At 73.3% G+C, this 56,623-nt stretch carries 51 protein-coding genes; 41 read left to right on the forward strand and 10 right to left on the reverse strand.

Annotated elements, in window-relative coordinates; all coding sequences use genetic code 11:
• Positions 1-22: 22 nt before the first annotated feature.
• Positions 23-1,021: a PAC2 family protein gene (locus tag ACWGB8_RS14020; RefSeq protein WP_452213402.1), complete on the reverse strand. Its 999-nt coding sequence runs from the start codon at positions 1,019-1,021 to the stop codon at positions 23-25.
• Positions 1,022-1,252: 231 nt separating this feature from the next.
• Entirely contained in the window at positions 1,253-2,119 is an 867-nt protein-coding gene (locus ACWGB8_RS14025; RefSeq protein WP_452213403.1) for an SGNH/GDSL hydrolase family protein, read from the reverse strand.
• 127 nt (positions 2,120-2,246) lie between these two features.
• Between ACWGB8_RS14025 and ACWGB8_RS14030 the strand changes: the two genes are divergently transcribed.
• Positions 2,247-2,750 carry an SRPBCC family protein gene (locus tag ACWGB8_RS14030; RefSeq protein ID WP_452213405.1) on the forward strand — a complete coding sequence of 168 codons (504 nt, stop codon included), beginning with the start codon at positions 2,247-2,249 and terminating at the stop codon, positions 2,748-2,750.
• Between the two features lie 78 nt (positions 2,751-2,828).
• Here ACWGB8_RS14030 and ACWGB8_RS14035 read toward each other — a convergent pair whose 3' ends face one another.
• On the reverse strand, positions 2,829-3,917 hold the full coding sequence (locus ACWGB8_RS14035) for a hypothetical protein (protein ID WP_452213407.1): 1,089 nt from the start codon (positions 3,915-3,917) through the stop codon (positions 2,829-2,831).
• 145 nt (positions 3,918-4,062) lie between these two features.
• On the opposite strand from ACWGB8_RS14035, the gene metH reads away from it, so the two are divergent.
• The 3 genes from metH (at position 4,063) to ACWGB8_RS14050 (ending at position 10,553) form a co-directional block, all read left to right on the forward strand.
• Positions 4,063-7,569: a methionine synthase gene (gene metH, locus ACWGB8_RS14040; protein ID WP_452213408.1), complete on the forward strand. Its 3,507-nt coding sequence runs from the start codon at positions 4,063-4,065 to the stop codon at positions 7,567-7,569.
• Positions 7,570-7,715: 146 nt separating this feature from the next.
• A complete protein-coding gene (locus tag ACWGB8_RS14045) occupies positions 7,716-8,420 on the forward strand; it encodes an HAD family hydrolase (RefSeq protein WP_452213409.1) in 705 nt (234 codons plus the stop codon).
• A 537-nt stretch (positions 8,421-8,957) separates the two neighbouring features.
• On the forward strand, positions 8,958-10,553 hold the full coding sequence (locus ACWGB8_RS14050; protein WP_452213411.1) for an ABC transporter substrate-binding protein: 1,596 nt from the start codon (positions 8,958-8,960) through the stop codon (positions 10,551-10,553).
• 95 nt (positions 10,554-10,648) lie between these two features.
• Here ACWGB8_RS14050 and ACWGB8_RS14055 read toward each other — a convergent pair whose 3' ends face one another.
• Together ACWGB8_RS14055 and ACWGB8_RS14060 are read right to left on the reverse strand one after the other, a co-directional pair.
• Positions 10,649-11,320 (reverse strand): response regulator, encoded by a 672-nt coding sequence (locus tag ACWGB8_RS14055; protein ID WP_452213413.1) that lies wholly within the window; start codon positions 11,318-11,320, stop codon positions 10,649-10,651.
• Positions 11,321-12,229: a RecB family exonuclease gene (locus tag ACWGB8_RS14060; protein ID WP_452213415.1), complete on the reverse strand. Its 909-nt coding sequence runs from the start codon at positions 12,227-12,229 to the stop codon at positions 11,321-11,323.
• A 224-nt stretch (positions 12,230-12,453) separates the two neighbouring features.
• Here ACWGB8_RS14060 and ACWGB8_RS14065 point away from each other — a divergent pair, with 224 nt between their 5' ends.
• The 3 genes from ACWGB8_RS14065 (at position 12,454) to ACWGB8_RS14075 (ending at position 15,555) form a co-directional block, all read left to right on the forward strand.
• Entirely contained in the window at positions 12,454-13,677 is a 1,224-nt protein-coding gene (locus ACWGB8_RS14065; RefSeq protein ID WP_452213416.1) for a site-2 protease family protein, read from the forward strand.
• A gap of 68 nt (positions 13,678-13,745) precedes the next feature.
• Entirely contained in the window at positions 13,746-14,705 is a 960-nt protein-coding gene (locus ACWGB8_RS14070; protein ID WP_452213418.1) for a tRNA (adenine-N1)-methyltransferase, read from the forward strand.
• 235 nt (positions 14,706-14,940) lie between these two features.
• Positions 14,941-15,555, forward strand: a complete 615-nt coding sequence (locus ACWGB8_RS14075) for a hypothetical protein (protein WP_452213420.1) — start codon at positions 14,941-14,943, stop codon at positions 15,553-15,555.
• Positions 15,556-15,577: 22 nt separating this feature from the next.
• Here ACWGB8_RS14075 and ACWGB8_RS14080 read toward each other — a convergent pair whose 3' ends face one another.
• On the reverse strand, positions 15,578-15,880 hold the full coding sequence (locus tag ACWGB8_RS14080) for a ferredoxin (protein ID WP_452213422.1): 303 nt from the start codon (positions 15,878-15,880) through the stop codon (positions 15,578-15,580).
• Positions 15,881-16,164: 284 nt separating this feature from the next.
• On the opposite strand from ACWGB8_RS14080, the gene arc reads away from it, so the two are divergent.
• The 23 genes from arc (at position 16,165) to ACWGB8_RS14195 (ending at position 39,835) form a co-directional block, all read left to right on the forward strand.
• Positions 16,165-17,937 carry a proteasome ATPase gene (arc, locus tag ACWGB8_RS14085; protein WP_452213424.1) on the forward strand — a complete coding sequence of 591 codons (1,773 nt, stop codon included), beginning with the start codon at positions 16,165-16,167 and terminating at the stop codon, positions 17,935-17,937.
• Between the two features lie 226 nt (positions 17,938-18,163).
• Positions 18,164-19,675, forward strand: a complete 1,512-nt coding sequence (dop, locus tag ACWGB8_RS14090) for a depupylase/deamidase Dop (RefSeq protein ID WP_452213426.1) — start codon at positions 18,164-18,166, stop codon at positions 19,673-19,675.
• Between the two features lie 172 nt (positions 19,676-19,847).
• Positions 19,848-20,066: a ubiquitin-like protein Pup gene (locus ACWGB8_RS14095; RefSeq protein ID WP_452213428.1), complete on the forward strand. Its 219-nt coding sequence runs from the start codon at positions 19,848-19,850 to the stop codon at positions 20,064-20,066.
• Positions 20,067-20,196: 130 nt separating this feature from the next.
• A complete protein-coding gene (prcB, locus tag ACWGB8_RS14100) occupies positions 20,197-21,039 on the forward strand; it encodes a proteasome subunit beta (protein ID WP_452213429.1) in 843 nt (280 codons plus the stop codon).
• 32 nt (positions 21,040-21,071) lie between these two features.
• On the forward strand, positions 21,072-21,845 hold the full coding sequence (gene prcA / locus ACWGB8_RS14105; protein WP_452213431.1) for a proteasome subunit alpha: 774 nt from the start codon (positions 21,072-21,074) through the stop codon (positions 21,843-21,845).
• 132 nt (positions 21,846-21,977) lie between these two features.
• Positions 21,978-23,342 (forward strand): Pup--protein ligase, encoded by a 1,365-nt coding sequence (pafA, locus tag ACWGB8_RS14110; protein WP_452213433.1) that lies wholly within the window; start codon positions 21,978-21,980, stop codon positions 23,340-23,342.
• Between the two features lie 123 nt (positions 23,343-23,465).
• Positions 23,466-24,449, forward strand: coding sequence for an FKBP-type peptidyl-prolyl cis-trans isomerase (locus ACWGB8_RS14115; RefSeq protein WP_452213435.1), 984 nt, complete (start codon positions 23,466-23,468; stop codon positions 24,447-24,449).
• A gap of 250 nt (positions 24,450-24,699) precedes the next feature.
• Complete coding sequence (locus ACWGB8_RS14120) at positions 24,700-26,013, forward strand: FKBP-type peptidyl-prolyl cis-trans isomerase (protein ID WP_452213437.1); 1,314 nt, start codon at positions 24,700-24,702, stop codon at positions 26,011-26,013.
• 173 nt (positions 26,014-26,186) lie between these two features.
• On the forward strand, positions 26,187-26,561 hold the full coding sequence (locus tag ACWGB8_RS14125; RefSeq protein WP_452213439.1) for an FKBP-type peptidyl-prolyl cis-trans isomerase: 375 nt from the start codon (positions 26,187-26,189) through the stop codon (positions 26,559-26,561).
• A 168-nt stretch (positions 26,562-26,729) separates the two neighbouring features.
• The gene (locus ACWGB8_RS14130; protein ID WP_452213441.1) at positions 26,730-27,770 is read left to right on the forward strand and encodes a helix-turn-helix transcriptional regulator; all 1,041 of its coding nucleotides are present in this window, start codon (positions 26,730-26,732) and stop codon (positions 27,768-27,770) included.
• Positions 27,767-28,723: a helix-turn-helix transcriptional regulator gene (locus ACWGB8_RS14135; RefSeq protein ID WP_452213442.1), complete on the forward strand. Its 957-nt coding sequence runs from the start codon at positions 27,767-27,769 to the stop codon at positions 28,721-28,723. Before ACWGB8_RS14130 ends, ACWGB8_RS14135 begins: the two co-directional genes overlap by 4 nt.
• A 2-nt stretch (positions 28,724-28,725) precedes the next feature.
• Positions 28,726-28,956: a hypothetical protein gene (locus ACWGB8_RS14140; protein ID WP_452213444.1), complete on the forward strand. Its 231-nt coding sequence runs from the start codon at positions 28,726-28,728 to the stop codon at positions 28,954-28,956.
• Between the two features lie 168 nt (positions 28,957-29,124).
• The gene (locus ACWGB8_RS14145) at positions 29,125-29,301 is read left to right on the forward strand and encodes a hypothetical protein (protein ID WP_452213446.1); all 177 of its coding nucleotides are present in this window, start codon (positions 29,125-29,127) and stop codon (positions 29,299-29,301) included.
• A 272-nt stretch (positions 29,302-29,573) separates the two neighbouring features.
• A complete protein-coding gene (gene tatA, locus ACWGB8_RS14150; RefSeq protein WP_452213447.1) occupies positions 29,574-29,879 on the forward strand; it encodes a Sec-independent protein translocase subunit TatA in 306 nt (101 codons plus the stop codon).
• Positions 29,880-30,028: 149 nt separating this feature from the next.
• Entirely contained in the window at positions 30,029-30,919 is an 891-nt protein-coding gene (tatC, locus tag ACWGB8_RS14155) for a twin-arginine translocase subunit TatC (RefSeq protein ID WP_452213480.1), read from the forward strand.
• 163 nt (positions 30,920-31,082) lie between these two features.
• Positions 31,083-32,240 (forward strand): NAD(P)/FAD-dependent oxidoreductase, encoded by a 1,158-nt coding sequence (locus tag ACWGB8_RS14160; protein WP_452213448.1) that lies wholly within the window; start codon positions 31,083-31,085, stop codon positions 32,238-32,240.
• Positions 32,241-32,300: 60 nt separating this feature from the next.
• Positions 32,301-32,615, forward strand: a complete 315-nt coding sequence (locus ACWGB8_RS14165; RefSeq protein ID WP_452213449.1) for a (2Fe-2S)-binding protein — start codon at positions 32,301-32,303, stop codon at positions 32,613-32,615.
• Entirely contained in the window at positions 32,596-34,278 is a 1,683-nt protein-coding gene (locus ACWGB8_RS14170) for an FAD/NAD(P)-dependent oxidoreductase (protein WP_452213451.1), read from the forward strand. The genes ACWGB8_RS14165 and ACWGB8_RS14170 overlap by 20 nt, the downstream gene beginning before the upstream one ends.
• Before the next feature lie 118 nt (positions 34,279-34,396).
• Entirely contained in the window at positions 34,397-35,260 is an 864-nt protein-coding gene (locus ACWGB8_RS14175; protein ID WP_452213482.1) for a dihydrodipicolinate synthase family protein, read from the forward strand.
• Between the two features lie 84 nt (positions 35,261-35,344).
• Entirely contained in the window at positions 35,345-36,349 is a 1,005-nt protein-coding gene (locus ACWGB8_RS14180) for a proline racemase family protein (RefSeq protein WP_452213452.1), read from the forward strand.
• A 26-nt stretch (positions 36,350-36,375) separates the two neighbouring features.
• Positions 36,376-37,746, forward strand: coding sequence for an aldehyde dehydrogenase family protein (locus tag ACWGB8_RS14185; RefSeq protein ID WP_452213454.1), 1,371 nt, complete (start codon positions 36,376-36,378; stop codon positions 37,744-37,746).
• Positions 37,746-38,840 carry a proline racemase family protein gene (locus ACWGB8_RS14190; protein WP_452213455.1) on the forward strand — a complete coding sequence of 365 codons (1,095 nt, stop codon included), beginning with the start codon at positions 37,746-37,748 and terminating at the stop codon, positions 38,838-38,840. Before ACWGB8_RS14185 ends, ACWGB8_RS14190 begins: the two co-directional genes overlap by 1 nt.
• A 104-nt stretch (positions 38,841-38,944) precedes the next feature.
• Entirely contained in the window at positions 38,945-39,835 is an 891-nt protein-coding gene (locus ACWGB8_RS14195; RefSeq protein WP_452213484.1) for an ornithine cyclodeaminase family protein, read from the forward strand.
• A 312-nt stretch (positions 39,836-40,147) separates the two neighbouring features.
• Here ACWGB8_RS14195 and ACWGB8_RS14200 read toward each other — a convergent pair whose 3' ends face one another.
• Positions 40,148-40,726, reverse strand: coding sequence for a TetR/AcrR family transcriptional regulator (locus tag ACWGB8_RS14200; RefSeq protein ID WP_452213457.1), 579 nt, complete (start codon positions 40,724-40,726; stop codon positions 40,148-40,150).
• Between the two features lie 100 nt (positions 40,727-40,826).
• Between ACWGB8_RS14200 and ACWGB8_RS14205 the strand changes: the two genes are divergently transcribed.
• Positions 40,827-41,747, forward strand: coding sequence for an NAD(P)-dependent oxidoreductase (locus tag ACWGB8_RS14205; RefSeq protein ID WP_452213459.1), 921 nt, complete (start codon positions 40,827-40,829; stop codon positions 41,745-41,747).
• A 277-nt stretch (positions 41,748-42,024) separates the two neighbouring features.
• Positions 42,025-42,735 (forward strand): GntR family transcriptional regulator, encoded by a 711-nt coding sequence (locus tag ACWGB8_RS14210; RefSeq protein ID WP_452213460.1) that lies wholly within the window; start codon positions 42,025-42,027, stop codon positions 42,733-42,735.
• Positions 42,736-42,761: 26 nt separating this feature from the next.
• Here ACWGB8_RS14210 and ACWGB8_RS14215 read toward each other — a convergent pair whose 3' ends face one another.
• The gene (locus ACWGB8_RS14215; protein WP_452213462.1) at positions 42,762-43,445 is read right to left on the reverse strand and encodes an ABC transporter ATP-binding protein; all 684 of its coding nucleotides are present in this window, start codon (positions 43,443-43,445) and stop codon (positions 42,762-42,764) included.
• Complete coding sequence (locus tag ACWGB8_RS14220; RefSeq protein WP_452213463.1) at positions 43,442-44,518, reverse strand: ABC transporter permease; 1,077 nt, start codon at positions 44,516-44,518, stop codon at positions 43,442-43,444. Before ACWGB8_RS14220 ends, ACWGB8_RS14215 begins: the two co-directional genes overlap by 4 nt.
• Positions 44,519-44,683: 165 nt before the next feature.
• Here ACWGB8_RS14220 and ACWGB8_RS14225 point away from each other — a divergent pair, with 165 nt between their 5' ends.
• From ACWGB8_RS14225 to ACWGB8_RS14240, 4 genes are all read left to right on the forward strand, one after another.
• A complete protein-coding gene (locus tag ACWGB8_RS14225) occupies positions 44,684-46,075 on the forward strand; it encodes a sensor histidine kinase (protein ID WP_452213465.1) in 1,392 nt (463 codons plus the stop codon).
• A gap of 13 nt (positions 46,076-46,088) precedes the next feature.
• The gene (locus tag ACWGB8_RS14230) at positions 46,089-46,733 is read left to right on the forward strand and encodes a response regulator (RefSeq protein ID WP_452213467.1); all 645 of its coding nucleotides are present in this window, start codon (positions 46,089-46,091) and stop codon (positions 46,731-46,733) included.
• 144 nt (positions 46,734-46,877) lie between these two features.
• Positions 46,878-48,035: an NAD(P)H-dependent flavin oxidoreductase gene (locus tag ACWGB8_RS14235; protein ID WP_452213468.1), complete on the forward strand. Its 1,158-nt coding sequence runs from the start codon at positions 46,878-46,880 to the stop codon at positions 48,033-48,035.
• Positions 48,036-48,313: 278 nt separating this feature from the next.
• The gene (locus tag ACWGB8_RS14240; protein WP_452213470.1) at positions 48,314-48,988 is read left to right on the forward strand and encodes a dienelactone hydrolase family protein; all 675 of its coding nucleotides are present in this window, start codon (positions 48,314-48,316) and stop codon (positions 48,986-48,988) included.
• A 65-nt stretch (positions 48,989-49,053) separates the two neighbouring features.
• Here the strand turns inward: ACWGB8_RS14240 and ACWGB8_RS14245 are convergent, their stop codons facing one another.
• On the reverse strand, positions 49,054-50,568 hold the full coding sequence (locus ACWGB8_RS14245; RefSeq protein WP_452213471.1) for an aminopeptidase P family protein: 1,515 nt from the start codon (positions 50,566-50,568) through the stop codon (positions 49,054-49,056).
• Positions 50,569-50,808: 240 nt separating this feature from the next.
• On the opposite strand from ACWGB8_RS14245, the gene ACWGB8_RS14250 reads away from it, so the two are divergent.
• The 5 genes from ACWGB8_RS14250 (at position 50,809) to ACWGB8_RS14270 (ending at position 56,494) form a co-directional block, all read left to right on the forward strand.
• On the forward strand, positions 50,809-52,557 hold the full coding sequence (locus ACWGB8_RS14250) for an ABC transporter substrate-binding protein (RefSeq protein ID WP_452213473.1): 1,749 nt from the start codon (positions 50,809-50,811) through the stop codon (positions 52,555-52,557).
• Positions 52,558-52,702: 145 nt separating this feature from the next.
• Positions 52,703-53,530 (forward strand): ABC transporter permease, encoded by an 828-nt coding sequence (locus ACWGB8_RS14255; protein ID WP_452213486.1) that lies wholly within the window; start codon positions 52,703-52,705, stop codon positions 53,528-53,530.
• Positions 53,527-54,513: an ABC transporter permease gene (locus tag ACWGB8_RS14260; protein ID WP_452213475.1), complete on the forward strand. Its 987-nt coding sequence runs from the start codon at positions 53,527-53,529 to the stop codon at positions 54,511-54,513. Before ACWGB8_RS14255 ends, ACWGB8_RS14260 begins: the two co-directional genes overlap by 4 nt.
• Positions 54,513-55,514 carry an ABC transporter ATP-binding protein gene (locus ACWGB8_RS14265; protein ID WP_452213476.1) on the forward strand — a complete coding sequence of 334 codons (1,002 nt, stop codon included), beginning with the start codon at positions 54,513-54,515 and terminating at the stop codon, positions 55,512-55,514. Before ACWGB8_RS14260 ends, ACWGB8_RS14265 begins: the two co-directional genes overlap by 1 nt.
• A complete protein-coding gene (locus ACWGB8_RS14270) occupies positions 55,511-56,494 on the forward strand; it encodes an ABC transporter ATP-binding protein (protein ID WP_452213478.1) in 984 nt (327 codons plus the stop codon). Before ACWGB8_RS14265 ends, ACWGB8_RS14270 begins: the two co-directional genes overlap by 4 nt.
• Positions 56,495-56,623: the final 129 nt, after the last annotated feature.

Raw genomic sequence — 56,623 nt, forward strand, 5'->3', positions numbered from 1 at the left:
TCCTGCGTGCGTGACGGACGGTTCAGCCGCGTGGCTCGCCGTCCTCCTCGTCGGCCTGCTGCTCCTTCTCCTTCTCCCGGCCGGCCGGCGGCTCCGGCTCGCCGGGGCGCTCGGCCGCGGTGTGGCCGACCGGCTCCGCGGTGGCGTGGCCCGCGACCGGCTTCTCGCCGGTCGGGCCGACGTTCTCCCGGCGGCGCAGGTAGCGCTCGAACTCGCGGGCGATGGCGTCCCCGGAGGCCTCCGGGAGCTCGGCGGTGTCCTGGGCCTCCTCCAGCTGCTGGACGTACTCGGCGACCTCGCTGTCCTCGGCCGCCAGCTGGTCGACGCCGAGCTGCCAGGCGCGGGCGTCGTCGCTCAGCTCGCCCGGCGGGATGCGCAGGTCGAGCAGGTCCTCCAGCTTGTTGACCAGGGCGAGGGTGGCCTTCGGGTTGGGCGGCTGCGCGACGTAGTGCGGCACCGCGGCCCAGAGCGTCACGGCCGGCACCCCGGCGTGGGTGCACGCCTCCTGCAGCACCCCGACGATCCCGGTCGGGCCCTCGTAGCGGCTCTCCTCCAGCTCCAGCCGGCGGGCCAGCTCCGGGTCCGAGGTGACGCCGCTGACCGGCACCGGGCGGCTGTGCGGGGTGTCGCCGAGCAGCGCGCCCAGGATCACCACCAGCTCGACGCCCAGCTCGTGGGCGAAGGCCAGCAGCTCGTTGCAGAAGGAGCGCCAGCGCATGCTGGGCTCGATCCCGCGGACCAGCACGAGGTCGCGGGTCTTGGGCTCGGTGACCCGGACCACGGACAGGCGGGTGGTCGGCCAGGTGATCCGGCGGATGCCGCCGTCCAGCCAGACGGTCGGCCGGTTGACCTGGAAGTCGTAGTAGTCCTCGGCGTCCAGGGCGGCGAACACCTTGCCGCCCCAGGTGTCGTCCAGGTGCGCCACCGCCGCGGAGGCGGCGTCACCCGCGTCGTTCCAGCCCTCGAAGGCGCAGACCATCACCGGGTCGATCAACTCGGGAACATCTTCCAGCTCGATCACCCAGCGTCTCCCTCCGGTCGGCGGACCCCGCCCCGCCCCGGGTTGCCGGAGCGCCGGGCGGCCTGCCGCCGACTGTCGAACCTCTCGTCGCCCATGGAACGCCTCGCCCCATGGTCCCTACCTGCCCAGCCTACGGGCTTTGATGCACACCTCGGCCGGGCACCGGGACAGTCTGGGGGAGCGGCGCGCCATGATCCAGCGGTTATCGGCGCAGGCCGGGCGCGGCCCCGGTCAGCGCGGACCGGCCGCCGAGGTGACGGCCGGCAGGTAGCCGAGCGACTGCCCCTCGGCGGTCGGGTGGAAGGACTCCCAGAGCCTGCCGAGCACGATCCCGGTGATCCACTCCTGCCCGGCGGGCGAGCAGACGCCGTGCCCGTCGAAGGCGCCGCGGACATCGGCGAAGGCGAAGCCGTACGCCTCGGAGCGCCGGCGGATCAGCTCGTCCAGTTCGTCGGCGAGCGCGTTGAAGCGCTGCCGGCGGGGGTCGGTGCCGACCAGGCAGGTGGTGCCGGTGCGGAGCAGGCGCGGGTAGCCGGTGACCACCACCCGGGCGGCAGGGGCGGCGGCCCGCAGCGCGCCGTACAGCTCGTTGAGGCGGTTCGGCAGCACCTCGCGCAGCCGCCGCTCGGACTCGTCGAGCGCCCCGTCGCACCAGGTTTCGAGGGTGAAGGGGTGCAGGCACTGCCCGGCGGCCTCGGCGAAGCCCAGGTCGTTGCCGCCGACGGTGAGGGTCACCACGTCGGTGTCGGAGGCGACCCGGGGCAGCTGGTCGCGCAGCACGTCCGCGGTGGCGGCGCCCCGGCAGGCGGCGGCCAGGAAGTCGGTGGCGCCGTGGTCGGCGGCCCAGAGCGCGGGGTAGCCGTGCGGGCTGCGGTGGCAGTCGCCGGAGCCGTCGTCGTAGTCCCCGGCGGCGACCCCGGCGGCGTAGGAGTCGCCGAGCGCGGCGTAGCGCGGCGGGGCGTCGGCGGCCGCGGCGGTGGCGGGCGGCAGCAGGACGAGCAGGGGCAGGGCGGCGAGGGCGGCCAGGAAGCGGTGGCGCAGCACGGGCGGTTCTCCGGGGTCCGACGGCGGCCGGGCGCGGGTCGGCCCGTTCGGCACGGATGGTAGTGGAGCGTGTGCGGTGAGTAGGGGATGCGGAGGTGTGCGCCGTCCCCCGCGCCGGTCGGTGCGGGCGGGGCGATGATGGGAGACGGGGCCGGGCTGGCGGCGGTGAGGAGCCGGGCGGATGAGCAGGTGGCGGTGGATCGGCGCCGGGGCGCTGGTGGCAGGTGCGGTGCTCGCCGCGGCGGCGGCCGGGCGGCGGCTGCCGATGGAGCACGTGACCGAGGGCGGTCTGGACCTGGCGCAGCCGCCGGGCGCGGTGTGGGACGTGCTGACCGACATCGACCTGTACCCGGCCTGGCGCCCTGGGCTGACCCACGTGGAGCGGCTGCCCGCGGGCGCCGGCCGGGTGCGCTGGCGGGAGTACGACCGGCACGGGCACACCACGTACGAGGTGCTGGAGAGCGAGGCGCCGCACCGGCTGGTGACCGGCATCGCGGACCCGGACCTGCCGTGGGGCGGCACCTGGACCTGTGTGCTGACCCCGATGGGCGGGGGCAGCAGCCTGACCATCACCGAGCGCGGCGAGATCCGGGGCCCGCTGTACCGCTTCGCCCACCACTACCTGATGCGCGAGGACCGGGAGCTGCACCGCTACCTGGGCGCCCTCGCCCACCGGATGGCGTAGCGGCCGGCTCCCACCGGCCTAGGGCTTGTCTGACAATTCCCGCCGCGCGCTGATGCGACGCGAATTGTCAGACAAGCCCTAGCGCACCCAGCCGCGGCGGTAGTCCTCCCAGTTCTCGGGGGTGGCGGCGAAGTCGACGTACAGGGCGACGCCGAAGTTCTGGCGCTTCGGGTCGGTGCGGCCGAGGCCCAGCCGGATGCCCCGGATGCCGGCCGGCACGGTCTCGGCGTGGCCCCAGTGGCCCCACTTGTCCTCCCAGAAGAACGGCAGGCCCATCAGCAGGTCCACCTCCTTCGGGGTCGCCTCCAGGGCGAGTTCGGTCTGGAGGGCGTTGTAGCCGCCGTACAGCGACTCCAGCGGCATGCTGGAGTCGTAGGTCATCACGGCGATCTGGTCGACCCGGCGGGCGGTCTCGGCGAAGTACGCCTGGTCCCACCACTTGCCGTGGCCGGTGAGGGCGATCCCGGCGGTGTGCAGGCCGGGCACCGGGTCGATCTGCGGGGCGGCGACGGACAGCGTGCCGCCGTGCTCGCGGGTGATCGGGCGGACCTTGTCGAGCAGGGCGAGCCAGCCCGCCGAGCCGGGGCGGATCGGTTCCATGTCGAAGTGCACCCCGTCGAAGCCGAGGTCCAGCACCTGGCGGGCGGAGGCGGCGACCCGCTCGCGGGAGGGGGCGTCCTCCAGGTCGAGGCCGTCCTTCTCGGGGCGGACGACGTCGCCGAGCCAGCTCTGCACCCGGACGCCGGGCACCGACCGGTGCACGGCCTGGACGAACCACTGCGCCCGGGGGTGCACGGACGCCGGCAGGGTGCCGTCGTGCTCCAGCGGCCCGGTGTGGACGTAGAGGTCGCGGATGCCGGTGCCGGCGAGGCGCTCGGCGAGCGCGGCGACGTCGGCGTCCCCCTTTCGGCCGTCCACCCAGGCGTGCCCGAGCCAGACCGCGTCCTTGCCCCGGGTGCGGGCCTCCTCGGAGACCTCGCCGGCGTACTGGAGGCGCAGGGCGAGGGCGCCGCCGCCGAGCGCCAGGACCGGCAGGGCGAGCGCCAACAGGCCCGCCACCAGGGCCTTGCGCCACCGCGACCAGCTCCGCCAGCGCCTGCGCGCGGCCCCCGCCCGCGCCCGTGCGGCGGCCCCCGCGCGACGCACGACCTGCCCGAACCGCGCCATCGCGGCACCCCCCTGTGTTCAGCCGAGCGCTCAGGATACGGAATGCCTGCTCGCGGAGCCGGACCGGCCGGATACCCTGGCCAGGTGCGCCCCCGATCCAGCGGGGACGCAAAGCCGACAGCCGTCGCACCCAGGGAGAAGCCCCATGGCCATTGCAGCCGTCCCGTCCAGCAGTCAGCAGAGCCGCGCGAACGCGTTGCGCGAAGCCCTCGCCTCCCGGGTGGTGGTGGCCGACGGTGCGATGGGCACCATGCTGCAGGCCCAGGATCCGTCGCTGGACGACTTCCAGCAGCTGGAGGGCTGCAACGAGATCCTCAACCTCACCCGGCCCGACATCGTCCGCTCCGTCCACGAGGCGTACTTCGCGGTGGGCGTGGACTGCGTGGAGACCAACACCTTCGGCGCCAACCACGCGGCGCTCGGCGAGTACGACATCCCGGAGCGGGTGTACGAGCTGTCCGAGGCGGGCGCCCGGATCGCCCGCGAGGTCGCCGACGCCTTCGCCGCCGACGGCCGGACCCGCTGGGTGCTCGGCTCGATCGGCCCCGGCACCAAACTGCCGACCCTCGGCCACGCCCCGTACGAGCTGCTGCGCGACGGGTTCCAGCAGAACGCGGCCGGCCTGATCGCGGGCGGCGCGGACGCGCTGCTGGTGGAGACCAGCCAGGACCTGCTGCAGACCAAGGCCGCGATCCTGGGCTGCAAGCGCGCGCTGGCCGAGGCGGGCGTCGACCTGCCGGTGCTGGTGCAGGTGACGGTCGAGACCACCGGCACCATGCTGCTGGGTTCGGAGATCGGCGCGGCGCTGACCGCGCTGGAGCCGCTGGGCGTCGACTACATCGGCCTGAACTGCGCCACCGGCCCCGCCGAGATGAGCGAGCACCTGCGCTACCTGGCGAAGAACGCCCGGATCGGCCTGTCCTGCATGCCGAACGCCGGTCTGCCGGTGCTGGGCAAGGACGGCGCGCACTACCCGCTGTCCCCGGCCGAGCTGGCCGAGGCGCACGACACCTTCACCCGCGAGTACGGGCTGTCGCTGGTCGGCGGCTGCTGCGGCACCACCCCCGAGCACCTGCGGGCCGTGGTGGAGCGGGTGCAGGGCCGTCCGGTGGCCGCCCGCACCCCGCAGCCGGAGCCCTCGGCGGCCTCGCTGTACCAGGCGGTGCCGTTCCGCCAGGACACCTCGTACCTGGCGATCGGCGAGCGGACCAACGCCAACGGGTCGAAGAAGTTCCGCGATTCGATGCTGGCGGGCGACTGGCAGGCGTGCGTGGAGATCGCCCGCGACCAGATCCGCGACGGCTCGCACATGCTCGACCTCTGCGTGGACTACGTCGGCCGGGACGGCGTCGCGGACATGAAGGAGGTCGCCGGCCGGCTGGCGACCGCCTCGACGCTGCCGATCGTGCTGGACTCCACCGAGCCGGACGTGCTGCGGGCCGGCCTGGAGGCGCTGGGCGGGCGCGCCCTGCTGAACTCGGTGAACTACGAGGACGGCGACGGCCCGGACACCCGCTTCGGCCGGATCGCCTCGCTGGCCCGCGAGCACGGCGCCGGCCTGATCGCGCTGACCATCGACGAGGAGGGCCAGGCGCGCACGGCCGACAAGAAGGTCGAGATCGCCGAGCGCCTGATCGCCCAGCTCACCACCGAGTACGGCATCGACGAGGGCTCGATCCTGGTCGACTGCCTGGCCTTCACCCTGGGCACCGGCCAGGAGGAGTCCCGCCGGGACGGCATCGAGACCATCGAGGCGATCCGCGAGCTCAAGCGCCGCCACCCGGACGTGCAGACCACCCTCGGCCTGTCCAACATCTCGTTCGGCCTCAGCCCGGCCGCCCGCATGGTGATCAACTCGGTCTTCCTGAACGAGTGCGTCGAGGCCGGTCTGGACTCGGCGATCGTGCACGCGTCCAAGATCCTGCCGATGGCCCGGATCCCGGAGGACCAGCGCGACGTCGCCCTCGACCTGGTCTACGACCGCCGCAGCGGCGACTACGACCCGCTGCAGAAGCTGCTCCAGCTGTTCGAGGGCGTCTCCTCCGCCTCGGTGAAGGCGTCCAAGGCGGAGGAGCTGGCGGCGCTGCCGCTGGAGGAGCGCCTGCAGCGCCGGATCATCGACGGCGAGCGCAACGGCCTGGAGGCCGACCTGGACGAGGCGCTCACCGGGCGGCCCGCGCTGGAGATCATCAACGAGACCCTGCTGGCCGGCATGAAGGTGGTCGGCGAGCTGTTCGGCTCCGGCCAGATGCAGCTGCCGTTCGTGCTGCAGTCCGCCGAGGTGATGAAGACCGCGGTGGCCCACCTGGAGCCGCACATGGAGAAGTCCGACAGCGAGGGCAAGGGCACCATCGTGCTCGCCACCGTCAAGGGCGACGTCCACGACATTGGCAAGAACCTGGTCGACATCATCCTGTCCAACAACGGCTACAACGTGGTCAACCTGGGCATCAAGCAGCCGGTCTCGGCGATCCTGGACGCCGCGCAGGAGCACCGGGCGGACGTCATCGGGATGTCCGGCCTGCTGGTGAAGTCCACCGTGATCATGAAGGAGAACCTGGAGGAGCTGAACCAGCGCAAGCTGGCGGCCGACTACCCGGTGATCCTCGGCGGCGCCGCGCTCACCCGCGCCTACGTCGAGCAGGACCTGCACGAGATCTACGAGGGCGAGGTCCGCTACGCCCGGGACGCCTTCGAGGGCCTGCGGCTGATGGACGCGCTGATCGCGGTCAAGCGCGGCGTGCCCGGGGCCGCCCTGCCGGAGCTCAAGCAGCGCCGGCACGCCCGGGTGGAGGTCGCGGAGCCGGAGGAGGTCAACCTCGGCCAGATCCGCTCGGACGTCACGGTCGACAACCGGGTGCCGGCCCCGCCGTTCTGGGGCGACCGGATCGTCAAGGGCGTGCCGTTCGCCGACTACGCCTCCTGGCTGGACGAGGACGCGCTGTTCAAGGGCCAGTGGGGCCTGAAGGCCGCCCGCAGCGGCGAGGGCCCCTCGTACGAGGAGCTGGTGGAGACCGAGGGCCGGCCGCGGCTGCGGATGTGGCTGGACCGGCTGCAGACCGAGGGCTGGCTGGAGGCGGCCGTGGTCTACGGCTACTACCCGGCGAACTCCAAGGGCGACGACCTGATCGTCTTCAACGAGGACGGCTCCGAGCGGACCCGCTTCACCTTCCCCCGCCAGCGGCGCGGGCGCCGGCTCTGCCTGGCGGACTTCTTCCGCCCCGAGGAGACGGGCGTGCGCGACGTGGTCGGCCTGCAGGTGGTCACCATGGGCAACCGGATCTCCGAGGCGGCCAACGAGCTGTTCGCGGCCAACGCCTACCGGGACTACCTGGAGCTGCACGGCCTGTCGGTGCAGCTGGCCGAGGCGCTGGCGGAGTTCTGGCACGCGCGGGTCCGGTTCGAGCTGGGCTTCTCCGAGGAGGACCCGCAGGACATCAAGGACATGTTCGCGCTGAAGTACCGCGGCGCCCGCTTCTCGCTCGGCTACGGGGCCTGCCCGGAGCTGGAGGACCGCGCCAAGATCGCCGAGCTGCTGCGGCCGGAGCGGATCGGCGTGGTGCTCTCCGAGGAGTTCCAGCTGCACCCGGAGCAGTCCACCGACGCGATCGTGATCCACCACCCGGAGGCGAAGTACTTCAACGCGCGGTAATCCGCGGGATGCACAGCGTTCGCCGCATTCGGTCGCGGCAGGCGTATCCTGGATCATCCTGAACGGGCCGGTCCGCTCACCAGCGGGCCGGCCCGTGCCTTCCCCGGGTACCCAGGGCCCCGGGGCACGGACGGAAGGATCCCGCCATGACCACCATCTCCACCGCTTCGCGGACCCTCGACCACGGCGACGGCCGGGGCCTCCAGGCGGTGCTGCTGGACATGGACGGGACGCTGGTCGACACCGAGGACTTCTGGTGGCAGGCCGAGGCCTCGCTCTTCGCGGAGCTGGGCTACGCGCTGGACGAGAAGGACCGCGCCCAGGTGGTCGGCGGCCCGATGAGCCGGGTCATCGACTACCTGCTGGCCGCCACCGGGGTGGACCTCGCGCCGGCCGACCTGACCGTCCTGATCAACCAGCGCTTCGTGGACCTGCTGGGCGGCGGCGTGCCGCTCATGCCGGGCGCCGAACGGCTGCTCAACACCCTTGCCGCGCACGGCATCCCGGCGGCGCTGGTGTCCGCCTCGCACCGGCACATCATCGACATCGTGCTGGACTCGGTGGGCACCCGCTACTTCGCCTTCTCGGTCGCGGGGGACGAGGTGCCGCGGACCAAGCCGCACCCGGACCCGTACCTGGAGGCGGTCCGCCGGCTCGGCGCCGAGCCGGGGCGCTGCGTGGTGGTCGAGGACGCGCCGACCGGGGTGCGCTCGGCGGAGGCGGCCGGCTGCCCGGTGATCGCGGTGCCGTCGGTGGCGGCGATCGAGCCGGCCCCGGGCCGGCTGGTGCTGTCGTCGCTGGAGCAGGTCGACCTGGAGCTGCTGAACTCCCTGGTCGTCTCGCGGGTCTGAGCGCCGGGTCCGGGCGTGGGTCCGGGCGGCGCGTGGAGGGCCCTCACGGCGGCCCGGCGCGGGTCCACCGGCCCGGTACGGAACCCGTACCGGGCCGGAACCGTTCCGGGCGCCCGGCTTGTTCCGCCGCCCCGTCTCGGGATGCGAAACCTGCAACCCCGCCGCAATGCATGTGATTATCGTCTCATTGCGGCTGATTCCTACCGGCCGGTAAGGGACTGGCATATGCCTGTACCGGGGGGCACTCGGGGAGAAAACGGGCATTGGTCGACAGTTTGTCGAGCCCCCTGAGAAGGCCTGTCACCACGTGTCCCAACCGTCATCCGTACGGGTATCGGTGGTGCGTGTTCGATATGGCACGCTACTCCAGTTCCATCCCCCCACTCCCTGCCGTGCCACCGCGGCCGACGGGCGAACCCGTCCCGTCCAGCGGTCGTACGGCCGGCACCCGGCCCGCGCGCGCCTCCCCATCCCTGGAGGAGTGCACCCCAGCGGGCCACTGGCCACCGCCGGCCCGCATCGAGAAGGACGCGACCCGTGAAGACTTCCGCTGGACGACTGGCAGTACTCGGCTGCGCCGGACTGGTCGCCGCCTCGGTGACGAGCTGCAGCTCGGTGACGCAGGCGGTCGGCGGGGACGGCGGGAAGTCGATCACGATGGGGACCACCCTGGTCACCAGCGTGCTGGACCCGGCCGGCGCCTACGACAACGGCTCCTGGCTGCTGCTACGCAACACCTTCCAGTCGCTGCTGAAGTTCCCCGCGGCCTCGACCACGCCCGTCCCGGACGCCGCGCAGAACTGCGAGTTCACCGCCGGCGACGCCACCCAGTACCGCTGCGTGCTGCGCCCGGGCCTGAAGTTCTCCAACGGCCACGCGCTGACCGCCTCCGACGTGGTGCACTCCATCGAGCGCACCAAGAAGATCAACGACGCCAACGGCCCGGCCGGCCTGCTGGAGTCGATCAAGTCGGTCGAGGCCCGCACCGAGACCGAGGTGGTCTTCCACCTCAGCGGCCCCGACGCCGTCCTCCCGGCCAAGCTGGCCGGCCCGGCCGGTGCGATCGTCGACCAGGAGAGCTTCCCGGCCGACCGCCTGCTGCCCAACGACAAGCTGATCGGCTCCGGCGTCTACAAGATCGAGTCGGTGGACAACGCGCAGACCCCGCGCAAGGTCGCCCTGGTGCCGAACGAGAACTACAGCGGCGACGAGAAGCTGCGGAACAAGAAGTTCACGCTCCGCTACTTCGACAAGACCCCGGACCTGCAGGCCGCGCTGGAGAAGGGCGACATCGACCTCGCCGACAACAGCCTGGAGCCCAGCGCCGCCGCCCAGATCCGCACCGACCAGCTCGGCGGCAAGAGCGCGCTGCAGGTCGTCGAGGGCGACTCCAGCGACACCCGCTACATGGTCTTCAACACCAAGGACCCGGTCACCGGCAACCTCGCCGTCCGCCAGGCCGCCGCCCAGCTGGTCGACCGCAAGGCGCTGGCCCGCGACGTCTTCGCGCGCACCGTCCAGCCGCTGTACTCGGTGGTGCCCGCCGGCGTCGCCGGCCACAACACCGCCTTCTTCGACAAGTACGGCGACCAGGACCCGGCCAGGGCGAAGGCGATCCTCACCGCGGGCAAGGTCCAGATCCCGGTCAAGATGACCCTCACCTGGTCCCGCTCGCGGGCCGAGGCGGCCGAGGCCGAGATGCTGAAGAAGCAGCTGGAGACCGGCGGCCTGTTCCAGGTGACGGTCCAGCAGGAGCCCGACTGGACGGCCTTCAAGAAGGCCTGGTCCGAGGGCAAGTACCAGGCGTACACCATCGGTTGGGCCGCCGACTACCCGGACGCCGACAACTACGTGGTGCCGCTGGTCGTCCAGGGCGGTGCCTACCACCACGGCTGGGACGACAACCGGATCAGCAGCCGCCTGGTGCCCGAGAGCCTCAAGCAGGCCGACCGCGCCGCCGCCTCCGCCACCTACGCGCAGATGCAGAACATCGTCGCCGAGGGCGTCCCGATGATCCCGCTGTTCCAGAACAAGTCGTTCTTCGCCTCCCGCAACAACATCACCGGCGTGGAGTCGACCGTCGACACCACCGGCGTCTTCCGCTTCTGGGAGATCGGCCGGGTCGGCAAGTAGGAGCCCGCAGGGGCGCCACCCACAGCACGGCGGCCCGTCCGCCCCCCCAGGGTGCAGGGGGAGCGGACGGGCCGCCGTCATGTCCGGGGGGGGCGCTACAGGGCGCCCGGCCGGACCAGCCCGCTCTCGTACGCGTACACCGCGGCCTGCACCCGGTCGCGCAGCTGCAGCTTCGTCAGCACGTGGCCGACGTGCGTCTTCACGGTGGTCTCGCTGACGAACAGCTCGGCCGCGATCTCCGCGTTCGACAGCCCGCGCGCCACCAGCTTCAGCACCTCCAGCTCACGCTCCGTCAGCGCGGTCAGCGCCTGCGGCGGCGCCTCCTCGCCGGAGGGCAGCTTGGTGGCGTACATGTCCAGCAGCCGGCGGGTGATGCTCGGGGCGAGCATCGCCGCGCCGTCCGCCACCACCCGGATCGCCTGCACCAGCTCCTCGGCCGGCACGTCCTTCAGCAGGAAGCCGCTGGCACCCGCGCGCAGCGCCTCGACCACGTACTCGTCCAGGTCGAAGGTGGTCAGCACCAGCACCTTCACCGGGCCGTCCCGGCCGGGGCCGGCGATCCGGCGGGTCGCCTCGACGCCGTCCATCCTGGGCATCCGGATGTCCATCAGGACCACGTCGGGCTGCAGCGCCCTGACCTGGTCCAGCGCCTGCTGCCCGTCACCGGCCTCGCCGACCACCACCAGGTCGGACTCGGCCTCCAGAATCATCCGGAAGCCGGTGCGCAGCAGCGGCTGGTCGTCGACCAGCAGCACTCGGATCGTCACCTAGGACTCCTTGCTCATCGGATCCCCCGTGGGATCGTCGTCGTCGGACCGGCGGGCGAGCGGCAGCGGGTACGGCGGCGGGGTGCCGCCGAACTCCGGGCAGCTGGCCCGGTGGTCGCACCAGTCGCAGAGCCGGTTGCGGGTCGCCGGGAACTCCCCCGTGGCGACCGCGTGCGTGATCCGCTCCCACAGCGCCCGCAGCTTGCGCTCCACCGCGAGCAGATCGGCCTCGTCCGGGTCGTACGACACCACGTCGCCGCCCCCGCCGAGGTAGACCAGCTGCAGCCGCTTGGGGACCACGCCCTTCCAGCGCCACACCACCAGCGCGTAGAACTTCATCTGGAACATCGCCTTGCCCTCGAAGTCCCGGGAGGGCGCGCGGCCGGTCTTGTAGTCGACCAGCCGGACCTCGCCGGACGGGGCGACGTCCACCCGGTCGATGTAGCCGCGCAGCAGCAGCCCCGGGTCGAGGGCCGTCTCCACGTACAGCTCGCGCTCCACCGGGTGCAGCCGGGTCGGGTCCTCCAGCCGGAACCACTGGGCGACCAGCTTCTCGGCGTCCGCCAGCCAGCGGGTCAGCGCCGCGCCGTCCGGATCGTCCGGGAACAGGCCCGCCAGCTCCGGGCGCTCGCCCAGCAGCCGCTCCCACTGCGGGCGCAGCAGCCCGAGCGCCCGCTCCGGCGTCCGCTCGGTCGCCGGGCTGTCGAACAGCCGCTCCAGCACCGCGTGCACCAGGGTGCCCCGGGTCGCCGCCGAACTGGGCGGTTCCGGCAGCTTGTCGATCACCCGCAGCCGGTACAGCAGCGGACAGGTCAGGAAGTCCCCGGCCCGCGACGGGGACAGCCCGGTCGGGGCCGCGGCCGGGCGGACCGGCGCGGCGGCGTCCGGGCTGAGGTCGGTCTGGTGCATGCACCGACCCTATTGCCCCTCGCTGTCATCCCGCTGCCACGGTGCTGCCGCCGGGCGGCGCGCCCGCGGCAGGAACCGGCCGCCGGCCCGCTGGTGATCTCCGCAGCGGGTATGAAGCCCTGTGCGAGGGGCGCGCGGCACGCGGGCGCTCCGATCACGTAGCGTGGGCGCGCGGGCGCACGCGCCGCACCCACGACGGGGGAGCCGACCTTGAAGGGACCACGGTGAGCGACAGCAGGGGGCAGCAGACCTCCGACCAGCCACCGGCCGGCGGCGGCGGACGGCCGGGCCCGGTGAAGCCCGAGGAGCCGGAGCGCGGCGGCGGCATCCTGATGGGCCGCCCCTTCGGCGTGCCGATCTACGTCACCCCGTCCTGGTTCGTCATCGCCGCGCTCATCACCTGGGTCTTCGGCGGGCAGCTCGACCGCGTCCTGCCCGAGCTCGGCGGCGCCCGCTACCTGGTCGCCTTCTCCTTCGCGGTCGCCTTCTACGCCTCCGTGCTGGTGCACGAGCTCGCCCACACCCTGGTCGCGCTCCGCTACCGGCTCGGGGTGCGCCGCATCCAGCTGCAGTTCTTCGGCGGCGTCTCCGAGATCGAGAAGGAGGCCGAGCGGCCCTGGCGGGAGTTCTGGCTGGCCTTCGTCGGCCCGCTGCTCTCGCTGGTCCTCGGCGGCCTCTTCTACCTCGCCCTGCGGGCCGTCGAGCTGACCAGCGTGCCCGGCGTGCTGCTGACCGGCCTGATGGTCTCCAACCTGGTCGTCGCCGCCTTCAACCTGCTCCCCGGCCTGCCGCTGGACGGCGGCCGGATGCTGCGCGCCGTCGTCTGGGCCGTCACCGGCCGCCCGATGGCCGGCACCGTCGCCGCCGCCTGGGTCGGCCGCGCCCTCGCCCTCGCCGTCCTGATCGGCCTGCCGCTGTTCTCCGCCAGCCGCGGCACCGAACGCAGCAGCACCGACACCATGATCGACGCGGTGCTCGCCGCGATCCTCGCCGCGATCATCTGGAACGGCGCCGGCGCCAGCCTGCGCAACGCCCGGCTCAAGGAGGTCCTGCCCGACCTGCGGCTGCGCGACCTCGCCCGGCGCGTCGTCGAGGTGCCCGCCGACACCCCGCTCGGCGAGGCGCTGCGCCGCGCCGAGGAGGCGCAGGCCGGGGCCGTGGTGGTGGTCGACGGCCGGGGCGAGGCGATCGCCATCGTCCGGGAGTCCGCCGTCCGCGCGGTGCCCGAGCACCGCCGCCCCTGGGTCGCGGTCTCCGGCCTCGCCCGCGACCTCGAACCCGGCCTGCGGCTCTCCGCCGCGCTCACTGGGGAGGACCTGCTGCGCGCCGTCCGCGCCACCCCGGCCGGCGAGTACCTGGTCGTCGAGGAGGACGGCCGCACGTACGGCGTCGCCACCCTCACCGACATCGAGCAGAAGCTCACCGCCGCCCTCACCCGGCGCGGCTGAGCCCCGGCCGGACGCCGCGGAGATCACCGCGGTCGGCGGGGCCTGCCCGGACCGTTAGGATTGTCCGCATGTCCGAACCGACCGGTGCCACCCGCCGACGCGGGCCCTTCCAGGTCGGGGACCAGGTCCAGCTGACCGACCCCAAGGGCCGCCACTACACGTTCACGCTCCAGGCCGGGAACCAGTTCCACACCCACAAGGGTGCGTTCCCGCACGACGAGCTGATCGGCGCCCCCGAGGGCACGGTCGTACGCACGACGGGCAACGTCCCGTACCTCGCGCTGCGCCCCCTGCTCCCCGACTACGTCCTGTCCATGCCCCGCGGCGCCGCCGTGATCTACCCCAAGGACGCGGGGCAGATCCTGGCGATGGCCGACATCTTCGCCGGCGCCCGCGTGGTCGAGGCCGGCGTCGGCTCCGGCGCGCTCTCCACGTACCTGCTGCGCGCCGTCGGGGACACCGGCATGCTCGCCTCGTACGAGCGCCGCCAGGACTTCGCCGACATCGCCAAGGGCAACGTCGAGCGCTACTTCGGCGGGCCGCACCCGGCGTGGAAGCTCACCGTCGGCGACCTCCAGGACAACCTGGTCGAGTCCGACGTCGACCGCGTCATCCTCGATATGCTCGCCCCCTGGGAGTGCCTGGACGTCGCCTCCAAGGCGCTCGTCCCCGGCGGCCTCATCTGCTGCTACGTGGCCACCACCACGCAGATGTCCAAGACCGTCGAGGCGCTGCGCGACCACGGCACCTTCACCGAGCCGCAGGCCTGGGAGACCATGGTCCGCACCTGGCACCTGGAGGGCCTCGCGGTCCGCCCGGACCACCGGATGATCGGCCACACCGGCTTCCTGCTCACCGCCCGCCGCCTCGCCGACGGCGTCGAGCCGCCGCTGCGCCGCCGCCGCCCCGCCAAGGGCGCGTACGGCGAGGACTACGACAACGGCACGCCGGAGCCCAGCCTCCAGGAGCGTGCGGCGGCCCGTGCCGCGGCCCGCACCGCCCCGGCCGAGCAGACCGACCTCGGCTGACCCCGCAGTCCCGTCCCGGGGCGGTACGGAGCCCTCCGTACCGCCCCGCCGCACATCCGGACCCGGGGACGACCCAAGGGCGCCCCCGGGCGGCTCCGGGGGCTCCGGACGGGCCCCGCAGCCCCCGCGGAACGCCCGCAGAACGCCCACCGGACCCGCCACCACCCCGCCGCCCGCCGCACCCCCCGGTGTGGGACGATGCTCGCTCACACAGATCCGCTGGAGGGGACGCCTGGTGGAGACCGCGGTCGGAACGGCGATGGCCGAGCAGCAGACGACGCGGGACCCGGGCCGACCCGGTCACGCCCGCACCACCCCCTGGCACTGGGCCCTCACCGCGACCGGCTGCGCCGCCGTCGTGGCCGCCGCGCTCGCCGCCAACCCCGCCAGCGGCTCCCCGACGCCGCTGCGGGCCACCCCCAGGGCCCTGCCCGCCGCCGTCGCCCCCGATCCGGCCGCGGCGCAACTCCCGCTCGACTGCGGACCGTTCCCCGTGAAGATAGCGGGCAGCCTGACCGCCGACCTCGGCGACGGCCGCCCCGGCACGGTGGCCGCCGCGCACTGCGCCGCCGAGAGCGGCACCCCGCCGCACGCCGTCTACCTGCTCGGCCCCGCCACCGGCGCCGACGGCCGGCCCGCCGTCCTGGCCACCCTGCTCTCGGAGCGCGAGAACCTCACCGTCAGCCGGCTCGTGCTGCGCAGTGACGGCACCATCACCGCGCACGCCCAGGGCTACTCCAGCGAGGAGGTGCCGCGCGCCGTGCCGGACATCTCACTGGACCTCACCTGGAAGCGGCGGGGCGGCGGCTGGGACCGCTCCCAGATCGCCGCCCCGCTCGCCCTGACCTGACGGCCGGACGGACACCGGACGCCTACTCGGCGTCCGGTCCGTACACCTCGACCCGGTCCGCGATCCGGCGCACGTGGATGCAGTCGCCGGGGCACTCCTTCGCGGAGTCCACCACGTCCTGAAGCAGCGTCAGCGGAACCGGCGCGGTCTCGCCGGGCTGCTGGCGCAGTTCGTCGTCCGGCCCCTTCACGTAGGCGAGGCCGTCGATGTCGAGCTCGAAGACCTCGGGCGCGTACTGCGCACAGATGCCGTCGCCGGTGCACAGATCCTGGTCGATCCACACCTCCAGCTGCTCGCTGGCCGCCGCGTCTTCGGTCACCGACATGGTCTCCTGCCGTTTCTGTCCCGAGTCGCCCCCGATCGGGGGCAATCCCGCCATTCGTACAACGATCGGACCGACGGTCTCGGTCGCGATCGGATATCGACTCGCTCGACGATACATCTGGTCCGCTTTGGGGCGTGCGCGGTGGGTATCTCCTTAGCAGAGGGGAAGCACGCTGGGGCGAAGATCGGACACGCCCGTTCCATCTTTCTTGATCTAGGGGTTTACGGACCCCTGGTCCCAGGTAGGGTCTGGAAGCGTCCAGCTCCCCGGAGGAGGTGAGGACCGTGGCAGCCCACGATGACGACTACAACCGCAGCACCGGCAGGCCCGCTCGTGGTTCCGACGAGGCCGCTCAGGTCTCGTACCTTGAGCAGGAAATCGCCGTGCTGCGCCGCAAGCTCGCCGACTCGCCGCGCAATTCGAGAATCCTCGAAGAGCGGATCGTCGAGCTCCAGACCAACCTGGCCGGCGTGACCGCCCAGAACGAACGGCTCGCCTCCACCCTGCGTGAGGCCCGCGACCAGATCGTGGCCCTCAAGGAGGAAGTGGACCGGCTGGCACAGCCCCCGGCCGGTTTCGGCGTCTTCCTCAGCGCCAACGAGGACGGCACCGCCGACATCTTCACCGGCGGCCGCAAGCTCCGCGTCAACCTCAGCCCCAACGTCGACGCGGACGGGCTGCGGCGCGGCCAGGAGGTGATGCTCAACGAGGCCCTCAACATCGTGGACGCGATGGCCTTCGAGCGCATCGGCGACATCGTCACCCTCAAGGAGATCCTGGAGGACGGCGAGCGCGCCCTGGTCGTCGGCCACACCGACGAGGAGCGGGTGGTGCGGCTCGCCGAACCGCTTCGCGAGGAGGGGGTCACCCTCCGGGCGGGGGACGCACTGCTGCTGGAGCCCCGCTCCGGCTACGTGTACGAGGTCGTCCCGAAGTCCGAGGTCGAGGAGCTGGTCCTCGAAGAGGTCCCGGACATCGACTACCGCCAGATCGGCGGCCTGTCCAACCAGATCGAGCTGATCCGCGACGCGGTCGAGCTGCCCTACCTGCACGCCGACCTCTTCAAGGAGTACGAGCTGCGCCCGCCCAAGGGCGTCCTGCTCTACGGCCCGCCCGGCTGCGGCAAGACGCTGATCGCCAAGGCGGTGGCCAACTCGCTCGCCAAGAAGGTCGCCGAGGTGACCGGCCGCCCCCAGGGCAAGAGCTACTTCCTCAACATCAAGGGCCCCGAGCTGCTCAACAAGTACGTGGGCGAGACCGAGCGGCAGATCCGCCTGGTCTTCCAGCGGGCCCGGGAGAAGGCCGGCGAGGGCACCCCCGTCATCGTCTTCTTCGACGAGATGGAGTCGCTGTTCCGCACCCGCGGCTCCGGCGTCAGCTCGGACGTGGAGAACACCATCGTCCCGCAGTTGCTCGCCGAGATCGACGGCGTGGAGGGCCTGGAGAACGTCATCGTCATCGGCGCCTCCAACCGCGAGGACATGATCGACCCGGCGATCCTGCGGCCCGGCCGCCTGGACGTCAAGATCAAGATCGAGCGGCCGGACGCCGAGGCGGCCAAGGACATCTTCTCCAAGTACCTCAAGGACTCGCTGCCCTTCCACCCCGACGACGTCAAGGAGCACGACGGCTCCGTCGAGGCCACCGTCGCCGCGATGATCCAGTCGGTGGTGGAGCGGATGTACTCCGAGACCGAGGAGAACCGCTTCCTGGAGGTCACCTACGCCAACGGCGACAAGGAGGTCCTGTACTTCAAGGACTTCAACTCCGGCGCGATGATCCAGAACATCGTCGACCGCGCGAAGAAGATGGCCATCAAGGACTTCCTCGACCACGGTCAGCGCGGTCTGCGCGTCTCCCACCTGCTCGCCGCGTGCGTGGACGAGTTCAAGGAGAACGAGGACCTGCCGAACACCACCAACCCGGACGACTGGGCCCGCATCTCCGGCAAGAAGGGCGAGCGGATCGTCTTCATCCGCACGCTGGTCACCGGCAAGCAGGGCGCCGAGTCCGGCCGCTCCATCGACACTGTCGCCAACACGGGGCAGTACCTGTAACCGACGCACTCCGGGCCGGCAGCGGCCCCGGCAGAGCACGTACCTCCGTCCGGCTGTGGCGCCTCGCGGCCCCGCAGCCGGACGGCGCGTCTCGGGCCCGCGCCGTCGGTGCGGCGTTCTAGGCTCGACCCACCGTTCGCGGGCATACGGCCCGCGTCGGTGCTGTTCAGCGGTACGTCAGCGTGCTCCGCCCGTGGGGGGCGGCGCACCGGGCAAGGAGGGCCGCATGACCGTACGGCGCGTGATGGGCATCGAGACCGAGTACGGGATCTCCGTGCCCGGGCACCCCAACGCCAACGCCATGCTCACCTCGTCCCAGATCGTCAACGCGTACGCGGCGGCGATGCACCGGGCACGGCGGGCCCGCTGGGACTTCGAGGAGGAGAATCCGCTGCGCGACGCCCGGGGCTTCGACCTCGCGCGGGAGGTCGCGGACGCCAGCCAGCTGACCGACGAGGACATCGGCCTCGCCAACGTCATCCTCACCAACGGCGCCCGGTTCTACGTCGACCACGCGCACCCCGAGTACAGCTCGCCCGAGGTGACCAACCCGCGCGACGCCGTCCTCTGGGACAAGGCCGGCGAGCGGATCATGGAGGCGGCCGCCCAGCGGGCCCTGGAACTGCCCAACGGGCAGCAGATCCACCTCTACAAGAACAACACCGACAACAAGGGCGCCTCCTACGGCACCCACGAGAACTACCTGATGAAGCGGGCGACGCCGTTCGCCGACATCGTCCGCCACCTCACCCCGTTCTTCGTCTCGCGCCAGGTGGTCACCGGCGCCGGCCGGGTCGGCATCGGGCAGGACGGCTCCGCGCACGGCTTCCAGATCAGCCAGCGCGCCGACTACTTCGAGGTCGAGGTCGGCCTGGAGACCACGCTCAAGCGCCCGATCATCAACACCCGGGACGAACCGCACGCCGACGCCGAGAAGTACCGCCGGTTGCACGTGATCATCGGGGACGCCAACCTCTCCGAGATCTCCACCTACCTCAAGCTGGGCACCACCTCGCTGGTGCTGGCGATGATCGAGGACTCCTTCATCGCCTCCGACTTCGCGGTCGACCAGCCGGTGCGCACCCTGCACCGGGTCTCCCACGACCCCTCGCTCAAGCACCTGGTCACGCTGCGCAACGGGCGCAGGCTCACCGCCGTCCAGTTGCAGCTGGAGTACTTCGAGCTGGCCCGCAAGTACGTCGAGGACCGGTTCGGCAACGACGCGGACGAGCAGACGCTGGACGTCCTGGCCCGCTGGGAGGACGTGCTCGGCCGGCTGGAGCGCGACCCGATGTCGCTCTCCCGGCAGCTGGACTGGATCGCCAAGCGGGAGATCCTGGAGGGCTACCGCAGCCGGGACTCCCTGGAGTGGGACAACTCCCGGCTCCACCTGGTCGACCTCCAGTACAGCGACGTACGGGCCGAGAAGGGCCTCTACAACCGCCTGGTGGCCCGCGGACGGTTCGAGCGGCTGGTGACCGAGGAGGAGGTCCGCCGGGCCGTCACACAGCCCCCCGAGGACACCCGGGCGTACTTCCGCGGGCGCTGTCTGGAGCAGTACGCGGAGCACGTGGCCGCCGCCTCCTGGGACTCGGTGATCTTCGACCTGCCCGGCCGGGACTCGCTCCAGCGGGTACCCACGCTGGAGCCGCTGCGCGGGACGCGCAACCACGTGAAGGAGCTGCTGGACCGCTGCCGCACGGCGGAGGACCTGCTGCGCGTGCTGTCCGGCGGGTAACTTTTCGATCACCACGGGTGAACGCCCGGCGAATGGGAATCATCCGGGGTGACAGCGGGTGTCGGACCGGGAGCGCCGGGGCAAACCGGGAGCGTTCGCCGCACCTTGTGTATAGGGTCGGTGCAGCAGTACCGACCAAGCCGTGTCAGACGATTCGAGCGGGGTGAGGGAAATGGCGAGCAAGGACACCGGAGGCGGCCAGCAGCGGGCGAACCGCTCCTCCGAGGAGGTCGAGGAACAGGCCGCGGAGGCCCAGAATTCCGAGGAGCTCAAGGAGCGCCAGGAAAAGCTCGGCGACGACGTCGACGCGGTTCTGGACGAAATCGACGAGGTCCTGGAGTCGAACGCCGAGGATTTCGTGCGGCAGTTCGTGCAAAAGGGCGGGGAGTAACCGCCCGGAGCCCCTGCCGGACATTCGTGGAAATCGGCGATTCGCACCCCCGCGGCAGGCGGGCGGCACTGTCCTCCGCCTGCCCCGGTAGGGTGCGGGCAGCGCGTTCAAGCCACCTGGAAGGAATCGTGTGGAAGCCAACACTCGCGGCACCGGGCGTCTACCGGCTGCCTTCCTGACCCCCGGGTCCTCGTCGTTCCTCGACTTCCTCGCCGAGCACCAGCCCGAGCTGATCCCCGGCCGCCGCAGCCTTCCCGAAGGGGCGGTGATCGAGGCCCCGCACGGGACGACGATCGTCTCCGCGGTCTTCGACGGCGGCGTGGTCATCGCCGGTGACCGCCGCGCCACCATGGGCAACGTGATCGCCCAGCGCGACATCGAGAAGGTCTTCCCGGCCGACGAGTACAGCGCGGTCGGCATCGCCGGCACCGCCGGCCTCGCGGTCGAGATGGTCCGGCTGTTCCAGCTGGAGCTGGAGCACTACGAGAAGATCGAGGGCACCGTGCTCTCCCTGGAGGGCAAGGCCAACCGCCTCACCACCATGATCCGGGGCAACCTCGGCATGGCGATGCAGGGCCTCGCGGTCGTCCCGCTCTTCGCCGGCTACGACCTCGACCAGAGCCGCGGCCGGATCTTCACCTACGACGTCACCGGCGGGCGCTCCGAGGAGCGCGGCTTCGCCGCCACCGGCTCCGGCTCGGTCTTCGCCCGGGGCTCGCTGAAGAAGCTCTACCGGGACGACCTCACCGGCGACCAGGCCGCCATGCTGGTCGTCCAGGCGCTGTACGACGCGGCCGACGACGACTCGGCGACCGGCGGCCCGGACCTCGCCCGCAAGATCTTCCCGATCGTCTCGCTGATCACCGAGGACGGCTTCCGCCGCCTCACCGAGGACGAGGTCTCGCAGATCGCGGTCTCCATCACCGACCAGCGCCTCACCCACCCGAACGGCCCGCAGGCCCCGCTGCTCTAGCCATCACCTCACGGAAGGAAGGGACGACGCCGGTGTCGACACCGTTCTACGTCTCGCCCCAGCAGGCCATGGCCGACCGCGCGGAGTACGCCCGCAAGGGCATCGCGCGCGGTCGCAGCGTGGTCGTGCTCACCTACACCGAAGGCATCGTCTTCGTCGCGGAGAACACCTCGCGGGCGCTGCACAAGGTCTCGGAGATCTACGACAAGATCGCCTTCGCGGCGGTCGGCCGCTACAACGAGTTCGAGAACCTGAGGATCGGCGGCGTGCGCTACGCCGACCTGCGCGGCTACTCCTACGACCGGGCCGACGTCACCGCCCGCGGCCTGGCCAACGTGTACGCCCAGACCCTCGGCACCATCTTCTCCTCGGTGGGGGAGAAGCCGTACGAGGTCGAGCTGATCGTCGCCGAGGTCGGCCGGACACCCGACGAGGACCAGATCTACCGGCTCACCCCGGACGGCTCGGTCGTCGACGAGAAGAACTACGTGGTGGTCGGCGGCAACGCCGACTCGATCGGCAACTACCTGGGCCAGCGCCATCGCAGCGGGCTCAGCCTGACCGAGGCACTGAAGCTCGCCGTGGACTCGCTCGCCCGGGACCCCAACGGCAGCACACCGCGCACAATGACCCCCGAGCAGCTGGAGGTGGCGGTGCTCGACCGCCAGCGCTTCCAGCAGCGCAAGTTCAAGCGGATCCTGGGCGGCCAGCTCGGACGGCTGCTCGACGGCGACCAGTCCGCCGAGTCGGACGACGAGGAGAAGCCGGCGGCCACCCCGCCGTCCGACGCGCCGGCGTCGGAGTAGCAGTGCCAGGGAGTCCCGTACGGCGGCCGTCCGCCGTCGTGCGGGACTCCCGTGCCCCTGCGACGCCTTGACCGCTGGTCAAGGCGTAGCGGAGGCGGTTTCGGACAGCTCCAATCAGAGAATGGATGCCTCATGGACCGCCGAATTTTCGGGCTGGAGAACGAGTACGGCGTCACCTGCACGTTCCGGGGGCAGCGACGGCTGTCGCCGGACGAGGTGGCGCGGTACCTCTTCCGCCGCGTTGTCTCCTGGGGCCGCAGCAGCAACGTCTTCCTGCGCAACGGCGCCCGCCTCTACCTCGACGTCGGCTCCCACCCCGAGTACGCCACCCCCGAGTGCGACGACGTCGTCGAGCTGGTGACGCACGACAAGGCGGGCGAGCGCATCCTCGAAGGACTCCTGGTCGACGCCGAGCGGCGGCTGCACGAGGAGGGCATCGCGGGGGACGTCTACCTCTTCAAGAACAACACCGACTCGGCCGGCAACTCCTACGGCTGCCACGAGAACTACCTGGTGGCCCGGCACGGCGAGTTCTCCCGGCTGGCGGACGTGCTGATCCCGTTCCTGGTGACCCGCCAGCTGATCTGTGGCGCCGGCAAGGTGCTGCAGACCCCGCGCGGCGCGGTCTACTGCGTGAGCCAGCGCGCCGAGCACATCTGGGAGGGCGTCAGCTCGGCGACCACCCGCTCCCGTCCGATCATCAACACCCGGGACGAGCCGCACGCCGACGCCGAGCGCTACCGGCGGCTGCACGTCATCGTCGGCGACTCCAACATGTCGGAGACCACCACCCTGCTCAAGGTGGGCTCCACCGACCTGGTGCTCCGGCTGATCGAGGCCGGCGTGGTGATGCGCGACCTCACCCTGGAGAACCCGATCCGGGCGATCCGCGAGGTCAGCCACGACCTCACCGGCACCCACCAGGTGCGGCTGGCCAACGGCCGGGAGGCCAGCGCGCTGGACATCCAGGAGGAGTACTTCACCAAGGCCCTGGAGTTCGCCGACCGCAAGGGCCTCAACAACGGCACCATCGCCCGGGTGCTCGACCTGTGGGGCCGCACCCTGGAGGCCGTCCGCACCGAGAGCCTGGACAGCGGCGTGGCCACCGAGATCGACTGGATCATGAAGTACAACCTCATCGAGCGCTACCGGGCGAAGCACCAGATGAGCATGTCCAACCCGCGGGTCGCCCAGATCGACCTCGCCTACCACGACATCCACCGCCGCCGCGGGCTGTTCTACCTGCTGCAGGCCAAGGGGCAGGCGCAGCGGGTGACCACCGACCTCAAGACCTTCGAGGCCAAGTCGATCCCGCCGCAGACCACCCGGGCCCGGCTGCGCGGGGACTTCATCCGCCGCGCCCAGGAGCAGCGCCGGGACTTCACGGTGGACTGGGTGCACCTGAAGCTCAACGACCAGGCGCAGCGGACGGTGCTCTGCAAGGACCCGTTCCGTTCGGTGGACGAGCGGGTGGAGAAGCTGATCGCGGGGATGTGATCCCCGCCCGCGGTGCGGTCGGCCAGGCCCGACCCCGGTGTCCCTACCGGGGTCGGGCCTGGTCGCGTCATACGCTGTCGATCGGGTCCGAATGCCCGATTTCTCCCGACAGTAAGGAACACCGTGCGCCGCACCGCCGGTCTGCTTCTCACTCTCCCGCTGCTGTTGGCGGTCGCCTGCACCAGCTCGACCAAGCCCGCGAGCACGCCCTCCCCGTCCGCGTCGAGCGCCGCCCCGACCGTGCCGACCCCGGTCGACGAGGCCCAGCCGATGCCCACGGTCACGGGTGAGTTCGGGACGAAGGCCACCATCACCATCCCGCCGGGCCAGCCCAGCGGCCAGTTCGTGGTGCACACGGTCAGCGAGGGCGACCGGGCGGTGGTCAACAAGGGCGACTGGGTGACGGTGAACTACACGGCGAAGGACTGGACGACCGGCAAGGAGCTGCGCAGCTCGTACGACGCGGGCGACAAGCCGCAGCTGTACCCGGCCGGCAGCGGGCAGCTGGTGCCCGCCTTCGACCAGAGCGTGGTCGGCAAGAAGGTCGGCAGCCGGCTGCTGGTGGTGGCCCCGCCGTCGGCCGCCTTCGGCGACCAGGGCAATGAGCCGCTGGGGGTGGGCGGCGGGGACACCGTCGTGTTCGTGCTGGACATCATGGAGAGCCTGCCGCCGGACTCCACCCTCTCCGGCGCCATGACACAGCCGCCGGCGACGATGCCGCAGGTGAAGGACAACGGCAAGGCCGCTGTGACGATCACCGTGCCGCCGGGGCAGGCCCCGCCCGCCGAGCTGCAGCAGGCGGTGCTGATCAAGGGCGAGGGCAAGCAGGTGAAGGCCGGGCAGACGCTGGTGGTGCAGTACACCGGGGTGCTCTGGAGCAACGGCCAGCAGTTCGACTCCTCGTGGAGCCACGGCGGCGCCCAGGCGCTGCAGATCGGCACCGGCAGCGTGATCGAGGGCTGGGACAAGGGCCTGGTCGGCCAGACCGTGGGCAGCCGGGTGGAGCTGGTGGTGCCGCCGGCGCTCGGCTACAAGGACCAGGCGCAGGGCGCGGTGCCGGCCAACTCCACGCTGGTCTTCGTGGTCGACATCCTGGAGGCCGTGTAGCGCCCGTCCGACGGGGATGCGTCGGGAATCGGGTCGGACACGGTCTAGGTGGACAAGCTCCGACGTCGTACGCTTGGGCGGGCGCTCGCACAACTCAGCGCCCGCCCTCATCCTGACCTGTCATACTGCCCTCGCACTGTGGTAGGCGCCGCCGGCGTCCGGGGTTCCGGGCGGCAGTGCGACTGCACCGCGGCGATCACCACGCCGGCCGTAGACCTCGAAGACCTCGTGGCGAGATGGATGGGGAGTCATGTCTGAGAAAGCGTCGAGCCCGGGTGGAGCCGGCACCGCGAACGGGAACTCCGCCGGCGACCCGGCCGACTCGCGCCCCGGCGGCCCGCAGCCGGGTGACGGCGAGTCGATCGTCATCCCGCCGTCGATCCTGAAGCAGCAGGCCGGCTGGGCGGCCCCGGGTCAGGCCGCGCGGACCGCCGGCGGTACGAAGACGGACGACGCTCCGCAGATCTTCGCCTCGAACGTGCGCCGCCAGGACACCTCCGAGGCCGGCTACGACGAGAACCCGCCCGGTGTCGGCCGCCTCGGTGTGATCCTCGGCACCGTCCTGGCCGTGCTGCTGGTCGGGAGCGGTGCGACGCTGTACGTGGTCAGCCAGGACGACAAGGACGCCAAGGCCAAGCCCGACGCGGCGGCCACCGCCCCGACGGCGAAGCCCACGCCCACCGTCGAGCCGGTGCCCCCGATCAAGGACACCGCCAAGGTGCTGCCGACCGTCACCGGCGAGTTCGGCAAGAAGGCCGCCATCGAGCTGCCCGCCGAGCAGGCCGACGGCTCCTTCGTGGTCAAGGTGATCACCGAGGGCACCGGCCCGAAGGTCGAGAAGAACTCCTGGGCCTCGGTCGACTACACCGCCAAGGACTGGACGACCGGCAAGGACATCCCCAGCTCGTACGACGACAACGGGCGCCAGCAGATCTTCCAGGCCGGCACCGACGCGCTGATCCCCGCGCTGGACCAGGCGGTGCTCGGCAAGAAGGCCGGCAGCCGCGTCCTGGTGGTCGCCCCGCCCGCCGCCGCGTTCGGCGACAAGGGCAACCCGAACATGTCGATCGGCGGCAAGGACAACCTGGTCTTCGTCATCGACATCCGCAGCAGCACCGCGCCCGACGCGGTCGTCAGCGGCACCGTGACCCCGCCGCCCGCGGGCTTCCCGCAGGTGAAGGACAACGGCAAGAAGCCCGCCGAGATCACCCCGGTGGCCGGCGCCCCCGAGCCGACCGAGCTGAAGAGCCACACCCTGATCAAGGGCGAGGGCCGGAAGATCGAGAAGGGCGACAAGGTCGTCGTCCAGTACACCGGCGCGCTGTGGAAGGACGGCAAGGTCTTCGACTCCTCGCTGAGCAAGGGCCAGGCCTTCTCCTTCCCGGTCGGCGGCGGCCAGGTCATCAAGGGCTGGGACCAGGGCCTGGAGGGCCAGACCATCGGCAGCCGGGTGCTGCTGGTGATCCCCGCCTCGCTCGGCTACGGCGACCAGGCGCAGGGCGACATCCCCGCCAACTCCACCCTGGTGTTCGTGGTGGACGTCCTGGACGCGGGTCAGGGCTGATCCACTTTCGGGTGACAATGGTGTGCGTATGACCTCGGGGCAGGGCCGCGTGGCCTGAGCCCGTACGGGCGGCGGGCGCCCGTACCGTGGTCCGGGAACGGACCGGGGTGCGGGTGGCCGCCGCCCGGTCGTGTGCACGCCGTCCCGTACGGCAAGAGTGAGAAGAGGCAGTAGTGAGCAACAAGACGAAGCCCGAGATCGACTTCCCGGTCGGCGACGCCCCGGCGGAGCTGCAGATCCGGGACATCGAGGTCGGCACCGGCGACGAGGCCAAGCCGGGCCAGGTCGTCGAGGTGCACTACGTCGGCGTGACCTTCGCGACCGGCGAGGAGTTCGACGCCAGCTGGAACCGCAACAGCACCTTCAAGTTCCCGCTCGGCGCCGGCCGCGTCATCAAGGGCTGGGACCAGGGCGTCGTCGGCATGAAGGTCGGCGGCCGCCGCGAGCTGACCATCCCGGCGCACCTCGCCTACGGCAACCAGTCGCCGACCCCGGCCATCCCGGCGGGCTCGACCCTGATCTTCGTGGTCGACCTGGTCGGTGTCTGAGCCGGTCTGCCCAGGGGGCCGCATCACCGTTCCGGGTTGGGGCCCCCGGTCGTTTCCGGAGTCGGCTTTTGCACTGCGTACCGCTACCGGTACGGTCGGTCCCGCCGGGTCCACGACTGCCCGGCGGGCGCACCCCGCGCGCGGCGCGGCACACCGGAAGGGTCAGCGATGGCGATCGCCAAGGCAGAGCGGCTGATGAATCTCGCCCTGTGCCTGATGAACACCAGACGTCCGCTCTCCAAGAAGGAGCTGCGGGAATCCATCGAGGCGTACCGCGAGGCCTGGCAGAACAGCAGCGAGGACGCCTTCAACCGGATGTTCGAGCGGGACAAGGACGACCTGCGCGAACTCGGCCTGGTCATCGACGTCGACGAGAACGCGCTGGACGGCGAGCTCGGCTACCTCGCCCGCGCCGACCGCAACCGCCTCCCCGAGATCGCCCTGGATGCCGAGGAGGCCGCCGCGCTCACCCTGGCCGCCCGGGTCTGGCAGCAGGCCAAGATGTCCGGCGCGGCCAGCGGCGCCCTGCAGAAGCTGCGCGCCGCCGGGGTGCCGTTCGTCGCCGAGCCGGAGGGCCGCAGCGCCCTGGAGCCGCGCATCCCCGCCCGCGAGGCCGCGTTCGAGCCGCTGCTCACCGCCGCCCGCGACCGGCGCCCGGTCACCTTCGACTACCGCAAGGCCGGCGCCGCCGCCGTGGAGCAGCGCAGCGTCGAACCGTGGGCCCTGGAGTGCTGGCGCGGCCACTGGTACCTGGCCGGCTGGGACCGCGACCGCGAGGCGGCCCGGGTCTTCCGGCTCAGCCGGATCACCGGCCGGGTGAAGGCCCGCTCCGGGCCCTTCCGCGCCGCCGTCCCCGAGCACGTGGACGTCCGGGCCACCGTCGCCAAGTTCGCCGGGGAGGGCGCCACCGCGAGCGCCACCGTACGGGTCCGCCGGGGCGCCGGCTTCCCGCTGCGCACCAAGGCGCTGGAGACCCGCCGGATCGACGAGCGGTGGGACGAGCTGGAGATCCCGTATGGCAACGGGCTGGGCGCCGACCTCGCCGAGTTCGGGCCGGACGTGCTGGTGCTCGGCCCCGAGGAGCTGCGCGCGGACGTGATCGACCGGCTGCGGGCGGTCGCCGGGGAGGCCCCCGCGATCGTCGCCGCGCGGACCGGCCCCGCCGGGGAGTCCGCCGTCCCCGCCGTCGCCGAAGGAGCGCAGGCATGAGCAACGCCATCGACCAGACCCGCCGGATGCTCTCGCTGGTCACCTACCTGCGGGAGCGGCCCGGCGCAGAGGTGGCCGAGGTGGCCCGCGCCTTCGGCATCAGCGAGCGCGAGCTGATCGCCGACCTCAACGTGCTGCCGATGTGCGGCACCAGCTTCCGCGGCGGCGACCTGCTCGACATCGACACCGACGGCGAGCACATCTGGTGGCACAACGTCGACGACGTGGCCCAGCCGCTGCGGCTGGCCGCCGACGAGGCGACCGCCCTGCTGGTCGCCGCCCGCGCGGTGGCCGGGCTGCCCGGTCTGCGGGCCGGCGACCGGGAGGCGCTCACCCGGGCCGTCGCCAAGATCGAGAACGCGGCCGGGGACAGCGCCGAGGGCAGCGCCCGGGTCGGCGTCACCTTCGAGGCCGAGAGCCACGTCTTCGCCGACATCGACCGGGCCCTCAGCGAGGGCCGCCGGCTCTGGCTGCGCTACTACTCGCACGGCCGCGGCGGCATGACCGAGCGCGAGGTCGACCCGATCCGGCTGCTCACCGAGGGGCACACCTACCTGGAGGCGTGGTGCCGCACCTCCGAGGACCACCGGATGTTCCGGCTCGACCGGGTCGCCGAGATCCGGGTGCTGGACACCCCCTCCGACCCGCCGAAGCGCGAGCCCCGCGACCTCTCCGGCGGGCTGGTCAACCCGGCCGCCGACGACCCCGAGGTGGTCGTCGAGGTCTCCTCGGGCGGGCGCTGGGTCGCCGAGTACTACACCCACGACCACGCCGAGGAGCTGCCCGACGGCGGCCTGCGGATCACCCTGCGCAGCGCCGACCCCTCGCAGCTGCGCCCGCTCGCCCTGCGGCTCGGCCGCGACGGCCGGATCGTCTCGCCGCCCGAGCTCGCCGAACAGGCCCGCGCCGCCGCCCGGGAGGCGCTGGCCGGCTACGCGGACGGGCAGGTCTGAGCGTGGAGCCGGGGACCAGATTCAAGGTGTACTGCTCCGAGTGCCGGGAGAAGGTGGAGCTGCCGGCCGAGGACTTCCGGCTCACCCTCGGCCGTACCGCGGCGCAGGCGCACTACAGCTTCAGCTGCCCGCTCTGCGACGCGGCGGTGCGCAAGCCCGCCGGGGAGAAGATCGTCGCCGCGCTGACCGGGGCCGGGGTGCGCACCATGCGGCTCGTGCCGGTGGAGGGCTGAGGCCCGCCGGGACGGTACCGGCCGGCCCGGGGGCGGACCTGCTCAGGGGCCCGGGGGCGTACGCGCTCAGGGGCCCGGGGGTGTACTGCACAGAGGCCCGGGGCCGTACCCGCGGGCGGGGCCCGGGGGCTTCCGGGCGGTCGGAGGCCGGGGGATAGGGTGGACGGCATGTCCTGGATGCTCGTCGCCGCCGTCCTGCTCAGCACCGCCGGCCTGCTGGTCCTCGGGGTGCTCGCGATCCGGGTCTGGCTGGCCGTCCGGGCGCTCGCCCAGGGCGTGGACGCGGCCTCCCGGGCCCTGGCCGACGCCTCCGCGGAACTCGCGGCCTCGCTGCCGGTGCGCTGACGGGCCGTTCCGGCCGGCCGCCGCGGGGGTGGCGACCGGGTGTCGCCGCAGGGAGCGGAGACCGGGCCCGGTGAGATCCGGCCGATTTACCGCCGGACGGGGGGCTGCTGCGCGGGGGCTGTGGCGCGTTAGGCTCTTTCGAGTGGCTCCCGGACTGCGAAGGGGGTCGCAGTCCTGTTCGGGCGGTCTTCGTCAACGCTTCACCCGCAGCGGTTACCATCCCCGCAGCGGGCGGCCTGCCGGTGTGCCGCCATGAGTGAAGGTGGTCGAACATGCGGGTCTCGGGTACCGCGATCCTGGTGGTCGTGGTTCTTGCCATTCTGCTCTTCGGCGCCAAGCGGCTGCCCGATCTGGCGCGCTCGCTCGGCCAGTCGATGCGGATCCTGAAGAGCGAGACCAAGGCCATGAAGTCCGAGGGCTCCGCCACGGCCGACACCCCGGCCGCCCCGCCGCAGCCGGTGCAGGCCACCGACGCCGGCGCGGCGAAGACCATCCAGTCGGCCCCGGGCGCCTCCGCGACGGCCCGCCCGGTCGCCGAGCAGGACAGCGGGAAGCAGGACGCGGGCCGGCAGCACTGACGCGCTCGGCCGGGCGCCACCCGCCCGGGCCGTCCGCGACCACCTGAGGTCCGCCGACCGGCGGGCCTCGACGCACGAGTTGAGGACCGGGGTTGAGCAAGGTCGACAAGGCGCCGAAGAAGAAGGTGCCCAAGGATCCCGAGGGGCGGATGGCCCTCGCCGACCACCTGCGCGAGCTGCGGAACCGCGTGGTCAAGTCGGTCCTGGCGATCGTGGTGTTCACGATCGTCGCGCTGATCTACCACAAGCAGATCGAGTCCTTCCTGCTGAAGCCGCTGCCGCAGTGCACGCCGGAGATCATCGCCTCGTCCAAGGGCCGCTGCGCCCAGGTCTCCAACATCGGCCTCACCGCGGGCTTCACCTGGATGCTCAAGGTCGCGCTGACCGCGGGCGTGGTCGCGACCGTGCCGGTCTGGCTGTACCAGCTGTGGGCCTTCGTGGCGCCCGGGCTGCACAAGCACGAGCGCAAGTACACGGTCATCTTCATGCTGGCCGGCGCGCCGCTCTTCCTGTCCGGTGTGGCGCTGGCGATGCTGCTGCTGCCGATGACGGTCGAGGTGCTGATCTCGTTCACCCCGAACAACACCACGCCGATCCTGCCGCCCGAGGACTACTTCGACATCGCCACCCGGCTGGTGCTGGTCTTCGGTCTGGCCTTCGAGTTCCCGCTGCTGCTGGTGATGCTCAACATGGTGGGCATGGTCACCGGCAAGCGGCTGCTCACCTGGTGGCGCGGCATGGTGATGGGCATCACGGTCTTCGCCGCCTTCGCCACGCCCAGCGCCGACCCGCTGAGCATGCTGGCACTGGCCGCGCCGATCTGGGGCCTGTACTTCGTCGCGGTGGGCATCGCGATCCTCAACGACAAGCGCAAGGCGCGCCGCAGCCCGGACTACGGGCTGAGCGACGAGGAGGCCTCGGCGCTCGACCTCTCGGTGCAGCCGGTCGCCGCCGTGGAGTCGGTCGAGGCGTCCTCCGCACCGTCCGCGGGCGCCGCGGTGCCGGCCGCGCGGCACGAGCACATGGACGACGTCACCTGACCGACATCTGCTGATCGACGTCACCTGATCGACGCCGCACCCGGCCGGGTGCGGCCCGTCCGACCCGGGAGCCCCGGTCCGCCGTTCCCCGGCGGGCCGGGGCTCCGTCGTGCGGCGGGGGTGTCCTCTTGGCAGCATCGATGGCATGTGACATATTACTGACGTGCCCAAGAGACCTTCCCTGGACGTCGTCGTGGTCGGCGCCGGCGTCGTCGGCGCCGCCTGCGCCCACTACGCCGCCCGCGCCGGCCTCTCCGTCGCCGTCGTGGACCGCGGACCGGTCGCCGGCGGGACCACCGGGGCCGGCGAGGGCAACCTGCTGGTCTCCGACAAGGAGCCCGGCCCCGAACTCGACCTCGCCCTGTACTCCACCCGGCTCTGGCGGGACCTGGCCGTGACCCTCGGCCCCGCCGTCGAGTACGAGGCCAAGGGCGGCCTGGTGGTCGCCGCCGACCCGGCCGGGCAGGACGCGCTGCGCGCCTTCGCCGCCCGGCAGACCGCCGTCGGCGTCACCGCCGAGGAGGTCCCCGCCGAGCGCCTGCGGGAGTACGAACCGCACCTCGCGGACGGCCTCGCCGGGGGCTTCCACTACCCGCAGGACGCCCAGGTCCAGCCCGCCCTCGCCGCCGCCCACCTGCTGCGCGCGGCCCGCCGCGACGGCGCCGTGCTCTACACCGGGGAGACCGTACGGGCGCTGCGCACCGGCCCCGGCGGCCGGGTGCTCGGCGTGGAGACCGACCGCGGCCGGCTGGACGCGCCCGCCGTGGTCAACGCGGCCGGCACCTGGGGCGGCGAACTGGCCGCCCTGGCCGGCGTCCACCTGCCGGTGCTGCCCCGGCGCGGCTTCGTCCTGGTGACCGAGCCGCTGCCGCGGATCGTCCGGCACAAGGTGTACGCCGCGGACTACGTCGCCGACGTGGCCAGCGGCTCCGCCGCCCTGCAGACCTCCGCCGTGGTCGAGGGCACCCCCGGCGGCCCGGTGCTGATCGGCGCCAGCCGGGAGCGGGTCGGCTTCGACCGCACGCTCTCCGTCGAGGTGCTGCGCCGGCTCGCCGCCCAGGCCGCGACGCTGTTCCCGGTCCTCGCCGAGGTGGCCGTGATGCGCAGCTACCGGGGCTTCCGCCCGTACCTGCCGGACCACCTGCCGGCGATCGGCGCCGACGACCGGGTGCCCGGGCTCTACCACGCCTGCGGGCACGAGGGCGCCGGCATCGGACTGGCACCCGCCACCGGCCTGCTGATCGCCGAACAGCTGGCCGGCAAGGAACCGTCCCTGGACCTCACCCCCTTCCGGGCCGACCGGTTCCCGGCCGCCGCCTGACCGCACCCGCGCGGGCCCGCGGCCCGGAGCACCACGACGAATCGGAACGGAGCGCCACCCATGCGCCGAACCCCCGCCGACCTGGTCGAGGCCCGACCGGGGCCCGCCCACACCATCGAGTTCGACGGGCGCGAGATCCCCGCCCTGCCCGGGCAGTCGATCGCCGCCGCGCTCTGGGCCGACGGCGTGCTCGCCTGGCGCACCACCCGCGCCGGCGGGCGCCCGCGCGGCGCGTTCTGCGGCATCGGCGCCTGCTTCGACTGCCTCGCCACCGTCGACGGCCGGCCCAACCGGCGCACCTGCCTCGTCCCGGCCGAGCCGGGCACCGTCGTCACCACCCAGGAGGGCCACGGCCGTGCCGACCTCGCCGTCTGACCGCCCCGCCGACCACTACGACCTCGCGGTCGTCGGGGCCGGGCCGGCCGGGCTGGCCGCCGCCGTGACCGCCGCCGACCTCGGGCTGCGCTGCGCGCTGCTCGACGGCGGGCAGAGCCCCGGCGGGCAGTACTACCGGCACCCCGCGCCCGGCCTGGGCGCCCGCCGCCCGGACCGGCTGCACCACGGCTGGTCGGTCTACACCGGCCTCGCCCGGCGGCTGGCCGCCGCGGAGGAGGGCGGCCGGGTCGACTTCCTGCCCGGGCACCAGGTGTGGGCGCTGGAGCGGACCGCCCCGCAGGCCGCGGGTGGTTCCGGTGGTGCCGGTTGGCACGGGGAGGACACCGCGTGGGCGGTGCACGTCACCCGCGGGCCCGGCGCCGACGAGCGGGCGGTCGTCCGGGCGTCCACCGTCCTGCTGGCCACCGGCGCGTACGAGCGGCAGCTGCCGTTCCCCGGCTGGACGCTGCCCGGGGTGGTGACGGCCGGCGGCGCGCAGGCCATGCTCAAGAGCGGCCTGGTGCTGCCCGGCCGGCGGATCGTGGTGGCCGGCAGCGGACCGCTGCTGCTCGCCGCGGCCTCCTCGCTGGTCACCGCCGGCGCCGAGGTGCCCGCCGTGGTCGAGGCGGGCGACTACCTCGGCTACGCCCGCCGCCCCGGCGTGCTGGCCGCCGTCCCGGCCAAGCTCGTCGAGGGCGCCGGGCACGGCAGCGCGCTGCTGCGGCACGGCGTCCGGCTGCGCCGGCGCAGCGCGGTCGTCGAGGCGCACGGCACCGACCGGGTCACCGCCGTCACCGTCGCCCGGCTGGACGCCGACTGGCGGCCGGTGCCGGGGACGGAGCGGCGGATCCCCTGCGACGCGCTGGCCGTCGGCCACGGGCTGCTGCCGCAGATCGAACTCGCCACCGAGGCGGGCGCCGCCACCAGGACCACCCCCGACGGCGCGGTGGCGCTGCGGGTGGACGCCCGGCTGCGCACCAGCGTCCCCGGACTCTGGGCGGCGGGGGAGACCTGCGGGGTCGGCGGCGCGGACCTCGCGATCACCGAGGGCGAACTGGCGGCGCACGCGGTCGCGGACCAGCTGGCGGGCGGGCTTCCGGGGCGGATCCCGGGGGAGCTCTCGGGCCGGGTTTCGGGTCGGTCCTCGGGACAGCTCCCGGGGCGTCCGGGCGCCGGGCGTCCGGGTTCGCCGCCCGGCGTCGGTGCGCTGCTGCGCCGGCGGGCCCGGCTGCGGGCCTTCGCCGAGCTGATGGCCGCCGCGCACCGCCCCGGGCCCGGCTGGACCGGCTGGCTGCGCCCGGACACCGATGTCTGCCGCTGCGAGGAGGTGCCGGTCGCACGGATCCACGAGGCCGTGGACGAGCTCGGCGCCGGCGACGCGCGGACCGTCAAACTGCTGACCCGCGCCGGAATGGGGTGGTGCCAGGGCCGGATGTGCGGTCCGGCGGTGGCCTGCCTCTCCGGTGCCGACGAGGCCCGGGCGGACAGCCGTCCCCTGTCCTGCCCGGTGCCGCTCTCCCAGCTCGCGGCCGGGACGCCGGAGGCGTCCGCCGGTCGGGGCGCCCCGACCGCTCCCGGTGGGCCGGGCGTTCCCAGTGCCCCTTCCGGCGGGTCGGGCGCTTCCGGTGCCCCTTCCGGCGGGCCGGGCGCGGCGCAGGGCTGAACCGCGTGGGCGGGGGCACTTGTCTCCGCCTGCGCCCGCTTATAAAATGTCACACCTCACCAAGGAGTCATTCGTGTCCAACACCCAGCACGACACCACCCGCCCCTGGCGCGGCATCATGGTCGCCACCACGATCCCGCTGCGCGAGGACCTCTCCGTCGACTACGACGCCTACGCCGAGCACGTCCGCTGGCTGATCGACTCGGGCTGCGACGGCGTCGTCCCCAACGGCTCGCTGGGGGAGTACCAGACCCTCACCGCCGAGGAGCGCGCCCGCATCGTCACCACCGCCGTCGAGGCGGCCGGCGACGGCTCGCGGGTCATGCCCGGAGTCGCCGCGTACGGCAGCGCCGAGTCCCGCCGCTGGACCGAGCAGGCCGCCGAGGCCGGCGCCGGCTCCGTCCTGCTGCTCCCGCCGAACGCCTACCGCGCCGACCGGGCCGCCGTCCGCGCCCACTACGCCGAGGTCGCCAAGGCCGGGCTGCCGATCGTCGCGTACAACAACCCGATCGACACCAAGGTCGACCTCGTCCCCGGCCTGCTCGCCGAACTGCACGGCGAGGGCTCGATCGTGGCCGTCAAGGAGTTCAGCGGCGACGTCCGCCGGGCGTACGAGATCGCCGAGCTGGCCCCCGGCCTCGACCTGCTGATCGGCGCCGACGACGTGCTGCTGGAGCTGGCCCTGGCCGGTGCCGTCGGCTGGATCGCCGGCTACCCGAACGCCCTCCCGGAGGCGTCCGCCGCGCTGTACAAGGCCGCCGTGGCGCTCGACCTCGACACCGCGCTGCCGCTCTACAAGGCGCTGCACTCCCTGCTGCGCTGGGACTCCAAGACCGAGTTCGTGCAGGCCATCAAGCTCTCCATGGACATCGCCGGCCGCCCCGGCGGTCCCACCCGCGCGCCCCGCCTGCCGCTGAACCCGGAGACCGAGGCCGCCGTCCGCGCCGCCACCGAGAAGGCGCTCGCCGAGGGCCTCGCGTAACACCGCCTGTCCGCAGGAACGGCCGGCTGCGGGGGCAGCCGGCCCCGGACCGTCCACCCCCTTCCCCACGGAGCCGAAGAAGCCATGCGCAGCCGCCATGTGTTCCACGCCGTCGACTCGCACACCGAGGGCATGCCGACCCGGGTCATCACCGGCGGGTTCGGCGTCATCCCCGGCGCCACCATGGCGGAACGCCGGGTCCACTTCCAGCAGCACCTCGACCACTTCCGCACCCTGCTGATGTACGAGCCGCGCGGCCACGCCGCGATGAGCGGCGCGATCCTGCAGCCGCCCACCCGGCCCGACGCCGACTACGGCGTGCTCTACATCGAGGTCTCCGGCCTGCTGCCGATGTGCGGCCACGGCACCATCGGCGTCGCCACCGTGCTCGTCGAGACCGGCATGGTGCCCGTCGTCGAACCCGTCACCACCGTCCGGCTGGACACCCCCGCCGGGCTGGTCGTCGCCGAGGTGCAGGTCGAGGACGGCGCCGCGACCGCGGTCACCATCCGCAACGTGCCCTCGTACGCGGCGGCGCTGGACCGCAAGATCGAGGTGCCCGGGTACGGCACGGTCGGCTACGACCTCGCGTACGGCGGCAACTTCTACGCCGTCCTGCCGCTCGCCGAGTTCGGGCTGCCCTTCGAACGCGAGCGCAAGCAGGACATCCTCGACGCCGGACTCGCCCTGATGGACGCCATCAACGCCGGCCCCGACCGGCCGGTGCACCCGGACGACCCGTCCATCCACAGCTGCCACCACGTGCAGCTGCTCGCCCCCGGCTCCACCGCCGAGCACTCCCGGCACGCCATGGCCATCCACCCCGGCTGGTTCGACCGCTCGCCCTGCGGCACCGGCACCTCCGCCCGGATGGCCCAGCTGCACGCCCGCGGCGAACTGCCGCTCGGCCGGGACTTCCGCAACGACTCCTTCATCGGGACGACCTTCACCGGCCGCCTGGTCGAGGAGACCGAGGTCGCCGGACGGCCCGCCGTGGTGCCCACCGTCACCGGACGGGCCTGGGTCACCGGCACCGCCCAGTACTTCCTCGACCCGCGCGACCCGTTCCCCGCCGGGTTCCTGCTCTGAAAACCGCCCTCCGGAAGGCCCCCGCTGTGAGCATCACGTCCACCAACCCCGCCGACCCGGCCGACCTCGTCGTCACCGTCGAGGCCCCCGGCGCCGACGCCGTCCGCGCCGCCGTCGCCCGCGCCCGCACCGCCCAGGCGGGTTGGCGCGCGGCCGGCAGCGCCGCCCGCTCCGCCGCGCTCGGCCACGCCGCCGCGGCCGTCGACGCCCACGCCGGGGAACTCGCCGCGCTCATCGCCCGCGAGGTCGGCAAGCCGCTCGTCGAGGCCCGCGGCGAGGTCGCCCGCACCTCCGCGATCCTCCGCTACTACGCCCAGGCCCCCTACGCGCCCGCCGGCGCCGTCCACGAGACCGCCGCCGGCGAGGGCCTGCTGCTCACCCGCCGCCGCCCCTACGGCGTCGCCGGGCTGATCACCCCGTGGAACTTCCCGCTGGCCATCCCCGCCTGGAAGGCCGCGCCCGCGCTCGCCGTCGGCAACACCGTCGTGCTCAAGCCCGCGCCCGAGGCCACCGCCTGCGCGCTGCGCCTCGCCGAGGTGATGGGCCTGCCCGAGGGCGTGCTCGCCGTGCTGCCCGGCGGCGCCGAGGAGGGCACCGCGCTGGTCGACTCCGCCGACGTGGTCTCCTTCACCGGCTCCACCGCGGTCGGCCGGGCCGTCGTCCGCGCCGCGACCGAACGCGGCGTCCCCGTCCAGGCCGAACTCGGCGGACTCAACGCGGCGCTGGTCCTCCCCGACGCCGACATCGAGCAGGCCGCCGCCCACATCGCCAACGCCGTCGCCGGGTACGCCGGGCAGAAGTGCACCGCCACCAGCCGGGTCGTCGCCGTCGGCAGCGCGTACGAGCCGCTGCGCGCCGCCCTGGTCAAGGCGCTCACCGCGCTCGCCGAACCCGAGGCGCTGGTCGCCTCCTGCGGGCCCGTCATCTCCGCCGCCGCCCGCGAGCGCCTCACCGGCGCCGTCGCCACCGCGCGCGAGGCCGGGGCGACCGTGCTCGCCGGCGGCGGCGTGCCCGAGCGGGCCGGCTGGTTCGTCGAGCCGACCCTGCTCGCCGACGTACCCGCCGAACACCCGCTGCGCCGCGAGGAGTTCTTCGGCCCGATCGCCGTCCTGCTGCCCGCCGCCGACCTCGACGAGGCGATCGCGCTGGCCAACGACACCCCGCACTCGCTGGCCACCTCGGTGCACAGCGGCAGCCTCGACGTCGCCCTGGCGGCGGCGGACCGGCTGGACGCGGGCATGATCCGGATCAACGCGCCGTCCAGCGGCGTCGACTTCCACCTGCCGTTCGGCGGCGCCAAGGGCGCGAGCCACGGCGACCGCGAACAGGGGCAGGCGGCGCTGGACTTCTACACGGCCGGCCGGACGATCAGCGTGCTGCCGGGCGGGGGTGCCTGATGGGTGCGGTCGGACGGCGGGCCGGGGAAGCGGGTTCGGGCTCGGGCTCGGGTGGTGTGGCGGGTGTCGGGGCCGGGGTGCTGCGGGTGGACACCGTCGACTACCACACGGCCGGTGAGCCGTTCCGGATCGTGGTCGCCGGCGCGCCCGCCGCCCCCGGCGACACCGTGGCCGAGCGCCGCGCCGTCGCCCTCGGCGCCGGCGGCACCGCCACCGCGCCGCGGCCGAGCGCCCTGGACAGCGTCCGGCAACTGCTCACCCGCGAACCGCGCGGCCACGCGGGCATGTACGGCGGATTCGTCGTTCCGCCGGACGACGACGAGGCCCACCTCGGCGTGCTCTTCTGGCACAAGGACGGCTACTCCACCGCCTGCGGCCACGGCACCATCGCGCTCGGCGCCTGGGCCGTCGACTCCGGCCTGGTGGCCGCGCCCGACGACGGCACCGCCCGGGTCCGCATCGACGTGCCGTCCGGGCGGGTCACCGCCGCCGTCCACCGCAGCGGCGGACGCACCACCGGCGTCACCTTCCGCAACGTGCCCACGGTGGTCAGCGCCCTGAAGCTGCCCGTGGCCATCTCGCGGGGCGAGGTCGAGGTCGCGGTCGCCCACTCCGGCGCCTGCTACGTCACCCTGCCCGCCGCGTCGGTCGGGCTCTCCGTGGTCCCCGAGCTGCTGCCCGAACTCACCGCGGTCGGCCGGGAGATCCGCGCCGCCCTCGACGGGTCCGCCGCGGTCCGCAACCTCGCCGACCACCGGCTCTCCGGCGTGTACGGGGTCATCCTCTACGACGAACTCGGCCCGCTGTCGCAGCGAAACGTCACCGTCTTCGCCGACGGCCAGATCGACCGCTCGCCCTGCGGCTCCGGCACCTCCGCCCGGCTCGCCGTCCTCGCCGCCGAGGGCCGCCTCGCGCCGGGCGAGGAGCTGCGGCACGAGTCGGTCATCGGCACGGTGTTCACCGGGCGGGTGCTGCCCGGCGACCCCTTCGAGGAGGGCGTGGTCACCGAGGTCACCGGGACCGCCCACCGCACCGGGGAGCACCGCTTCCTGCTCGCGGAGGACGACGAGTTGGGGACGGGGTTCCTGCTGTGAGGGTGCTTCCGGCGGAGTCCGGTGCGGGGGCGGCGGTCGGTGGGGCGCTTGTGGGTGGGGTGCTCGCCGGTGAGGTGTCGGCGGGCGGGGTGCTGGCCGGAGGGGTGCTGGCCGGCGGAGCCGAGCTCGGGCCCGTGGAGGCGGCCGACGCGATCGAGCGGGTGCTGCTGGACGGCCTCGACCCGGAGGCCGGACCGGCCCGCTCCGCCGTGCGGGTCCCCGCCGGGGAACTGCTGCTGATGCCCGCCGCCTCGACCGAGTACGCCGGGGTGAAGATCGCCGGCGTGGCACCCGCCAACCCGGCGCGGGGACTGCCCCGGATCACCGGTAGCTACCTGCTGCTGGACGGTCCCACGCTCCAGCCCGTCGCCCTGCTCGACGGTGCCGCGCTCACCGCGCTGCGCACCCCGGCGGTCACCGCCGTCGCCCTGCGCCGACTGGCCGCCCCGGACGCCGCGCACCTGGTGCTCTTCGGCACCGGCCCGCAGGCGTACGGGCACCTGGACGCGCTGCTCGCGGTGCGTCCGCTGACCCGCCTCACGGTGGTCGGCCGGAGCGCGGCGCCCGCAGAGGCGCTGGCCGCGTACGGCCGGACGCTCGGGCTCGCCGCCGCGGTCGGCATCCCCGCCGATGTCGCGCACGCCGACCTGGTGGTCTGCTGCACGACGGCGCGCACGCCGCTGTTCGACGGCGCCCTGGTGCCCGACCACGCCGCGGTCGTCGCCGTCGGCTCGCACGAGCCGGAGGCCGGGGAGGTGGATCCGGTCCTGGTGCACCGCGCCGAGCTGTACGTGGAGTCGCGGGCCGCCGCCCTGCGGGAGGCGGGCGACCTGCTGGGGGCGGGCATCACGGCCGCCGACCGGCTGTGGAACCTCGCCGAACTCGTCCGCGGGCAGGCTCCGGTGGGCTTCGACCGCCCGCGCTTCTTCAAGAGCGTCGGCATGGCGTGGGAGGACCTCGCGGTGGCGGCGGCGATCCACCGGCTGGGGCGGTAGCCGACAAGGGGCCCCTTGTCCCCGGGCGAGGGGGCCTGGAGTCGGCCGCCGTGGGCGGTGTACGGATGTCCCGGGCGCGGGTGGGCCCCGGGCACGGCGGGCCCCGGGTGGCTCCCTGGGTGGGGTGGCTCCCCGGGTGGGGTGCCTGCCGGTGTGCGGCCGGTGCGGTGGGAGGTGTCCTCCCCGCCGCACCGGCCGTTCGGCGTTTCCCGGGTCGGGTGGGGCCGGGCCGGGTCGGCGTTGCCCGGGCCGGCGTTTCCCGGGTCGGCGTGGTGGGTGCCGTCGGGCGCCCCGGTCAGCGGTAGGCGCCGGTCAGCGGTAGGTGCCGAGCAGGCGGGCGAGGTGGCGGCCGGCCAGGTGGAGGGGCTCCTCGCTGCGGGAGACCTGGGCCGAGACCTCGGCGCCCTCCAGGGTGTTGACGACGGTGACGGCGAGTTCGCGGGAGTCGGTGGCGGTGTAGCCGGAGGCGAGCAGTTTCTCCTCGACGATCGCCCTCCAGTGGGTGAACGCCTCGGTGACGGCCTCCTCGATGCCCGGTGCCCGGCCGGCCGTCTCCAGGGCGGTGGCGGTGATCGGGCAGCCGTCCTGCCAGTCGGAGGCGCGGAGGTCCTCGGCGAGCCGCCGGGTGCAGACCGTGATCGCCTCGACGGGATCCTCGGCCGCGGCCAGGCCCTCGCGCAGCAGCAGGGCGAACTCGCGGTCGCCGTACCGGATCGCCTCGGCGGCCAACTCCTGCTTCCCGCCGGGGAAGAAGTGGTAGACGGAGCCGAGGGTGGCCTCGGCCTCCTTGGAGATCTGCTTGATCCCGGTGCCCTCGTACCCCTGGCGCTGCAGCAGCCGGGAGGTGGTCCGGACGATCCGGTCGCGGGTGCCGGTGGCGGTCGTCTTCACGGCGGCAGTCTAGCCGAGGAATGGATAGAGCGTTCGTTCCAGTGCTGTGCTAGGTTCATGGCACTGGATAGAGCGTTCGTTCTAGCGAGGGGGATCACCCATGTCAGAGGGTTTCGAGACGTCCGTTTCCGTTTCCGCGGTGGAGGCCGGGCCGGCCGGTGACAAGCAGGCCGTGACCGTGATCGGCCTGGGGCCGATGGGTCGGGCGATGGTCGGCGCGTACCTCGACGCCGGCCACCCGGTGACGGTCTGGAACCGTACGGCCGGGCGCGCCGGCGAGCTGGTGGCGCGCGGTGCCGTCGAGGCGGAGAGCGTGGAGGCGGCCGTCGCCGCCAGTGAGGTGGTGGTGCTGAGCCTGACCGACTACGACGCCGTGTACGCGGTCCTGGACCGCGCCGGGGCGGTGCTGGCCGGGAAGGTGGTCGTCAACCTCAGTTCCGACACCCCGGAGCGGGCGCGCGAGGCCGCCCGCCGGCTGGAGGGGATCGGCGCCGTGCAGCTGACCGGCGGGGTGCGGGTGCCGCCGTCGGGGATCGGCAAGCCCGAGTCCTCCACCTTCTACAGCGGCCCGGCCGAGGTGTTCGAGCGGCACCGGGGGCTGCTGGAGGTGCTCACCGCCGCCGACTTCCGCGGCGAGGACCCCGGGATCGCCGCGCTGTACTACCAGATGGAGATGGACTTCTTCTGGACCGCGATGCTCGGCTACCTGCACGCAACGGCGGTGGCCGAGGCCAACGGCATCTCGGCCGAGGAGTTCCTGCCGTACGCCGCGTCGAGCGCCGCCGCACTGCCCGGCTTCATGGGGTTCTACGCGCCGAGGATCGTGGCCGGGCACCACGAGGGCGACGTCGACCGGCTCGCCATGGGGCTGGCGAGCGTCGACCACGTCCTGCACACGGTGGAGTCCTCGGGGGTGGACGGAGCGCTGCCGTCCCTCCTGGTGGACACCTTCCGGCGCGGTGTCGAGGCGGGCCACGGGCCGGACAGCCTGACCAGCCTGGTCGGGCTGCTGAAGCGGTAGCCCGTGGGTGCCCGTCGGCGTCCGGCGGTACGGGCCGCCGAGGATCCCAGGTGGAGGGTTCGCGGTGGATCCGCCCGGCGCCGGCCGTTGTCCTGGTCGTGGCGCGCTGCCACTATGGTCCCCGCGGTTGCGGTTGCGGTTGCGGGTGCGGACGGGGCCGGTGGGGCGTTGCGGGGTCGGTGGGCAGCCCGGGAAAATCAGCCGGATCCCGGACAGTTGCACACTCAACGTAACGTGACATTGTACACTGGGGTCCTGCAACCACCGGAGGAACACCATGGCCGACCCCAAACCCCGCACCCTGATCTCCGTCCAGGAGCGGCTGCGCGACCAGGTGGCCCACGCCCTCCGGGCCGCTCTGATCTCCGGTGAGCTGCGCCCCGGGGTGGTCTACTCCGCTCCTGCCCTGGCCGCCGACTTCGGTGTCTCCGCGACGCCCGTCCGCGAGGCCATGCTCGACCTCGCCCGCGAGGGCCTGGTCGAGGCCGTCCGCAACAAGGGCTTCCGCGTCACCGAGCTGACCGAGCGCGACCTCGACGAGTACACCGAGATCCGCGCCCTGATCGAGGTCCCTACGGTCGGCCGGGTCACCCGGAGCGCCGCCGCCGAGGAACTGGAGGCGCTGCGCCCCCAGGCCGAGGCGATCGTGGCCGCCGCCCGCCGGCACGACCTCATCGGCTACCTGGAGGCCGACCGGCAGTTCCACCTCGACCTGCTCGGGCTGGCCGGCAACAGCCACCTGGTCGAGGTCGTCGGCGACCTGCGCAAGCGCTCCCGCCTCTACGGCCTCACCCGGCTCGACCAGCGCGGCGAGCTGGTCTCCTCCGCCGAGGAGCACCTGGAGCTGCTGGACCTGATGATCAGCGGCGACGCCGAGGCCGCGGAGTCCTGCATGGCCCGCCACCTCGGCCACATCCGCTCGCTCTGGGCCGCCAACCAGGAGGAGTCCGAGGACGAGCGTTCCGCACTGCGCCTGCGCGCCCGGTAGGGACCCGCAGACGCGCCCCCGCGCGGTCACGGCGCTGCCGCCGCGACCGTGAGGCGGCCGTCGTGGACCTCGGCCACCCGGTCCACGGCGGTCAGGTGCGTCCGGTCGTGGGTGACGAGCACGGTGGCGGTGGCACCGCGGTGGGTGAGGTCGGTGATCAGGTCGATCACGGCGGCTCCGCGTTCGTGGTCGAGGGCGCTGGTGGGTTCGTCGATCAGCAGGACCGTCGGGTCGTTCATCAGCGCGCGGGCGATGTTGACGCGCTGGCGCTGACCGCCGGAGAGCTGGTGCGGGCGGCGGCCGGCCTCCGCGGTGAGACCGACCGCCCCGAGGAGGTCGTAGGCCCGGCCGGAGGCACTGCGGGGGGTGTGCCCGTCGAGGTGCGCCATGACCAGCAGCTGCTCCAGCGCCGTGAGCGAGGGCAGCAGATTGGACTGCTGGAAGACGATGCCGATCCGCTCCCGGCGCAATGCGGTGAGCTCGGCGCGGCTCAGCCCGGTGGTGTCGGTGCCGTCGACGACCACCCGCCCCGAGTCCGCCGCGATCAGGGTCGCCGCGACGGCCAGCAGGCTGGACTTCCCGGAGCCGGACGGGCCGACCACGGCGGTGATCGAGCCCCGGGGGACGGTGAGCGAGACGTCGTCGAGGGCGGTCAGCCGCTCGTCGCCGTCCGGGTAGCTCAGCGTGATGCGGTCGAGGTGCAGGCTCATCGGGCACTCCCCAGGGCGGTCAGCGGGTCGACGGCGGTGATCCGGCGGACGGACAAGGCGGCGCCGACGGCGCCCAGGGCGATCATCACGGCGGCGGGCAGGAGCAGCGTCGGGGCGTCCAGGACGAACGGCACCGCGGAGGCCACCACGGAGCCGGCGGCCAGGGCGATCGCCGTCCCGGCGGCCGTACCGAGGGCCAGCAGCACCACGGCCTGGCCGAGGGCGTCCCGCAGCAGGTACCGGGTGGAGGCGCCGAGCGCCTTCAGTACGGCGATGTCGGCGCTGCGCTGGATCGTCCAGACGGTGAAGAAGGCGCCGATCACCAGGGCCGAGATGGCGAACAGGAAGCCGCGCATCAGCTGGAGCGAGCCGTTCTCCGAGGTGTAGGAGCCGATCGCGGCGAGCGAGTCGTCACGGCTGCGGGTCTCGGTGCCGAGCCGGGCGTCGGCGGCGGACCGGTCCGCCCCCCGGGAGGTGGTCAGGGCGATCACGGTGGCCCCGCCCTCGGCGGTCGGGGAGATCCGCTGCCAGTCGGCCAGGCCGGTCCACACCACCGGGGTGTGGCTGAAGTGGGCGTCACCCGACACGGCCGCGACCCGGAAGCTCCGCCCGGCCAGGCTGAAGTCCGCACCCGGGGCCAGCCCGCCCAGGCTCTCGGCGGCGGCCTCGGAGAGCACGGCCCGGCCCGGGCCGATCAGCGCGCCCTGCGGGGCGAGCCCGGAGCCGTCCGGCACCCCGAAGGCGGAGAGCGCGGCCGTCCGGCTGCCGGCGCCGGCCCTGGTGGTGGTGATGCCCAGCGGCTCGGCCGACCGGACGCCCGGCACCCCCGCCCAGGCCTCCCACTGCTCCGGCGTCACCCGCGAGTCCGTGAAGGAGAGCTTCTGCCCGTCCGCGGGGCGGCCGAAGGCCAGGTGGTCGGCGGACAGCCCGGTGATCGCCGACACGTTCTGCCGGCCGAGCCCGGCCGTCAACCCCGACAACAGGCCGACCAGCACGGTGATCAGCACGACGACGGCCCCCATCAGGGCGAACCGCCCCTTGGCGAACGCCAGATCCCTCCAGGCGACGAACACGTCTCCTCATTTCTCCCGGGGACTTCCTCCGACGCTGCCACTCTCGTCGGCCCGGGGGCGGTCCGGCATCGCACCGCGGATTGCTTCCTGAGCATCAAAGGGAAGAGCGCGAGTTCAACCCTTTGATTGATGTCGCGGCCCGGCGAAGGCCCCTACTCTGGACAAATGGCGTCCGAACGACCCCGCACCACATCCGTCGCCCGCGTACTCCAGCTCTGCCTGCACCTGCTGGTCGCGGGCCTCCTCGGCCTCGCCGTCGCCCGCGCCGCCGTCGGCCGCGGCGGCGACCCGGCGGGGGTCGCCTCCGCCTGCCTGGCGATGGCCGCGGTCCACACGGCCGGCCCGTTCCTGCCCGCGGTCCGCCGCTCGCACCGGGCCGCCGCGCTCTGGCTGGCCCTGCTGGGCGTCACCTGGGCGGGCACGCTGGTCGCCACCCAGGACGCGGTCTGGCTCGCCTTCCCGCTCTACTTCCTGGAGCTGCACCTGCTCGGCCGCCGGGCCGGCCCGGCGGCCGTGGCGCTCACCGCGGTCGCCGCCATCACCGCCTACGCCTGGCACCAGCACGCCGTGAGCGTCGCCGCCGCGATCGGCCCGGCGCTGGGCGCGGCCGTCGCCGTCGCCACCGTGCTCGGCTACCAGGCGCTCTACCGGGAGAGCGAGGAGCGCCGCCGGCTCATCGACGAACTCACCGCCGCCCGCGCCGACCTCGCCGCCGCCCACCACGCCGCCGGCGTCCAGGCCGAGCGCGAGCGCCTCGCCCGGGAGATCCACGACACCCTCGCGCAGAGCCTGTCCAGCATCCAACTGCTGCTGCGCGCCGCCCAGCGCGCCCTGCCGGACCGGACCGGAGCCGCCGCCGACTACGTGGAGCAGGCCCGGCAGGCCGCCCAGGACAACCTGGCCGAGGCCCGCCGCTTCGTCCGCGCCCTCACCCCGCCGGACCTGGAGGGCTCCTCGCTGCCCGCCGCCCTCGAACGGCTCTGCGCCACGACCACCGTGCGCGACCGGCTCGACGTGCGGCTGCACGTGTGCGGCGACCCGGTGCCGCTGCCGGTGCCGCACGAGGTCGCGCTGCTGCGCATCGCCCAGTCCGCGCTCGGCAACGCCGTCCGGCACGCCGAGGCCGACCGCGCCGAGGTGACGCTCAGCTACATGGGGGACGAGGTCGCCCTGGACGTGCTGGACGACGGCAAGGGCTTCGACCCGGCCGGAGCCGGGCGCGCCGCGGGGCCGGCCGGAGCCACTGGAGCGGCCGGAGCCGCCGGAGCCACCGGCGAGGGCGGCCCGACGGCCACAGGGACCACCCGGACCACCGGTACGGCAGGGACGGCCCGGGAGGACGGCGGGTTCGGGCTGCCGTCCATGCGGGCCAGGGCCCGGGCGCTGGGCGGTACCTTCGCCCTGGAGTCCGCCCCCGGGCAGGGGACGGCGCTCGCCGTGCTGCTCCCGGTCCCGGTCCCGGCGCCGGTGCCGGTGCCGGTGGAGGAGCGGGGGCCGATACCCGGGCCCGCCGGGCACCCGGCGTCCACCAAGCCGCTGGTACGGGAACTGTCATGAGGGAGGAGGAGCGGTGACCGAGCCGATCCGGCTGCTGCTGGCCGATGACCATCCGGTGGTCCGGGCGGGGCTGCGGGCCGTCCTGGAGACCGAGGCCGACCTCCAAGTCGTGGCCGAGGCGGCCACCGCGGAGCGGGCCGTCGAGCTGGCGGAGCAGGTACCGGTCGACGTCGTCCTGATGGACCTCCAGTTCGGTCCGGGTTCGGCGATGAACGGCGCCCAGGCCACGGCGGCGATCACCGCGCGGGCGCAGTCCCCGCGCGTCCTGATCGTCACCACCTACGACACCGACGCGGACACCCTGCCCGCCTTGGAAGCCGGTGCCACCGGCTACCTACTGAAGGACGCCCCGCCCGAGGAACTCGCCGCCGCCGTGCGGTCGGCGGCGGCCGGACGGTCCACCCTCGCCGCGACCGTGGCCGACCGGCTGCTGGAGCGCATGCGGACCCCGTCGGCGGCGCTCAGCGCGCGGGAGACGGAGGTGCTGGGCCTGGTCGCGGACGGCCTCACCAACCAGCAGATCAGCCAGCACCTGCACCTGAGCCAGGCCACGGTGAAGTCCCACCTGGTGCACATCTACACCAAGCTCGGCGTCGACTCGCGCACCGCGGCGGTCCGGACGGCCCGGGCCCGCGGGCTCATCCGACGCGGCGGCTGAACCGGGCGGACGGAGCCGGGCTGACGGAACCGGGTGGACGGTACCGGGCGGGCCGCCCGGCTCCGAAGTGGCGGGCCGCCGAGGCGGCGGGCGAGCGTAGGGTGGAGCGGATCCGAACGGTACGGCGCAGCAGGAGGCACCCGGATGACCGGCCGGCTCGACCACCACGGCACCTCCAACGGCACCCCCGACGAGAGCAGCACCCCCGACCAGGACGGCAGCCCCCACGGCCCCGGCCGGAGTACCGGGACCGACGCGTCCGACCGCTCCCGCCTCGACCGCCGCTACCGCCTCGACCGTCTCGACCTGCCCGTCATCGGTGCGCCCATGGCCGGCGGTACGTCCACCCCCGAGCTGGTGGCGGCGGTGAACTCGGCCGGCGGGCTGGGGTTCCTGGCCGCCGGCTACCGGAGCGCGGCGGCGACGACCGAACAGGTGCACCGGGTACGGCAACTGACGGACCGCCCCTTCGGAGTGAACCTCTTCGTCCCGTCCGAGCCGGCGGATCCGGCCGCGGTGGCCGCCTACCGGGATCGGCTGCGCCCGGAGGCCGAGGCGGCGGGCGTCGCGCTGCCGGAACGCATCGAACCGGACCGGGACGACTGGGACGCCAAGATCGCCGCGCTGCTGGCGGACCCGGTGGCGGTGGTCTCGTACACCTTCGGGCTGCCCTCGCCGGAGGAGGCGGCCGCCCTGCGGTCGGTCGGCACCTTCCAGATCGGTACGGTCACCACCCCGGAGGAGGCCCGTCGGGCCGAGGCCGCGGGCCTGGACGCGCTCTGCGTCCAGGGCCCGGAGGCAGGCGGCCACCGGGGCACCCACCGGGTGGCGGACACCCCGGGCGACCTGCCGCTGCTCGAACTCCTGCGCGCCGTCGGGGCAGTGACGGACCTCCCGTTGATCGCGGCGGGCGGGATCGGGGACGGCCGGGCGGTGGCCTCCGCGCTGCGCGCCGGTGCGGTGGCGGTGCAGGTGGGGACGGCGCTGCTGCGGTCGGACGAGTCCGGAGCCTCGGCCGCGCACCGGGAGGCCCTCACCGCGTTCCCGGAGACGGTCGTGACCCGGGCCTTCACCGGCCGCCCGGGCCGCGGACTGCGGAACGCCTTCATCGACCGGCACTCGGCGTACGCACCGGCCGCGTACCCGGAGCTCCACCACCTGACCCAGCCCCTGCGCGCGGCGGCCGCGAAGCGCGCTGACACGGCGGGGATGCACCTGTGGGCGGGGGTGTCGCACCGCATGGCGGAGGCGGGCCCGGCCGCGGCGATCGTACGACGCCTGGCGGAACCCGCGCGGGGCTGACCGTCCGGGGGCGGGTGGATTCCGCCGAGGGTGAAGACCGGCCCGCCCGGTCCCGCCCCGACCTACAGTCCGGTCGTATGGCAACTGAACCGACAGCGATGCCGACGACGCCCACGCCGACGGCGGCATCAACGACTCCCATACCGACGACTCCCACGCCCACGCCCACGCCGACGACGTCAACGACGCCCACGCCCACGCCCACGCCGACGGCGGCATCAACCACCCCGACCCGGATCACCACGCGGACGGTCGAGTACCCGGCCGACGGGCTGACCATGGTCGGGCACCTCGCGCTCCCCGCCGGTACCGGCCGCCGGCCCGCGGTGCTGCTCGGGCCCGAGGGGCCGGGCCTGAACGACGTCCAGCGCCGCCGGGCCGACGCGCTCGCCGAACTGGGCTATGTGGCGCTGGCGTTCGACCTGCACGGCGGGCGCTGGTTCACCGACCCGCAGGAGATGCTGGAGCGCGCGATGCCGCTGCTCGCCGACCCGGACCGGCTGCGGGGCATCGGCCACGCGGCGCTCGACGTGCTGCGGGCCGAACCGCGGACCGATCCCGACCGGATCGCCGGGATCGGCTACGGCACCGGGGGCGCCGTCGTGCTGGAACTCGGGCGCGACGGCGTCGACCTGCGGGCGATCGGGACGGTCAACGCGCTGACCACGGGCCGCCCGGGCGAGGCGGCCCGGATCCGCTGCCCCGTGTGGGCCGGGGTCGGTTCGGAGGACCCGATCATGCCTGCTGCGCAACGGGAGGCGTTCGCCGCCGAGATGCAGGCCGCCGGGGTCGACTGGCGGCTGGTGGTCTACGGCGGCGCGCTGCACGCATTCCACCACCCGCCGGTCGACCAGGCCGTGGTGCCCGGTGTCGGCCACCACCCGGTGCACGCGCAGCGGGCCTGGCGCGACATCGTCGGCCTGCTCGCCGAGTGCCTGCCCGTGGCGGAGTGAGCCGGAGCCCCAAGGCCACCCACACCCCAACACCCCAACACCCCAACACCCCGGCACCCCGGACTTCAGCGCAGCAGCTCGGCCATCCACGCCTCGATGGCCGGCACGGTGCGCGGGAGGGCCCCGGACATCAGCTGCGCGCCGTCCTCGGTGATGAGCAGGTCGTCCTCGATGCGGATGCCGAGGCCGCGCAGTTCGACGGGGAGGGTCTCGTCGTCGGGCTGCAGGTAGAGGCCGGGTTCGACGGTGAGGACCTGGCCGGCCTCCAGGGTGCCGTCGAGGTAGGTCTCGGCGCGGGCCTTGGCGCAGTCGTGGACGTCGAGGCCGAGCATGTGCCCGCTGCTGCAGAGGGTGTAGCGGCGGTGGAGGCCGCTGTCCTCGCGGAGCGACTCCTCGGCGGGGATGCGCAGGACGCCCCAGTCGGCGAGTCCTTCGGCGATGACGCGCATGGCGGCGCGGTGGAAGTCGCGGAAGCTGGCGCCGGGGCGCAGTGCGGCGATGCCGGCGTCCTGGGCGGCGAGGACGAGTTCGTAGGCCTGGCGCTGGACGGGGGTGAAGCTGCCGCCGAGCGGGATGGTGCGGGTGATGTCGGCGGTGTAGAGGGTGTCGGTCTCGACGCCGGCGTCGAGCAGCAGCAGGGCGCCGGGGTCGAGCGGGCCGTCGTTGCGGATCCAGTGCAGGACGCAGGCGTGGGCACCGGAGGCGGCGATGGTGTCGTAGCCGGTGCCGTTGCCCTCGGCGCGGGCGCGCAGGTTGAAGACGCCCTCGATCCAGCGCTCGCCGCGGTGGTGGCGGAGGGCGGCGGGCAGGGCGCGGACGACGTCCTCGAAGCCGAGCACGGTGTGGTCGACGGAGAGCTGCAGCTGCTGGACCTCCCAGGCGTCCTTGACGAGCCGCAGTTCGGCGAGGACGGAGGCGAGGGCGGCGTCGCGTTCGCGCTGTTCGGGGGTGCCGGGGCGGCCGGTGGCGGCGTCGAGGACGGGGTCGGTGCCGGCGGCGACGCGGGTGGCGGGCTGCGGGCCGGTGAGCAGCTTGGCGAGGTCGTCGAGGTGCTCGGTGCGGATGCCGGTCAGCCGGGAGGCCTCGGCGAGGTCGGGGCGCCGGCCGACCCAGAACTCGCCGTAGCGGCGGTCGCGGTAGAACTCGGCGCCGCGCACCGGGTCGCCGCCGCGGGGGGAGCGGGGGCGCAGGTAGAGGACGGGTTCGTGGCCCTCGGGGCCGGTGGGTTCGAGGACGAGGACGTGGCCGACCTGGTCCTCGCCGGTGAGGCCGGTGAGCCAGGCGTAGGCGCTGTGCGGGCGGAAGCGGTAGTCGCAGTCGTTGCTGCGGACCTTGAGTTCGCCGGCCGGGACGACGAGGCGCTCGCCGGGGAAGGCGGCGGAGAGGCGGGCGCGGCGCGCGGGGGTGACGGCGGCGCCGGGGACGCGGCTGTCGGCGGGCAGCGGGGTGGCGGCCCAGGCGGTGCCCATGAAGGCGTCCAGGGCGGCGGAGACGGGGAGGTCGTGGCTGCCGGTGTTGAGTCGGGGCTGCTGGGCGGGGCCGGTGGCGGCGGCAGAGGACGCGGACTGGTCGAGGGTCACCGACGGTCTCCTTGGGGCTGGCGGGGTGCGGGGGCGGGTGGCGGAGTGCTGGCCTGCACGGACACAGCTCGGTAACGGGCGGCGCCACCTCTTGTGCAGTGCAATTTCACATTACTATGTTACGGGTCACACCGCGGAGCAGGCCAGACCCCGACAGGGAGGGCACCCTCCCGGTCGGCCCCGGATCAGCCCCGGGGCGAACCTCGGGCCCACGTCCGGCCCCCCACTGCGGAGTTGCACATGACCAGGCGCACCCATGCCGCCCTCGCGGCCACGATCGCAGCAGCACTCACCCTCGGCCTCGGGGCCTGCGGCAAGAACGAGAAGAGCGGCGGCAGCGCGGCGGCCGGTTCCACCAAGGCCCCCGGCGCCGAGTCCGGCTCCATCGTCGGCGGCACGCCCACCAAGGGCGGCACCCTCACGGTGCTGTCCAACCAGGACTTCGCCCACCTCGACCCGGCCCGCAACTGGACGCTGCCGACCATGGACTTCGGCACCCGGCTGCTCTACCGCACGCTGGTCACCTTCAAGGCCGAGCCGGGCAAGGGCGGCAGCGAGATCGTCCCCGACCTGGCCACCGACGTCGGCCGCCCGTCCGACGGCGGCAAGACCTGGACCTTCACCCTCAAGGACGGGCTGAAGTACGAGGACGGCAGCCCGATCAAGTCCTCCGACATCAAGTACAACGTCGAGCGCTCCTTCTCGCCGGACCTCACCGGCGGCCCCGACTACGCCCAGCAGTACCTGGAGGGCGGCGAGGGCTACAAGGGCCCGCTCACCGGCCAGCACCTGGACAGCATCCAGACGCCGGACGACAAGACGATCGTCTTCAAGCTGAAGCGCCCGGTCGCCGAGTTCTCGTACACCGCGACGCTGCCGACCTTCGCGCCCGTCCCGCCGTCGCAGGAGAAGGGCACCCAGTACGACCTGCGCCCGTTCTCCTCCGGCCCGTACAAGATCGAGTCGTACGACCGCGGCAAGCAGCTCGTGCTGGTCCGCAACGCCAACTGGGACCCGGGCACCGACAAGGTCCGCAAGGCGTACCCGGACAGGATCGTGGTCGTGCAGGGCCTCAAGGGCGGCCAGGTGGACGACCGGCTGATCGCCAGCGCCGGCGCGGACGCCTCCGCGGTCGAGATCCCGTGGATGCGCCCGGAGTCGGTCGGCAAGGTGCTGCCCAAGGCGGACGTCAAGGCCCGCCTGGTCGGCGAGATGACCGGCTGTACGGACATGCTGTACATGAACACCTCCAAGGCGCCCTTCGACGACCCGAAGGTCCGCGAGGCGATGATGTACGCGGTCGACAAGGAGGCCCAGGTCACCGCGTGGGGCGGCCCGGCGCTGACCGACGTCGCGACCTCCTTCCTGCCGCCCGCGCTGACCGGCGGCGTGAAGTCGGACCCGCTGAAGGTCCCGGCGGCCGGCGACCAGAACAAGGCCAAGGAACTGCTGAAGGCGGCCGGCAAGTCCGACCTCAAGGTCACCTTCACCGTCTCCACCGGTGACAAGACCCGTGCCGAGGCGCTCCAGCAGTCGCTGGCCAAGGCCGGCATCCAGGTCACCATCAACACGGTCGACCCGTCCGCGTACACCGACGCCATGGGCGACACCAAGAACGCGCCCGACCTGTCGATGAGCGGCTGGTGCCCGGACTACCCGTCCGGCGCGACCTTCATCCCCTTCGTCTTCGACGGCCGCACCATCAAGGAGAAGGGCAACCAGGGCAACTACAGCCAGTTCCGGGACCAGGCCACCATGGACCGGATCGACCAGATCAACGCGATGTCCGACGTCAACGAGGCCAACGCCGCCTGGATGAAGCTCGACGAGGAGCTCATGAGGAAGGCGCCCGCCGTGCCGCTGCTGTGGCAGCGCCGTGCCCTGCTGGTCGGTGACAACATCGCCGGGGCGTACGGCCACCCGAGCTGGGCCGGCATGTTCGACTTCGCCACGATCGGTCTCAAGGACCCCTCGAAGAGCCAGGGCTGAGGGACCGCCACCGATGAGTTCAACCACTGAGCCCGCCGCCGTGGCCACCACGGCGGCGGGCCCCGCGAAGGCCGCGGGCCGCGGCCCCTGGCGGCTGGTCTGGGACCAGCTCTGGGCGAAGGGCTCGGCCCGGTTCGGCCTGCTGATGGTCGGGGTGCTCGTCCTGCTCACCGCGCTGGCCACCCCGCTCAGCGCCCTGGGCGGCTGGACGCCCGAGGAGTTCGACAAGACCGCGATCGACCCGTACCTGGGCGGACTGCCGATCGGCGGCTTCGGCGGGATCGGCCCCGACCACTGGCTCGGCGTGGAACCCGCCACCGGCCGCGACCTGTTCGCGCGGGTGCTGCACGGCGGCCAGGTGTCGCTGATGATCGCCTTCGTCGCCACCGCCGTGGTCGTCGTCGCCGGCACGCTGGCCGGCATCGCGGCCGGCTACTTCGGCGGGCGCGTCGACTCGGTGCTCTCCCGGCTGATGGACCTCACGATGTCCTTCCCCTCGCTGATCTTCATGATCGCGATGATGTCGGTCGCCAAGGACGTCAACCGGATCGTGCTGATGACCACGGTGATCGGCCTGTTCGGCTGGCCCGGCATCGCCCGCGTGGTCCGCGGCCAGACCCTCTCGCTCAAGCACCGCGAGTACGTGGAGGCCGCCAAGGTCGGCGGCGCCCGCTCCTGGCGCATCCTCACCCGCGAGATCCTGCCGAACGTCTCCGGCCCGATCATCGCGTACACCACGCTGCTGATCCCCGGCATGATCAGCACCGAGGCCGCACTCAGCTACCTCGGCGTGGGCGTCCGCCCGCCGACCCCGTCCTGGGGCCAGATGATCGCCGAGTCCATCGGCTTCTACGAGACCGACCCGACCTACTTCCTGATCCCGACGGTCTTCCTGTTCCTCGCCGTGCTCGCCTTCACCCTGCTCGGGGACGCGCTGCGCGACATCCTCGACCCCCGGGGAGGCCGGTCGTGATCCTCTACCTCGGCCGGCGCCTGCTCGGCATGGCGGGCGTGCTGCTCGCCATCTGCGCCATCACCTTCACCATCTTCTACCTGCTCCCCAACGACCCCGCGGCGGCGGCCTGCGGCAAGTCCTGCAGCACCGAACGGCTGCAGGAGGTCAAGATCGCGATGGGCCTGGACAAGCCCGTCTGGGAGCAGTTCGGCGCCTACCTGGTCGGCATCTTCGCCGGACGCGACTACGGCACCGGCCCCACCGCGATCCGCTGCGAGTTCCCCTGCCTCGGCTACTCCTACGACTACTCGGTGCCGGTCTGGAACCTGCTCGCCGACCGCCTGCCGGTCTCCGCCTCGCTGGCCTTCGGCGCCGGCGTGCTCTGGCTGATCATCGGCCTCGGCACCGGCGTGGTCTCGGCCCTGCGCAAGGGCAGCGCCACCGACCGGACCCTGATGGTGTTCTCGGTCGGCGCGGCCTCGCTGCCGGTCTACTTCACCTCGATCATGCTGATCTGGGGCGTCGTCCGGACCACCGGGCTGCTGCCCTACCCGCAGTACGCGAAGTTCACCGACGACCCGCTCGGCTGGGCCTCCAACCTGCTGCTGCCCTGGCTCGCCCTCGCCCTGCTCTACGCCGCCCAGTACGCGCGGCAGAGCCGCAACTCGATGATCGAGACGATGGTCGAGCCGTACATCCGCACCGCCCGCGCCAAGGGCATGCCCGCCCGCACCGTCACCGTCAAGCACGGGCTGCGGGCCGGCATGACGCCGATCCTCACCATCTTCGGCATGGACCTGGGCGGACTGCTCGCCGGCGCCGTCATCACCGAGTCGATCTTCGGACTGCCCGGGATCGGCCGGCTCTTCTACGACGCGCTGGTCCGCTCCGACCAGCCCGTCATCCTCGGCGTCACCCTGCTCGCGGCCTTCTTCATCGTCGCGGCGAACCTGCTGGTCGACCTGCTCTACGCGTTCGTCGACCCGAGAGTGAGGTACTGATGGCCCGCCTCTTGGAGGTCGCCGACCTCCGGGTCTCCTTCGACACCCCGCGCGGCACCGTACGGGCCGTGGACGGCATCTCCTTCACCGTCGAATCGGGGCGCACCCTCGGCCTGGTCGGCGAGTCCGGCTCCGGGAAGTCCGTCACCTCCCTCGCCGTGATGGGCCTGCACCGCGGCGCCGCCGTCACCGGCTCCATCCGGCTCACCGGCCAGGAGCTGATCGGCCTGCCCGAGCGGCAGCTCAACACCGTCCGGGGCCGGCGGATCGCGATGATCTTCCAGGACCCGCTCTCCAGCCTGCACCCCTTCTACACCGTCGGCGAACAGATCGCCGAGCACTACCGGGTGCACTTCCGGGCCTCCCGGCAGGCCGGCCGCAAGGTCGCCGTCGAGATGCTCGGCGAGGTCGGCATCCCCGAACCCGGCCGCCGGGTCGACGAGTACCCGCACCAGTTCTCCGGCGGCATGCGCCAGCGCGTCATGATCGCCATGGCCCTGGCCTGCGAACCCGAGCTGCTGATCGCCGACGAGCCCACCACCGCCCTCGACGTCACCGTCCAGGCGCAGATCCTCGACCTGATCGCCCGCATCCAGCAGGACCGCGGCCTCGGCGTCGTCATGATCACCCACGACCTCGGCGTGGTCGCCCGGGTCGCCCACGACGTCCTGGTCATGTACGGCGGCCGGGCCGCCGAACAGGCCCCCGTCGAACGGCTGTTCGCCGCCCCCGCGCACCCCTACACCCGAGGGCTGCTCGACTCCCTGCCCCGGCTCGACGACACCGACGACGCCCCGCTGCGGGCCATCCCCGGCAGCCCGCCGTCGCTGATCGCCCCCGCCCCCGGCTGCTCCTTCGCCCCGCGCTGCGCCCGCACCACCGCCGCGACCGCCGAGGACCACGCCCGCTGCCTGGCCGACCGACCCGTGCTCGGCCTGCTCGCCCCCGGCCACAGTGCCGCCTGCCACCTGCCGCTGGTGTCGGAAGGAGCCCGCACATGACCGAGCCCCTGCTGTCCGTACGGGACCTGGTCAAGACCTTCCCCGGACGCCGCAGCCGCAGCGGCCGGCCCGGCGCCCCGATCCGGGCCGTCGACGGCGTCGGCTTCGACGTGGGCAAGGGCGAGACCCTGGGCCTGGTCGGCGAGTCCGGCTGCGGCAAGTCCACCACCGGCCGGATGATCGTCCGGCTGCTCGACCCGACCTCCGGCACCGTCACCTTCGACGGCACCGAGATCGGCGGCCTGACGCAGAAGCAGCTGCGCCCGCACCGGCGGCGGCTGCAGATGGTCTTCCAGGACCCGTACTCCTCGCTCAACCCCCGGCAGACCGTCGCCCGGATCATCTCCGAACCGCTGCTGGTCCAGGGCGCCGACGCGGCCGGGGCGCGCAGGCGGGCCGCCGAACTCATGGAGCTCGTCGGCCTGATCCCCGAGCACCTCGACCGCTACCCGCACGAGTTCTCCGGCGGGCAGGCGCAGCGCATCGGGATCGCCCGCTCGCTGGCCACCTCGCCGGAGCTGGTCGTCGCCGACGAGCCGGTCTCCGCGCTGGATGTCTCCATCCAGGCCCAGGTGGTCAACCTGATGGAGCGGCTGCAGCAGGAACTGGGCCTGGCCTACATCTTCATCGCGCACGACCTCTCGGTGGTCAAGCGGGTCTGCGACCGGGTCGCGGTGATGTACCTCGGGCGGATCGTCGAGATCGGCGACAAGCACGAGGTGTACGGCAACCCGGCGCACCCGTACACCAGGGCGCTGCTGTCGGCGGTGCCGCTGCCCGACCCGGCGGCCGAGCGGGCCCGGGAGCGGATCGTGCTGCTCGGCGACCCGCCGAGCCCGGCCAACCCGCCGTCGGGGTGCACCTTCCACCCGCGCTGCCCGAAGGCGCAGGAGGTGTGCCGAACCGAGCGTCCGCTGCTGCAGATCGCCGGCCCCGGCACCCGGCAGGCGGCCTGCCACTTCCCGGAGGCCGTCACGTAGCCCCACCACCCAGCCGCCGTACCGTCGGGCACCCCCCACGCCCCGCGGTACGGCCTCCACCCGGGGACGGCTCCGTCCGTTCCCGTCCCGGCCCCCGGCCGGGCGCGGCGGGGAACCTAACGCTGTTGT

It is taken from the genome of Kitasatospora sp. NPDC054939 (assembly GCF_053610105.1).

What these genes read in the sequence shown, in the direction of transcription:
- tatA (WP_452213447.1), top strand. Translation starts at nt 29,574, where the DNA reads ATGCGGGTCTCGGGTACCGCGATCCTGGTGGTCGTGGTTCTTGCCATT.
- ACWGB8_RS14210 (WP_452213460.1), top strand. Translation starts at nt 42,025, where the DNA reads ATGGCCGACCCCAAACCCCGCACCCTGATCTCCGTCCAGGAGCGGCTG.
- ACWGB8_RS14165 (WP_452213449.1), top strand. Translation starts at nt 32,301, where the DNA reads ATGCGCCGAACCCCCGCCGACCTGGTCGAGGCCCGACCGGGGCCCGCC.
- ACWGB8_RS14255 (WP_452213486.1), top strand. Translation starts at nt 52,703, where the DNA reads ATGGTCGGGGTGCTCGTCCTGCTCACCGCGCTGGCCACCCCGCTCAGC.
- ACWGB8_RS14135 (WP_452213442.1), top strand. Translation starts at nt 27,767, where the DNA reads ATGAGCAACGCCATCGACCAGACCCGCCGGATGCTCTCGCTGGTCACC.
- ACWGB8_RS14215 (WP_452213462.1), bottom strand. Translation starts at nt 43,445, where the DNA reads ATGAGCCTGCACCTCGACCGCATCACGCTGAGCTACCCGGACGGCGAC.
- ACWGB8_RS14250 (WP_452213473.1), top strand. Translation starts at nt 50,809, where the DNA reads ATGACCAGGCGCACCCATGCCGCCCTCGCGGCCACGATCGCAGCAGCA.
- tatC (WP_452213480.1), top strand. Translation starts at nt 30,029, where the DNA reads ATGGCCCTCGCCGACCACCTGCGCGAGCTGCGGAACCGCGTGGTCAAG.
- ACWGB8_RS14240 (WP_452213470.1), top strand. Translation starts at nt 48,314, where the DNA reads ATGGTCGGGCACCTCGCGCTCCCCGCCGGTACCGGCCGCCGGCCCGCG.
- ACWGB8_RS14225 (WP_452213465.1), top strand. Translation starts at nt 44,684, where the DNA reads ATGGCGTCCGAACGACCCCGCACCACATCCGTCGCCCGCGTACTCCAG.
- ACWGB8_RS14095 (WP_452213428.1), top strand. Translation starts at nt 19,848, where the DNA reads ATGGCGAGCAAGGACACCGGAGGCGGCCAGCAGCGGGCGAACCGCTCC.
- ACWGB8_RS14190 (WP_452213455.1), top strand. Translation starts at nt 37,746, where the DNA reads ATGGGTGCGGTCGGACGGCGGGCCGGGGAAGCGGGTTCGGGCTCGGGC.
- dop (WP_452213426.1), top strand. Translation starts at nt 18,164, where the DNA reads ATGACCGTACGGCGCGTGATGGGCATCGAGACCGAGTACGGGATCTCC.
- ACWGB8_RS14205 (WP_452213459.1), top strand. Translation starts at nt 40,827, where the DNA reads ATGTCAGAGGGTTTCGAGACGTCCGTTTCCGTTTCCGCGGTGGAGGCC.
- ACWGB8_RS14035 (WP_452213407.1), bottom strand. Translation starts at nt 3,917, where the DNA reads ATGGCGCGGTTCGGGCAGGTCGTGCGTCGCGCGGGGGCCGCCGCACGG.
- ACWGB8_RS14080 (WP_452213422.1), bottom strand. Translation starts at nt 15,880, where the DNA reads ATGTCGGTGACCGAAGACGCGGCGGCCAGCGAGCAGCTGGAGGTGTGG.
- ACWGB8_RS14030 (WP_452213405.1), top strand. Translation starts at nt 2,247, where the DNA reads ATGAGCAGGTGGCGGTGGATCGGCGCCGGGGCGCTGGTGGCAGGTGCG.
- ACWGB8_RS14270 (WP_452213478.1), top strand. Translation starts at nt 55,511, where the DNA reads ATGACCGAGCCCCTGCTGTCCGTACGGGACCTGGTCAAGACCTTCCCC.
- ACWGB8_RS14235 (WP_452213468.1), top strand. Translation starts at nt 46,878, where the DNA reads ATGACCGGCCGGCTCGACCACCACGGCACCTCCAACGGCACCCCCGAC.
- ACWGB8_RS14265 (WP_452213476.1), top strand. Translation starts at nt 54,513, where the DNA reads ATGGCCCGCCTCTTGGAGGTCGCCGACCTCCGGGTCTCCTTCGACACC.
- ACWGB8_RS14180 (WP_452213452.1), top strand. Translation starts at nt 35,345, where the DNA reads ATGCGCAGCCGCCATGTGTTCCACGCCGTCGACTCGCACACCGAGGGC.
- ACWGB8_RS14145 (WP_452213446.1), top strand. Translation starts at nt 29,125, where the DNA reads ATGTCCTGGATGCTCGTCGCCGCCGTCCTGCTCAGCACCGCCGGCCTG.
- ACWGB8_RS14130 (WP_452213441.1), top strand. Translation starts at nt 26,730, where the DNA reads ATGGCGATCGCCAAGGCAGAGCGGCTGATGAATCTCGCCCTGTGCCTG.
- pafA (WP_452213433.1), top strand. Translation starts at nt 21,978, where the DNA reads ATGGACCGCCGAATTTTCGGGCTGGAGAACGAGTACGGCGTCACCTGC.
- ACWGB8_RS14175 (WP_452213482.1), top strand. Translation starts at nt 34,397, where the DNA reads ATGGTCGCCACCACGATCCCGCTGCGCGAGGACCTCTCCGTCGACTAC.
- ACWGB8_RS14070 (WP_452213418.1), top strand. Translation starts at nt 13,746, where the DNA reads ATGTCCGAACCGACCGGTGCCACCCGCCGACGCGGGCCCTTCCAGGTC.
- ACWGB8_RS14060 (WP_452213415.1), bottom strand. Translation starts at nt 12,229, where the DNA reads ATGCACCAGACCGACCTCAGCCCGGACGCCGCCGCGCCGGTCCGCCCG.
- ACWGB8_RS14120 (WP_452213437.1), top strand. Translation starts at nt 24,700, where the DNA reads ATGTCTGAGAAAGCGTCGAGCCCGGGTGGAGCCGGCACCGCGAACGGG.
- metH (WP_452213408.1), top strand. Translation starts at nt 4,063, where the DNA reads ATGGCCATTGCAGCCGTCCCGTCCAGCAGTCAGCAGAGCCGCGCGAAC.
- ACWGB8_RS14045 (WP_452213409.1), top strand. Translation starts at nt 7,716, where the DNA reads ATGACCACCATCTCCACCGCTTCGCGGACCCTCGACCACGGCGACGGC.